51 protein-coding genes (2 of these 51 only partly in view) are annotated in these 57450 nt (G+C 65.8%); 20 read left to right on the top strand and 31 right to left on the bottom strand.

The window, feature by feature from the left end; genetic code table 11:
* The 12 genes from CH268_RS10305 to CH268_RS10250 all read right to left on the bottom strand — a co-directional run.
* A protein-coding gene (locus tag CH268_RS10305) for an ArsO family NAD(P)H-dependent flavin-containing monooxygenase (protein ID WP_094663715.1) crosses the window boundary here: on the bottom strand, positions 1–849 show its 5' portion. The gene continues 207 nt to the left of window position 1, outside the view; 849 of the gene's 1056 nt are visible here — the first part of the coding sequence; the start codon lies at positions 847–849; its stop codon lies beyond the left edge, outside the window.
* A 5-nt stretch (positions 850–854) separates the two neighbouring features.
* Positions 855–1271: an arsenate-mycothiol transferase ArsC gene (locus CH268_RS10300; protein WP_094663712.1), complete on the bottom strand. Its 417-nt coding sequence runs from the start codon at positions 1269–1271 to the stop codon at positions 855–857.
* A complete protein-coding gene (locus CH268_RS10295; protein WP_048317867.1) occupies positions 1268–1690 on the bottom strand; it encodes an arsenate reductase ArsC in 423 nt (140 codons plus the stop codon). The genes CH268_RS10300 and CH268_RS10295 overlap by 4 nt, the downstream gene beginning before the upstream one ends.
* Before the next feature lie 36 nt (positions 1691–1726).
* Positions 1727–2401: an arsenate reductase ArsC gene (locus CH268_RS10290; protein ID WP_094663710.1), complete on the bottom strand. Its 675-nt coding sequence runs from the start codon at positions 2399–2401 to the stop codon at positions 1727–1729.
* Positions 2401–3489 carry an ACR3 family arsenite efflux transporter gene (gene arsB / locus CH268_RS10285; protein WP_094663708.1) on the bottom strand — a complete coding sequence of 363 codons (1089 nt, stop codon included), beginning with the start codon at positions 3487–3489 and terminating at the stop codon, positions 2401–2403. The genes CH268_RS10290 and arsB overlap by 1 nt, the downstream gene beginning before the upstream one ends.
* On the bottom strand, positions 3486–3851 hold the full coding sequence (locus tag CH268_RS10280; RefSeq protein ID WP_094663706.1) for an ArsR/SmtB family transcription factor: 366 nt from the start codon (positions 3849–3851) through the stop codon (positions 3486–3488). Before CH268_RS10280 ends, arsB begins: the two co-directional genes overlap by 4 nt.
* Before the next feature lie 31 nt (positions 3852–3882).
* Positions 3883–5136 (bottom strand): APC family permease, encoded by a 1254-nt coding sequence (locus CH268_RS10275; RefSeq protein WP_094663704.1) that lies wholly within the window; start codon positions 5134–5136, stop codon positions 3883–3885.
* Between the two features lie 79 nt (positions 5137–5215).
* On the bottom strand, positions 5216–6532 hold the full coding sequence (gene nhaA, locus CH268_RS10270) for a Na+/H+ antiporter NhaA (RefSeq protein ID WP_374758032.1): 1317 nt from the start codon (positions 6530–6532) through the stop codon (positions 5216–5218).
* 134 nt (positions 6533–6666) lie between these two features.
* Positions 6667–7041, bottom strand: a complete 375-nt coding sequence (locus tag CH268_RS10265) for a DUF3054 domain-containing protein (protein ID WP_094663699.1) — start codon at positions 7039–7041, stop codon at positions 6667–6669.
* A gap of 194 nt (positions 7042–7235) precedes the next feature.
* Entirely contained in the window at positions 7236–7787 is a 552-nt protein-coding gene (locus CH268_RS10260; RefSeq protein ID WP_027495356.1) for a YceI family protein, read from the bottom strand.
* A 112-nt stretch (positions 7788–7899) separates the two neighbouring features.
* On the bottom strand, positions 7900–9033 hold the full coding sequence (locus CH268_RS10255) for a lysylphosphatidylglycerol synthase transmembrane domain-containing protein (protein ID WP_094663697.1): 1134 nt from the start codon (positions 9031–9033) through the stop codon (positions 7900–7902).
* Positions 9034–9042: 9 nt separating this feature from the next.
* On the bottom strand, positions 9043–10518 hold the full coding sequence (locus tag CH268_RS10250) for an adenylate/guanylate cyclase domain-containing protein (protein WP_032367437.1): 1476 nt from the start codon (positions 10516–10518) through the stop codon (positions 9043–9045).
* A gap of 73 nt (positions 10519–10591) precedes the next feature.
* Here CH268_RS10250 and CH268_RS10245 point away from each other — a divergent pair, with 73 nt between their 5' ends.
* From CH268_RS10245 to CH268_RS10230, 4 genes are read left to right on the top strand one after another with little or no spacing between them, the layout of a single operon-like run.
* Positions 10592–11839, top strand: a complete 1248-nt coding sequence (locus CH268_RS10245) for an AI-2E family transporter (RefSeq protein WP_371128955.1) — start codon at positions 10592–10594, stop codon at positions 11837–11839.
* Positions 11826–12995, top strand: coding sequence for a MacS family sensor histidine kinase (gene macS / locus CH268_RS10240; protein WP_032367106.1), 1170 nt, complete (start codon positions 11826–11828; stop codon positions 12993–12995). The genes CH268_RS10245 and macS overlap by 14 nt, the downstream gene beginning before the upstream one ends.
* 35 nt (positions 12996–13030) lie before the next feature.
* A complete protein-coding gene (locus tag CH268_RS10235) occupies positions 13031–13657 on the top strand; it encodes a response regulator (RefSeq protein ID WP_027495360.1) in 627 nt (208 codons plus the stop codon).
* A 37-nt stretch (positions 13658–13694) separates the two neighbouring features.
* Positions 13695–13913 (top strand): hypothetical protein, encoded by a 219-nt coding sequence (locus tag CH268_RS10230; RefSeq protein ID WP_032367104.1) that lies wholly within the window; start codon positions 13695–13697, stop codon positions 13911–13913.
* A 3-nt stretch (positions 13914–13916) separates the two neighbouring features.
* On the opposite strand, the gene CH268_RS10225 is transcribed toward CH268_RS10230, so the two are convergent.
* Entirely contained in the window at positions 13917–14306 is a 390-nt protein-coding gene (locus CH268_RS10225) for a hypothetical protein (protein ID WP_027495362.1), read from the bottom strand.
* Between the two features lie 110 nt (positions 14307–14416).
* Between CH268_RS10225 and CH268_RS10220 the strand changes: the two genes are divergently transcribed.
* The 3 genes from CH268_RS10220 (at position 14417) to CH268_RS10210 (ending at position 18190) form a co-directional block, all read left to right on the top strand.
* Positions 14417–15529, top strand: a complete 1113-nt coding sequence (locus tag CH268_RS10220) for a glycosyltransferase (RefSeq protein WP_027495363.1) — start codon at positions 14417–14419, stop codon at positions 15527–15529.
* Positions 15530–15550: 21 nt separating this feature from the next.
* Entirely contained in the window at positions 15551–16201 is a 651-nt protein-coding gene (locus CH268_RS10215) for a DUF1707 SHOCT-like domain-containing protein (protein WP_032369502.1), read from the top strand.
* Positions 16202–16276: 75 nt separating this feature from the next.
* Positions 16277–18190 carry a DUF2339 domain-containing protein gene (locus tag CH268_RS10210; protein ID WP_176457911.1) on the top strand — a complete coding sequence of 638 codons (1914 nt, stop codon included), beginning with the start codon at positions 16277–16279 and terminating at the stop codon, positions 18188–18190.
* Between the two features lie 136 nt (positions 18191–18326).
* On the opposite strand, the gene CH268_RS10205 is transcribed toward CH268_RS10210, so the two are convergent.
* Genes CH268_RS10205 through trmB form a run of 3 tightly spaced genes read right to left on the bottom strand, consistent with a single transcriptional unit; the run spans position 18327 to position 23170 of the window.
* On the bottom strand, positions 18327–21692 hold the full coding sequence (locus CH268_RS10205; RefSeq protein ID WP_094663695.1) for an MMPL family transporter: 3366 nt from the start codon (positions 21690–21692) through the stop codon (positions 18327–18329).
* Positions 21693–22379: an NYN domain-containing protein gene (locus tag CH268_RS10200; protein WP_228139387.1), complete on the bottom strand. Its 687-nt coding sequence runs from the start codon at positions 22377–22379 to the stop codon at positions 21693–21695. It lies immediately after the preceding gene.
* Between the two features lie 14 nt (positions 22380–22393).
* Positions 22394–23170 carry a tRNA (guanosine(46)-N7)-methyltransferase TrmB gene (trmB, locus tag CH268_RS10195; protein ID WP_370878763.1) on the bottom strand — a complete coding sequence of 259 codons (777 nt, stop codon included), beginning with the start codon at positions 23168–23170 and terminating at the stop codon, positions 22394–22396.
* 229 nt (positions 23171–23399) lie between these two features.
* Here trmB and CH268_RS10190 point away from each other — a divergent pair, with 229 nt between their 5' ends.
* The 4 genes from CH268_RS10190 to CH268_RS10175 all read left to right on the top strand — a co-directional run bounded on the left by CH268_RS10190 (position 23400) and on the right by CH268_RS10175 (position 28528).
* Positions 23400–24482, top strand: a complete 1083-nt coding sequence (locus CH268_RS10190; protein ID WP_176457910.1) for a hypothetical protein — start codon at positions 23400–23402, stop codon at positions 24480–24482.
* Entirely contained in the window at positions 24479–26029 is a 1551-nt protein-coding gene (locus CH268_RS10185) for a hypothetical protein (RefSeq protein WP_094663693.1), read from the top strand. The genes CH268_RS10190 and CH268_RS10185 overlap by 4 nt, the downstream gene beginning before the upstream one ends.
* A 58-nt stretch (positions 26030–26087) precedes the next feature.
* Positions 26088–26390, top strand: coding sequence for a DUF6802 family protein (locus CH268_RS10180; protein WP_094651129.1), 303 nt, complete (start codon positions 26088–26090; stop codon positions 26388–26390).
* A 308-nt stretch (positions 26391–26698) separates the two neighbouring features.
* The gene (locus tag CH268_RS10175) at positions 26699–28528 is read left to right on the top strand and encodes a phosphoenolpyruvate carboxykinase (GTP) (protein ID WP_032392102.1); all 1830 of its coding nucleotides are present in this window, start codon (positions 26699–26701) and stop codon (positions 28526–28528) included.
* Positions 28529–28594: 66 nt separating this feature from the next.
* On the opposite strand, the gene CH268_RS10170 is transcribed toward CH268_RS10175, so the two are convergent.
* Together CH268_RS10170 and CH268_RS10165 are read right to left on the bottom strand one after the other, a co-directional pair.
* Positions 28595–29473: an ROK family protein gene (locus tag CH268_RS10170; RefSeq protein ID WP_094663691.1), complete on the bottom strand. Its 879-nt coding sequence runs from the start codon at positions 29471–29473 to the stop codon at positions 28595–28597.
* Positions 29474–29482: 9 nt separating this feature from the next.
* Positions 29483–30277 (bottom strand): class I SAM-dependent methyltransferase, encoded by a 795-nt coding sequence (locus CH268_RS10165; RefSeq protein ID WP_094663689.1) that lies wholly within the window; start codon positions 30275–30277, stop codon positions 29483–29485.
* A gap of 95 nt (positions 30278–30372) precedes the next feature.
* Between CH268_RS10165 and CH268_RS10160 the strand changes: the two genes are divergently transcribed.
* Positions 30373–31605 carry a glycosyltransferase family 4 protein gene (locus CH268_RS10160; protein WP_032400525.1) on the top strand — a complete coding sequence of 411 codons (1233 nt, stop codon included), beginning with the start codon at positions 30373–30375 and terminating at the stop codon, positions 31603–31605.
* On the opposite strand, the gene CH268_RS10155 is transcribed toward CH268_RS10160, so the two are convergent.
* Positions 31540–33267, bottom strand: coding sequence for a hypothetical protein (locus CH268_RS10155; RefSeq protein WP_094663687.1), 1728 nt, complete (start codon positions 33265–33267; stop codon positions 31540–31542). The genes CH268_RS10160 and CH268_RS10155 overlap by 66 nt on opposite strands.
* A 25-nt stretch (positions 33268–33292) precedes the next feature.
* On the opposite strand from CH268_RS10155, the gene CH268_RS10150 reads away from it, so the two are divergent.
* On the top strand, positions 33293–34519 hold the full coding sequence (locus CH268_RS10150) for a polysaccharide biosynthesis protein (RefSeq protein WP_176457909.1): 1227 nt from the start codon (positions 33293–33295) through the stop codon (positions 34517–34519).
* Here CH268_RS10150 and CH268_RS10145 read toward each other — a convergent pair.
* Complete coding sequence (locus CH268_RS10145; RefSeq protein WP_094663685.1) at positions 34488–35564, bottom strand: substrate-binding domain-containing protein; 1077 nt, start codon at positions 35562–35564, stop codon at positions 34488–34490. The genes CH268_RS10150 and CH268_RS10145 overlap by 32 nt on opposite strands.
* 103 nt (positions 35565–35667) lie before the next feature.
* Between CH268_RS10145 and CH268_RS10140 the strand changes: the two genes are divergently transcribed.
* The 3 genes from CH268_RS10140 (at position 35668) to CH268_RS10130 (ending at position 39432) form a co-directional block, all read left to right on the top strand.
* Positions 35668–36105, top strand: coding sequence for a MarR family winged helix-turn-helix transcriptional regulator (locus CH268_RS10140; RefSeq protein ID WP_032367431.1), 438 nt, complete (start codon positions 35668–35670; stop codon positions 36103–36105).
* Positions 36106–36274: 169 nt separating this feature from the next.
* On the top strand, positions 36275–37717 hold the full coding sequence (locus CH268_RS10135; RefSeq protein ID WP_094663683.1) for a purine-cytosine permease family protein: 1443 nt from the start codon (positions 36275–36277) through the stop codon (positions 37715–37717).
* Entirely contained in the window at positions 37714–39432 is a 1719-nt protein-coding gene (locus tag CH268_RS10130; RefSeq protein ID WP_094663681.1) for a nitrilase-related carbon-nitrogen hydrolase, read from the top strand. The genes CH268_RS10135 and CH268_RS10130 overlap by 4 nt, the downstream gene beginning before the upstream one ends.
* A gap of 102 nt (positions 39433–39534) precedes the next feature.
* Here CH268_RS10130 and CH268_RS10125 read toward each other — a convergent pair whose 3' ends face one another.
* Positions 39535–40659: a DUF3068 domain-containing protein gene (locus CH268_RS10125; RefSeq protein WP_063216406.1), complete on the bottom strand. Its 1125-nt coding sequence runs from the start codon at positions 40657–40659 to the stop codon at positions 39535–39537.
* 167 nt (positions 40660–40826) lie between these two features.
* Between CH268_RS10125 and CH268_RS10120 the strand changes: the two genes are divergently transcribed.
* A complete protein-coding gene (locus tag CH268_RS10120) occupies positions 40827–41972 on the top strand; it encodes an acyltransferase family protein (protein ID WP_094663679.1) in 1146 nt (381 codons plus the stop codon).
* Here the strand turns inward: CH268_RS10120 and CH268_RS10115 are convergent.
* The 3 genes from CH268_RS10115 to CH268_RS10105 form a co-directional block, all read right to left on the bottom strand.
* The gene (locus CH268_RS10115; protein WP_094663677.1) at positions 41950–46197 is read right to left on the bottom strand and encodes an alpha-(1->3)-arabinofuranosyltransferase; all 4248 of its coding nucleotides are present in this window, start codon (positions 46195–46197) and stop codon (positions 41950–41952) included. The two genes, CH268_RS10120 and CH268_RS10115, sit on opposite strands and share 23 nt — an antisense overlap.
* A gap of 22 nt (positions 46198–46219) precedes the next feature.
* Positions 46220–46390 (bottom strand): DUF2613 domain-containing protein, encoded by a 171-nt coding sequence (locus CH268_RS10110; RefSeq protein WP_072692026.1) that lies wholly within the window; start codon positions 46388–46390, stop codon positions 46220–46222.
* A gap of 103 nt (positions 46391–46493) precedes the next feature.
* Positions 46494–46961, bottom strand: a complete 468-nt coding sequence (locus tag CH268_RS10105) for a universal stress protein (protein WP_027495380.1) — start codon at positions 46959–46961, stop codon at positions 46494–46496.
* Between the two features lie 154 nt (positions 46962–47115).
* On the opposite strand from CH268_RS10105, the gene CH268_RS10100 reads away from it, so the two are divergent.
* Together CH268_RS10100 and CH268_RS10095 are read left to right on the top strand one after the other, a co-directional pair.
* Positions 47116–48291 carry a glycoside hydrolase family 3 N-terminal domain-containing protein gene (locus CH268_RS10100; RefSeq protein ID WP_027495381.1) on the top strand — a complete coding sequence of 392 codons (1176 nt, stop codon included), beginning with the start codon at positions 47116–47118 and terminating at the stop codon, positions 48289–48291.
* A 62-nt stretch (positions 48292–48353) separates the two neighbouring features.
* On the top strand, positions 48354–48956 hold the full coding sequence (locus tag CH268_RS10095; protein WP_027495382.1) for a TetR/AcrR family transcriptional regulator: 603 nt from the start codon (positions 48354–48356) through the stop codon (positions 48954–48956).
* Between the two features lie 83 nt (positions 48957–49039).
* Here CH268_RS10095 and CH268_RS10090 read toward each other — a convergent pair whose 3' ends face one another.
* Positions 49040–49897, bottom strand: a complete 858-nt coding sequence (locus CH268_RS10090; protein WP_094663675.1) for a MaoC/PaaZ C-terminal domain-containing protein — start codon at positions 49895–49897, stop codon at positions 49040–49042.
* Entirely contained in the window at positions 49894–51240 is a 1347-nt protein-coding gene (locus tag CH268_RS10085; RefSeq protein WP_063216413.1) for a 3-oxoacyl-ACP reductase, read from the bottom strand. The genes CH268_RS10090 and CH268_RS10085 overlap by 4 nt, the downstream gene beginning before the upstream one ends.
* A 139-nt stretch (positions 51241–51379) precedes the next feature.
* Here CH268_RS10085 and CH268_RS10080 point away from each other — a divergent pair, with 139 nt between their 5' ends.
* Positions 51380–52678 carry an acetyl-CoA C-acetyltransferase gene (locus CH268_RS10080; RefSeq protein WP_032374814.1) on the top strand — a complete coding sequence of 433 codons (1299 nt, stop codon included), beginning with the start codon at positions 51380–51382 and terminating at the stop codon, positions 52676–52678.
* A gap of 149 nt (positions 52679–52827) precedes the next feature.
* Here CH268_RS10080 and CH268_RS10075 read toward each other — a convergent pair whose 3' ends face one another.
* The 5 genes in view from CH268_RS10075 to CH268_RS10055 are tightly spaced (at most 26 nt apart) and all read right to left on the bottom strand, a layout consistent with a single transcriptional unit that may run on beyond the window.
* Positions 52828–54147 carry an ABC transporter substrate-binding protein gene (locus CH268_RS10075; RefSeq protein WP_032369487.1) on the bottom strand — a complete coding sequence of 440 codons (1320 nt, stop codon included), beginning with the start codon at positions 54145–54147 and terminating at the stop codon, positions 52828–52830.
* The gene (locus CH268_RS10070; protein ID WP_045841045.1) at positions 54144–55187 is read right to left on the bottom strand and encodes a branched-chain amino acid ABC transporter permease; all 1044 of its coding nucleotides are present in this window, start codon (positions 55185–55187) and stop codon (positions 54144–54146) included. Before CH268_RS10070 ends, CH268_RS10075 begins: the two co-directional genes overlap by 4 nt.
* Position 55188: 1 nt before the next feature.
* Positions 55189–56067, bottom strand: a complete 879-nt coding sequence (locus tag CH268_RS10065; protein WP_032374817.1) for a branched-chain amino acid ABC transporter permease — start codon at positions 56065–56067, stop codon at positions 55189–55191.
* 26 nt (positions 56068–56093) lie between these two features.
* Positions 56094–56816 carry an ABC transporter ATP-binding protein gene (locus CH268_RS10060; RefSeq protein WP_027495389.1) on the bottom strand — a complete coding sequence of 241 codons (723 nt, stop codon included), beginning with the start codon at positions 56814–56816 and terminating at the stop codon, positions 56094–56096.
* Positions 56806–57450, bottom strand: partial view of an ABC transporter ATP-binding protein gene (locus CH268_RS10055; protein ID WP_052054970.1) — the 3' portion only. 141 nt of this gene lie beyond the right edge of the window; the window shows 645 of its 786 coding nt (coding positions 142–786); its start codon lies beyond the right edge, outside the window — the gene reads right to left on this strand; it ends in the stop codon at positions 56806–56808. The genes CH268_RS10060 and CH268_RS10055 overlap by 11 nt, the downstream gene beginning before the upstream one ends.

The following is a 57450-nucleotide window of genomic DNA, read 5'->3' as shown; positions in this document are numbered from 1 at the left end:
TGCGGGTCGGAATCCGGTGCACCAGAGGATTACATCCAGCTTCTCCGTCGTATGTCCGTCGGTGACGCCGTCGGTGGTGATCGCGGTGAACATCGGCCGGGCGTGCAGCACTCCGCGATCCCTGGCCTCCCGCACCGGCGGGACCATGACGATGTCGCCCAGACCTGCGACCCCGCCGGTATCGGGACCGCCTGCCGCCAGAGTGCGGGACCGATCGCTGGCGACATCGAACAGCACCCGACCGTCGACGTCGTCGGGCAGAAACCTCGGCTCGCGGTTGGTGAACCACAGGGTCTGCGCGACCGTGGATATCTCGGCAAGTATCTGAGCAGCCGAGTTTCCGCCGCCGACGATTCCTACTCGCTTGCCCACGAACTGACCCGGCGTTCGGTAGTCAGCGGCATGCAGCTGGGTTCCACCGAACTCGCGCATACCCGGGTAGCTCGGCCAGAACGGCCGAGACCACGTTCCCGTCGCATTGATGATTGCTGCGGCACCGTACGACTCGCCGTCGGTGTGGACTCGATAGCCCTCGGTCGTACGATGCACGGACTTCACGTCGACGGGCCTGTGCACCGGCAAGTCGTACTTCTTCTCGTACGCCCGCAGGTAGTCCACCACATGCGATGCCGGCGGAAAACCACTGTGCCACGCCGGCATCGGCCAACCGGGTAGTCGCGAGTACTCGGCCGGCGAGAACAGATGCAGTGACGGCCAGTAGTCCTGCCAGGACCCACCGGCGTGCGTCTGGTTGTCGAGGATGACGAAGTCCAGACCGGCTCGTCGCAGGTAGTAGCCGGCGGCCAGTCCTGCTTGACCGCCGCCGATCACTACCACCTCGGTGTTCATTCGGATCAGGTTTCCGCGCTGCGCAATCGGGATACCAGTTCTCCGACGCGGCCCGCGATGTCGTCACGCACCAGACGCATCCGCTCGATGCCGTCGATACCGCGTTCGGACGGTTCGTCGGTGTCCCAGTTCTCGAATCTGGGGCCGTCGACCACGTCTACCTTCGCCTCACCGCCGAGGGTGACGACGTAGTCCATCCGGGCGAGCAGAGCGGGGTCGATCGGTTTCGGTACTTCACCCGACAGATCGACGCCGACTTCGAGGAGCGCCTCGGCCGAGAGTGCATTGACCGTTCCGCCCGGCTTCGTTCCGGCAGAGTGGACTTCGACCGAATCGCCGACGGCCTTGCGCATCAGGCCGGCCGCCATCTGTGACTTGCCGCCGTTCTTGACGCAGACGAACAGCACGCTGGGTGTCGTCATGACGCCGAACTCTGCTTCGCTGGAACCAGTTCGGCGATCAGGTCTTCGATTCGACGCTTGATCTCGTCGCGAATCGGGCGGACTGCCTCGACGCCTTTTCCTGCCGGATCGGCCAGTGCCCAGTCGCGGTAGCTCACGCCGGGGAAGACCGGGCACGCGTCGCCACAGCCCATGGTGATGACGACGTCGGACGTCTCGACGGCCTCGGTGGTCAGGATCTTCGGCGACTGCGACGAGATGTCGATGCCGACCTCGGCCATGGCCTCCACCGCTGCCGAGTTGATGGTGTCCGCGGGAGCGCTACCGGCAGAACGTACCTCGACGGTATCGCCGGCGAGATGGGTCAGAAATCCGGCGGCCATCTGAGATCGACCGGCGTTGTGGACGCAGACGAAGAGAACACTGGGTGTGTCGGACATGGAGTCGTTTACCTTTCGAGCGCGGAGGCCGATGCCTCAGGCCGGTACGGTTGTGGTGGTCAGCTCGCTGAGCAGTTGACGGACACGAGCATCGAGATCGTCTCGGATCAGACGCACTTCATCGACGGTCTTGTCGTCGGGGTCTGTCAGTTGCCAATCCAGGTAGCGCTTGCCCGGGTAGACGGCACAGGCGTCGCCACACCCCATGGACACCACAACATCTGCAGCGGCTACCACGTCGTCGGTCAATGGCTTCGGGAATTCGCTGCCGAGGTCGATGCCGAGTTCCTCCATGGCCTGCACCACGATCGGATTGATCTCGTGGGTGGGGGCCGAGCCAGCAGATCGGACGTGGACAAGTCCCCGTGCGTGGTGCTCGAGCAAGGCTGCGGCCATCTGCGACCGTCCGGCGTTGTGGACGCAGATGAACAGCACCTCGGGCACGAACTTCGGTGCGTCGCCTTGTGATTGGGCGAGTGCGGTGAGGCGGTCCGCGGCGAACTTGCCGGCCAATGTGGTCAGGTGAGTGTGAATTTTCGAGGTTCGACGCAATGCGGTGTAGGACTCGAAGACGTAGCGCTCGACGGTCTGGGTGGAGAAGATACCCTCGTATTGCGCAGCCAGTCGTGCGGCAGTGCGCGAGAGGATCGCCTGTGGCATCAGTAGCTCGGGCTGGGCGCGGTGGCTCCTGGCAAAAGTGTCTTCGGACATCAGGACTCCTTTGTCGCTGTGGTCACGGACGTACTGGGGGAGAAGCGCTTACGCAGAACAAGTGAGACATAGACGAGGCCGACCAGGACCGGCACCTCGATGAGCGGACCGACGACCCCGGCGAGCGCCTGCCCGGACGTTGCGCCGTAGGTGGCGATGGCGACGGCGATGGCGAGCTCGAAGTTGTTGCCCGCAGCGGTGAATGCGAGGGTGGTAGTGCGTTCGTAGCCCAGGCCCATGGCGGCACCGAGTGCGTAACCGCCGCCCCACATCACCGCGAAGTAGACCAGCAGGGGCAGCGCGATGCGCACCACGTCCCAGGGCTGTGAGGTGATCCGATCACCCTGCAGCGCAAAGAGAACGACGATGGTGAACAACAACCCGTAGAGAGCCCACGGGGCGATCCTCGGGATGAATTTCTCCTCGTACCATGTGCGGCCCTTGGCGCGTTCACCGAAGAAGCGCGATGCAAATCCGGCTATCAGCGGGATTCCGAGGAAGATCAGCACCGATTTCGCGATCTGCCACGGCGACGCTTCGATCGTGGTCTGCTCCAGGCCGAGCCAGCCGGGCAGTACCGAGAGGTAGAACCATCCGAGGACGGCGAACATGAAGACCTGGAACACGGAGTTGATCGCCACGAGCACGGCCGCGGCCTCACGGTCTCCGCAGGCGAGGTCGTTCCAGATGATGACCATCGCGATGCATCGAGCGAGGCCGACGATGATCAGTCCGGTGCGGTACTCGGGCAGGTCCGGCAGGAAAAGCCATGCGAGAGCGAACATCAGCGCCGGTCCGAGGACCCAGTTGAGGACGAGCGATCCGATCAGCAGTCGCCTGTCGCCGGTGACGGTGTCGAGGCGGTCGTAGCGGACCTTGGCCAGTACCGGATACATCATGACGAGTAGGCCGACGGCGATCGGCAGCGACACCCCGTCGACGGAGATGGACGACAACGCGTCGTTCAGCTCGGGGATCATGCGTCCCAGGATCAGGCCGACGACCATGGCGACACCGATCCACACCGGGAGGAACCGATCGAGCGTGGAGAGTTTGCCGACGACGGCGGTATCCGTGGTGGTGCTCATACCGTGACCACCGTGGGGTCCGCTGCGGTGAGTACCGACGACAGTTGTTGCAAGGCAGCTGGAACGACCCAGTAGTAGACCCAGGTTCCGCGTCGCTCACAGTCGAGCAGCCCGGCTTCGCGGAGCACCTTGAGGTGGTGGGAGATCGTCGGTTGCGACAGGTCGAAAGCGGGGGAGATGTCACACACGCACGCTTCGCCGCCGGCGTGGCTGGCGACGAGGCTGAGCATCCGCAGGCGCACAGGATCGCCCAGAGCCTTGAACATGCGGGCCAGATCCCCGGCCCAGTCCACGGTCAGCGGTTCGTGGACGAGCGGCGAACAGCATGCGCCGGCCGAGGAAGTCCGGTCTTGATTCGACATTGGTCTATATTGACCCCTGTCGAATCAGCCGTCAAGTGAACAGTCGCTGAACCCGGACCAGACGGTAGAGGACGCCGAGCAGTGTCACAACGGTGCCGATCGCGATCGACGACAAGGGCAGCGTGGCAATGAGAACCAGGCACCCGAGCGCTCCGAGCGCCTGCAGGGGGCGCGGATAGCGTCGGTGTTCGGTGCCCTGGGTGTACGCGCTGACGTTGGCGACGAGGTAGTACAGCAGCACTCCGAAGGACGAGAAGCCGATGGCGTCACGAAGATCCACGACGAGAATTGCGGCACTGACGATCGCCGCCAGAGTGATCTCGGCCCGGTGCGGCACCGAGTAGCGAGGGTGGACCGCAGTCAGATACGACGGCAGATCATGGTGGCGGGCCATCGCCAACGACGTGCGTCCGATACCGGCGATCAAGGCCAGTAACGCTCCGAGCGCAGCCAGTCCGGCACCGATGCGCATGACGGGTGATGCCCACGAATACCCGGACGTCACAACGAGATCGACCAGCGGAGCCGACGACGAGGCCAGTAGGTCCGGGCCCAATACTGTCAACAACGTCACGGCAACCGCTGCATAGATCAGCAACGCGATGCCGAGTGCAGAGACGATGGCCCGTGGAATGGTGCGCTCGGGCCGCACCACTTCCTCGCCGAGGGTGGCGATGCGCGCGTAGCCGGCGAAGGCGAAGAAGAGCAATCCCGCGGACTGCAGAATTCCGTACCAGCCGTCCCCGGTGAGGGATCCCGACGTGCCCATGCCGTTGCCCGGCGAGCCGGCGCAGCCCAGAACCACCCCGACGACGAGGATGGCGAGTACCGCGGTGACGAGGATCTTCGTCAGCAGCGCCGTGCGGGTGATGCCGAAGTAGTTCACCACCGCCAACGCGACAATGGCAAGGATCGCAACGGCTTTCGTATAGCCGGAAGGGGCGACGTAGGCCGCGAACACCATCGCCATGGCCGCCGAGCTTGCGGTCTTGCCGATGACGAAGGTCCAGCCGGCGAGGAAGCCGGGCCACTCACCGAGTTGTTCGCGACCGTAGATGTACGTCCCGCCCGACGTCGGATACTGGGCGGCGAGTTGCGCGGAGGACGTCGCGTTGCAGAACGCGACGACTGCCGCGATGGCGAGGCCGATCAGCAAGCCGGCACCCGCTGCGGCCGACGCGGGAGCGAACGACGCGAACACTCCCGCCCCGACCATCGAGCCGACACCGATGACGACTGCATCGACAAGGCCCAGTCGACGGGCCAGCGGCTGTGGGTCGGTCATGCCTGGACCCGGATGTCGATCACGGCGACAACTGTAGAGGCCCCTCAACAGTGGCAACAGACCAGATGTCGGCCGCGGTCTACTTCTTCTGCTGGTACACGTCCGGAATTCCGTCGTGGTCGTCGTCCCGCGTCTCTTCGATGTAGAAGTCGCGGTACGCCTTGTTGCGGGTACGCAGAATGATCGACGCGATGGACGCAGCGATGATCGAACCGGCGAGCACACCGACCTTCACGTGATCGTCGCGCTGGGTGCCTTCACCGAATGCCAGATCGCCGATCAGCAGCGACACCGTGAAACCGATACCGGCGAGCATCGCGACGCCGAAGACGTCGAGCCATTTCAAGCCGGCATCGAGGGTGGCCCGGGTGAAGCGCGAGACCAGGTAGGTGGTGCCGAAGATGCCGATGGCCTTGCCGATGACGAGGCCGGCGATGATGCCGATGGCAATCGGGTCGGTCAGGGCGCTGGCCAGGCCGGAGAAGCCGCCGACAGTCACACCGGCTGCGCAGAAGGCGAACAGCGGCACAGCGATACCCGCGGAGATCGGCCGGATCTTGTGCTCGAAATGCTCGGCGAGACCGGGGCCCGCATCGGGGCCGCCGTTCGCCTTGCTCCGGATCACCGGGACGGCGAAGCCGAGCAGAACGCCTGCGACGGTGGCGTGGACACCCGACTCGTGCATGAGCACCCACGTCACCACGGCCAGCGGGATGAGCACCCACCACGAGCGGACGCGCATCTGCACGGCGACCGCGAACAGCGCGAGCGGGATCAGCGTCAGGCCGAGGGCGATGAAGTTGATGTCGTCGGTGTAGAAGATCGCGATGACGCTGACGGCCAAAAGGTCGTCGACCACGGCCAGAGTCAGCAGGAAGGTTCGCAGCGCTGTCGGCAGATGCGTGCTGATCACAGCGAGAACGGCCACGGCGAACGCGATATCGGTCGCGGTGGGAATGGCCCAGCCGAGCAGAGCGCCATCCCCGGTGCCGAGGTTGAACAGCACGAAAATGACTGCGGGAACGACCATTCCGCCGACGGCCGCGGCCACCGGCAATGCGGCGCGTGCCGGATCGCGCAGATCACCGGCAACGAACTCGCGTTTGAGTTCGAGTCCGACGACGAAGAAGAAGATGGCCAACAGCCCGTCGGCGGCCCACGTCGACAGAGTCAGATCGAGATGCAGAGCCGACGGCCCGACGCGAGTGCTCATCAATGTGTCGTAGGCGGCGGACCACGGTGAGTTGGCCCACACGAGCGCGACCACGGTGGCAACGAGAAGCAATGCGCCGCCGACGGTCTCTTTGCGCAAGACCTGTGCGATGCGGTCGGCCTCGGACCAGGAACCGCGAGAGAACAGCGGCAATCTCTCTTTGGGGATCGGTGAATCAGACACGGGAACAACGCCTTTCGGTAGCAACGTCGTGCTGAGCGCGTCCGCCGAGTCGACGGACATGTGCGCAGCACAGAACTATTGCCGACCAGACTTCCCGGCGCACCGTGGATGATCCTATCGCGAAAAGGTCCCTGTCACCGAACCGAGGGAATGAATCTGGCGATCGCGCGCCAACCGAGCAGCAGAATCGCGGTCGAAATCGTCGCAACGATGATGAACGCGGTAGCGGTTCCCTGACCTGTCGCCGTGCGCAGGATCATGCCTCCGACGACCGTGGTGACCCACACCAGAATGCCCGTCGGAACAACCAGGAACGCGTCGAACTTGTTGCGGTACAGAGCGAACGTAGCGATCCAGCCGAAGACCGCACCGACGACGAACGGCCAGGCGGTGTGGAAAAGTCCGGACAGCGCGGTGGCTTCGTCGTGACTGCGACGGCCGATCGCGGCGAACAGCACGATCATGACGAGATCGAGGACGGCAGCGACGGCCGGGGAACGAAACTTCACGGGCCCACTGTAGGACACCGACGCGAACGGCCCGCGCCTACGAGTGCAGGTGCGGGCCGTTCGATGCCACTGGATCCCGCCCCCAGGTCCGGATCAATGTGGGTTTCAGTCGGTTGGACTGCAACAAAGGCGCATTGATCCGGAAGGAGAGGGGTGAATCCGGAAGGCGTGAATCCGGGAGGCGGGGGTGAAACTTACGCCTGGAGGCCGGCCTCGATGTCGAGGTTCAGTGCGATCTTGTCGCCGACGACTGCGCCGCCGCCTTCGAGGGGCATGTCGATGCTGATGCCGAAGTCCTTGCGGTTGATGGTGGTGCTGGCTTCGAAGCCTGCGACCGGTCCGTTGCCCATGCCGGCGTTGACGCCGTTGAACTCGAGCTTGAGGTCGATGGACTTGGTGACGCCGTGGAGGGTGAAGTCTCCGGTGACGACGAAGTCTCCGCCGTCGGCCTTGACCGAGGTGGACTTGAACGTCGCGGTCGGGAACTTCTCGACCTCGAAGAAGTCGGCGGTCTTGAGGTGGCCGTCGCGCTGCTCGTTGTCGGTGGTGATCGAGGTGACGTCGATCTCGGCGTCGACGGACGGGGTGCCGTCGGCGGCGACGGTGACGGTGCCGCTGAAGTTCTGGAAACGGCCGCGGACCTTGCTGACCACCAGGTGGCGGACGGTGAATCCGACGGTGGAGTGGGTGGGATCGATGGCCCAGGTGCCTGCGGTGAGCTCGGGAAGCGCGATGGCGGTGGTCATGAGGACTCCTTGTTGGGTTGAAGTTTCAAACTCATAGTACACAAGCGGACCGGGGTCCGTATATATTCCGGGTGAACGGACAGTGACGGATGCCATACCGAACGGCACGGGGCTACGCGGTCTCCGGATCGCCTTTGGAGTCGCGATCGTGCTCGGCGGCTCGGCCGAGATCGGAGGTCTCCTGCCGCTCGAGGGCGATGTCGAATTCGAGATCGGCGTGCTGGTGCTTACGGAACAGGACGAGGAACACGATCCACCCGACGATGGCGACCAAGATGAAGCTGACCCCGCGATAGACCAGGGCCGACGCCACTGCTTGAGATGCGGTGATGGACGCGGCGCTGGTCAGGAACGCGATGAGGGTGGCGTCGACGACCACCAGTCCGCCGGGTGCGAGCGGGACGGATCCGACGGCCTTGCCCGCCGCGAATGCGATGAACAGCCCGGACAGTCGTGGATCTGCGCCGACGGCGAAGCACGCGAACGCCAGGCACGCGACGTCCGCGAGCCGGTGCACGGCCGACCAGGACAGTGTGAGCGCGCCGTCCCGCTTGCCGAGCTGTACGGATTGGATCTGGCCGATGACCGTGTCGATGGCCTCGGCTCCGGCGTCGAGATCGTGGTTGCGGAACGCGTTGTACTTGCGCAGACCCCAGCGGGCGAACTGTTTGATGGACTCCGGGTGGTTCGAGATGTATCGGACAGCGGCCACGATCGCGATGACGCCGATGATCGGGAGCACCACGGTGAAGGTGTTGAACGAACTACCGACAACCAGTCCGCCGGCAACGCCGAGCACCGCCAACCCGGCCGCGGCGATGACGCCGGAGATGGCGAGCTGCCACGAGGCGACAACCGGACTCGCACCCCAGCGTCGGGTCTCGCGGTAGGTGAAGGCCGTCGAGAACACCTGGCCCGCGGGCAGAGTGAGCGACATTGCGGTGCTGCCGTAGATGACTGCGACGGACTTGCGTTGCCGCACCTGCACGCCGCCCGCGTCGAGCAGCTGCTTCTGGACTCGGCCGAACGCGCTGAGCGACACGGCTTGGGCAAATACGCACGCAGCCAGCCAGCCCCAATGGATTTCTCGTACTGCTGTCCAGGATTCGTGCAGCCGTGGCCACAGGTAAATCGCCTCGCCCACCAGCAGAGCGACCAGGGCAATTGCGGCGATCCACTTGACCCATCTCAGCCGGTTTCGCGGGCGCCGCGCTGCGGGTCCGCTGGTCGAGCTGGGGTCGGGCATCCTGTCAGACTAACCGTCACTCGAGGAGGAGTCGGGATACTCCACCGGCCAGGCCAGGTGGGTTGCCCGTCGTCGGCCACGCAGTTGCACCTGGTCGCCCAACTCCCACTGTTCCTGCTCCTCGTCGTCGGCGAAGTACAGGGCCGAGGTGGATGCCAGAACGCGTCCGGGCCGCAGTTTCGCCAGTTCGGTGAGCCGCGACGCCTCGTTGACCGGGTCTCCGATGACCGTGTACTCGAAGCGCTCGGACGCGCCGATGTTGCCGGCGACGGCCAGTCCCGCCGACACCCCGATGCCGATGTCGAGTCCGGTGATCTCGTCCAGAGCGAAACGCAGTTCACGCGCCGCGGCCAAGGCCGCGGTGGGAGCGTCGGGACGGTCGAGCGGTGCCCCGAAGATCGCCAGCGCCGCGTCGCCCATGAACTTGTTGACGAAGCCGTGGTGGCGTCCGACGACGTCGACGACCACCCGGAAGAACTCGTTGAGCAACACCACGACCTCACTCGGCGGGCGTTCCGACGCGGTGGCGGTGGATCCGACCATGTCGACGAACAGCACGGCGACGAATCGTGTCTCGCCGCCCAGCTCGGTACCGAACTGCAGTGCTCGACGCGCCACGTCCTCGCCGACGTGCTGGCCGAACAGCTGACGCAGGACGCGTCGCTCGGCGGATTCCTCCATCATGCGGTTGAAGCCGACCTGGAGGCGACCGATCTCGCTGCCGTCGAACACGTCGACCTCGACGTCGGTCTCGCCGCGTTGCACGCGTTCGATGGCGTTGTGCAGTTGGCTGATCGGGTCGGAGATCTGGCTCGCCGTGAGCATCGACAGGACGAAGGCCTGCACGATGGCCAGCACGCTGAGCAGGATGATGGCCACGGCCAGCGCGTTCGGCGAGAACACCAGGTCGGTCGTCAACTGGGTCGCACACAGCAAGATGATGCCGATGACGGGCATCAACGTGCCCAGTCCCCACGTCATGGCCATGCGGGTACCGACGCCGGGTGTCATCGTGCGGTCGAAACGGCCTTCGCTCAGTGCCAGTGCTGCGACCGGGCGCAGGATGCGTTCGCCGAGCATGTAAGTGAAACCGAAGGTGACGGTGGCGGCCATGCCGACGGTGACGATGACGGCGATGGACAGCGACGGCATCTCCGCGATGGTCAGCAGCACGAAGATGATGCCGCCGATGATCCACAGAATCAGGTGCACGATGGCCTGACGCAGCGGCGCGTGCAGCGTCGTCATCTGTTCCTTGCGGGTGGGCGGGCCGCCGCGGAGCTGCCACCTGATGACCGAGCGCAGCAGTGTGTACGCGTAGATCAGGCTGACCACCAGGGCAACACCCAGATACGCACCGAAGATGTACACGTTGCGGACGCGGTCGGCGACGATCGATTGCGACTCCGGAATGGGCAGACCGTAGCGAACGAAGGCGAATACGAGCACGGCACCGAACACATTGGCGATGAGCATCGAGAGCATATAGAGCGGCCAGCGACTCTTCAGGGTGAGCGAGACCGCTCGGAAAGATGCCAGCACAGGTTAAATTTAGCGGGTGAGCACCGACGAGTTGCGGGCGCAAGGTACGGGGGCGTCCCCGCGCCTCACTTCGGCCGCAGATTCGGTGCATCCGCTGGTACGGGTTGGGGCGGAATGGACGTGGCGACTGCTGGTCCTGTTTGCCGGATTCATCACTTTTGCCTATGTGATCGCCAAACTGAGCACGGTGGTCATCCCGCTGGGTCTGGCGCTGCTGGCGGCCGCTCTGCTGGTGCCGATCGTCGATTGGATGCAGCGTCGGGGAGTGCCGCGTGTCGCTGCGGTGATCATCGTGATCATCGCAAGCATCGGCGTCGTCGCCGGAATCATGACGTTCATCGTCGAGCAGTTCATCGAGGGGCTTCCACAGGTGGGCGATCAGTTCACCCAATCGATCAACAGCGTCGAGGAGTGGCTCAGCAACGGGCCGCTGCACATCAGCGAAGACCAGATTCGGCAGGCGACCGACAATTTGGTCAAGGTCATCCAGGACAACCAGGAGGCCGTCACCAGTGGGGCGTTGACCACGGCGACGGTGATCGGCGAAATTCTGACCGGGGCGCTGCTGACGCTGTTCACGCTGATCTTCTTCCTGTACGGCGGTGATCAGATCTGGCAGTTCGTCACCCGGCTGGCACCGACGAAGGCGCGCAAGAAGATTCGCACAGCCGGCATCCAAGGTTTCGGGTCGCTCGTGGGATACGTTCGCGCGACGGTGGCCGTCGCCGCTGCCGACGCGGTGGGCATCGGAGCCGGGCTCGCCATTCTCGGTGTACCGCTGGCACTTCCGTTGGCCTCGCTGGTGTTCATCGGCGCCTTCATTCCGATCATCGGTGCCGTGCTGACCGGATTCGTCGCAGTGTTCATCGCCCTGGTGACGAAGGGGCTCATCACCGCCGTCATCACCCTGGGCATCGTGATAGCGGTCATGCAGCTCGAAGGCCATGTGTTGCAGCCACTTCTGCTCGGCCGCGCCGTTCGGCTGCACCCACTGGCCGTCGTGCTGTCCATCACCGTCGGCATTCTGCTCGCGGGCATCGTCGGCGGCTTGCTGGCGGTCCCGATCGTCGCGGTGCTCAACACCGCCGTCCGGTCGCTGCTCGCCGACGACCCCGACGAGGTGTACGAGGAACTCGATGTCAGCGACACGCTGTACTCGGCCGAACCCAGCGACCCGGACACTCCTCCCGGTTCGTCCGAGCCCGATCGACTTGCCAAGGGGGAGCTGAACACTGCAGACCCGAAGACCGATGCGGACGACTGACCGAGTGCGGCCGACTCTGAACTCGGCCGATCCCGACAGCCCGCTGTGGCGTGCCTCGCAGGCCTTCCGTCTGGTGACTCTCGTGTACGCCGTCAGCTACCAGGCCGCGACCGTCGACAACTACACCAACCCGCGGCTGAGTTGGGCGTTGGTCGCCCTGATGGCCGTATGGTCCGGGGCTTCGGCACTCCTGCTCTCGCGGGCCACCCTGCCGCGCTGGCAGGTGGTGCTCGCAGATCAGATCATCGTGATCGCCCTGATGGCGTCGACGCGGTTGGTGGCCGACTACGACTGGTACAGCACCCGCCAGACCCTGCCCACCACCCTGTGGGCCACCAACGCCGTCATCTCCGCTGCAATTCTGTTGGGGCCCAAGGGCGGTATCGCCTCGGGTGTGGTGATGTCGTTGGTCAGTGCCCTGGTACGGGACCGGTTCGACACCGACCTCTGGTCGGACGCCACCGCCCCGGTACTGCTGTCGGCCGGGCTCGCGTTGGGATTGGCGTCGAACACCGCCCGGCGCGCGCACGAGGAATTGCGCAGTGCGGCACGGTTGGCCGCGATCACCGAGGAGCGTGAGCGGCTGGCCCGACAGGTGCACGACGGGGTTCTGCAGGTGCTGGCCCTCGTCCGCCGTCGAGGTCTCGAAATAGGTGGGCCGGCAGCCGAACTCGCGGAGCTCGCCGGTGAGCAGGAAGTCGCTCTGCGCGTGCTGATCTCCGAACAGTCGGCTCCGCGCGACGATCACACCGGATCGATCGTCGACGTGCGCGCCCTGCTGCGTACTCAGGCCGGTACGTCGATCTCGGTGTCGACTCCCGCCGACCCGGTGCTCGTCGAATCCGACGTCGCCGAGGAACTCGCTGCCGTTGTGACCACTGCCCTGTCCAATGTCGAGCTTCACGCAGGTGCCGATGCGAAGGCCTACGTACTGCTCGAAGACGTCGACGGAGAGCTGATCCTGAGCATTCGTGACGACGGCCGCGGAATACCCGCCGGACGGCTCGCCGCCGCCGAGGCCGAGGGCCGGATGGGCGTCTCGAAGTCCATCCTCGGCCGGGTCGAATCTCTCGGCGGTACTGCGATACTCGACACCGGAGAGGGCGAGGGCACCGAATGGGAAATTCGGGTTCCGCGAACGAGAGGAGCGAGATGACCGGCGACGAGAATCCGAACGCCGAGATCGCGGTGATGGTCGTCGACGATCACCCCATGTGGCGTGACGGCGTCGCCCGGGATCTCGAGGCCGCCGGATTTCGGGTGGTCGCCACCGCGGACGGAGTAGCCGCGGCCGGACGCCGCGCCCGAGCGACCACTCCCGACGTCGTCCTCATGGACATGCATCTGCCCGACGGGAACGGTGCCGATGCCACCGTCGCAGTGCTGGACGCGTCCCCGAAATCCACGATTCTGGTGCTCTCGGCATCGGCGGAACGCAGCGACGTGCTCGACGCGATCAAAGCTGGTGCGACGGGTTACCTGGTCAAGAGCGCATCGGCGGAGGAGCTGTTCGACGCCGTCCGCGCCACCGCAGCCGGACAAGCGGTGTTCACCCCGGGTCTGGCCGGTTTGGTTCTCGGCGAATTCCGGCGGATGTCGTCGTCACCGGAGCCGGAGTCCGATACCCGCCCCACGTTGACCGAGCGCGAGACCGAGGTGCTCAGACTGGTCGCAAAAGGGCTCAGCGCCAAGCAGATTGCGACCCGTTTGACGCTCAGCCACCGGACGGTCGAGAACCACGTGCAGGCGACACTGCGAAAACTGCAGCTGGCCAACCGCGTCGAATTGACCCGGTACGCCATCGAAAAGGGTCTGTAGGGGTTTGCGACCCGGCCCGACGGGCACTCTTGACCCCATGACCGACAACGAAGCAGTGGACACGACAGTCGATCCGGCCGAGCACACGAAGGGCGTCGACGCCGACCAGGATCAGACCGGTGACGAGCGCGCCGAGGCCATCGACGAATTCGACGGCCATCTGGACGGGTCGGGCGAGGAGTCCGAGCTTCCGACGCCCGAGCCGACCGAAGTGGCCGACAAGAGCGACGAGAAGACCGTCACCCGGTCCGAGTAGCCCCTACTGGGCACACAGCCTGCCGAGCGCGAATTTGGCGATCGGCAGGTAGGGAAGAACCAGCGGCAGCGGGCCGTCGATGGTGATCCACGCCCTGGTTCCACTGGGTCGTGAGACGACTCCGTGTGTCAGATCCACGCCGATGGCTCGGTTCTGGAACCATGCCGACCACGCCCACGTCCACGAGTGTTCGTCCACCGAGTGCACCTCGAAGTCGATCGGCACCCCCAACGGCCCCAGCACTCGGCCGGAGGTATCGGAGTCGAGGCGTTCACCGCGGTATTCGACGCCCATGATCTGCGGAGCCCAGGTCTTCCAGACCGTCGGGTCCATGTAACGCTCCCAGACCTCGGGTGCCGGGGCGTCGCCGGTGGATTGCAGTGTCACTCGCATAGCTCTCACCTACCCGCTGGTAGCGGTCTCCACACGGATATTCGCCGAACGTTCGGTCACCATCCACCGCCGTGGCATCGGGTGGACGTCCGGCGGGAGAGACTGAGCAGGTGCGCATCGTTCAACTGGCGAACTTCTACGGACCGCGGTCCGGCGGTCTGCGGACGGCCGTCGATCAGCTGGGATCGGGCTACGTGGCCGCTGGTCACGACGTGACGCTGATCGTGCCGGGTGCCCGGTGGAGTGAGACGACGCTGCAGTCGGGAGTGACGCGCGTCGAGGTGCCGGCGCCGAAAGTTCCGTTCACCGGCGGCTACCGTGTGGCCGATCCGCGACGAGTGGCCTCGATCGCGTCGGGTCTACGTCCGGACGTGATCGAAGTGTCGGATCGGCTGACCCTGCGCGGAATGGGCAGGTGGGCGTCGCGTCGCGACATCCGCAGCGTGATGATCTCTCACGAGCGCCTCGACCGGCTGCTGGCTCAGACGATGCCGATGCGATACGCCCGGCCCCTCGCCGACGCGGCCAACCGACGCACTGCCGAGTCGTACGACGCCGTCGTCTGCACCACCGAGTTCGCACAGCAGGAATTCGATCGAATCGGAACACCCAACGTCCATCGAGTCCCGCTCGGCGTCGATCTCGAGCTGTTCCATCCCCGACGACGCCGAGCCGGCGCGCGCTCGGCATGGCTGGGTAGCGCCGACCGGCTGCTGGTCCACTGCGGCCGACTGTCGGTGGAAAAGCATGTCGAGACCAGCATCGATTCGCTTGCCGCGCTCTGCGATTCGGGTATGCGGGCTCGGTTGGTCATCGCCGGCGACGGCCCCCGACGAGCGGGCCTCGAACGCCGCGCCCGCGGGCTGCCTGTCGACTTCCTCGGCTTCGTCGACGGCAGGTCGGCCGTCGCCGAGCTGCTCGCCTCGGCAGACATCGCCCTCGCACCGGGACCACACGAGACATTCGGCCTCGCGGCACTGGAATCGCTCGCCGCGGGCACGCCCGTCGTCGTCTCCGAAACCTCGGCACTGGCCCAGATCGTCACCCCGCAATGCGGTGGATCCTCGATCAACACCGCCGACGGCTTCGCAGCGGAAATCCAACGGCTGCTTCGACTTCCGGCCGACGGACGCCGGATCGCGGCGAGGGTACGCGCCGAAGAGTTCGGCTGGCCCGCATCGGTACACGGAATGTTGTCGGTTCTCCGCGGGCACGCCGCCTGAGAACTTCGCTACCCTGGGCCCATGGAGGCAAGGGATCTGCGAGTGTCCGATGCCGAACGCGAGCACGTCGGGCAGCTGCTGCAACGGGCAGTCGGCCAAGGCATGTTGTCGCTCGGTGAGTTCACCGAAAGAATGGACACCGCTCTGGCGTCGAAGACCCGGGGCGAACTGAACTCGGTACTCGCCGATCTACCGGGCATGCAGATCGCCGGCGAGCACCTCCCGTCGCCGAAACCCTTCGCCGATCCCACCCCACAACCGACGCCGCGCCGCGTCGTGCAGGAGCACTGGGGACACGGCGGCGGTACCCCGGACACGGTACGCGGCAGCATGTCCACCATCACCCGCAAAGGCCCGTGGAACGTACCGCGCCGGTTGAACGTGGTGACGCGGCTGTCGTCGGTGACACTCGACTTCACGCAGGCCGTCATGGTCAGCCAGGTCGTCGACATCCACGTCGACGACTACTGCAGCTCGGTCACGTTGATCCTCCCGACCGAAGCCACCGCCGACGTCAACGGCGCCGAGGCCGTCGCAGGTACCGTCACCAACAAGGTGCGCACCGGCCCGCCGTACGGACCGCTGCACGTGGTGCTCACCGGGAAGGTCCGCTTCGGTTCCCTCACCGTCAAGCACCCCTTCGGCAGCTCGTTCCGTAAAATTTTCGGATAGTCGGGCTGGACTACTCGAGGGATCCGAGTAGCACTACTCAGGCTATCGAGCCGCCCGGCCCGCAGGATCTATCCCATGACTTCTTCTCAGAACTCCGGGCTGGACCCGCAACTCGTCGCGCGCCTGTCCAGCCGCTTCGATTCCTTGGGCGACCACATGCGTCAGGTGGCCGTCGACCTGCATACATTGCAGTCGCAGCTCGGTACCGCACCCACTTCCGTGCCCGTTTCGGCTCCCGCCAGGCCACAGCCGGTGCCGCGGTCGTCTGCGCCGACCGTCCCTCCGCAGACGTTCTCGCCGCCCCAGATGCCTGCACCGCAGCAGCCCTATGCCGCGCACGGCCCGGTGTCGGCACCTCCGGTCACGCCGCCTCCTGCGGTCGGCCAGTCCATGGCAGCCCCGCCGTTGCGAGGGCCGGTGGTCGCGCCGCGGCCCCCCGCTCCGCCCCGTGAGCCGTGGTGGCAACGAGACGGCGTCATCAGTCGCCTGCTCGCCGTCGCGGGCGCAGGTGTCACGCTCGTCGGCGTCGTGATGCTGCTGGTTCTGGCCGCACAGGCCGGCTGGTTCGGGCCGCCTCTGCGCGTCGCCGCAGGCGGGGTGTTCTCCCTCGCACTGATCGGTGCCGGTGTGCGAGTGTTCGGTCGCTCCGGAGGACGCGTCGGCGGAATTGCTCTGGCCGCCACAGGTATTGCGGGTCTGTACCTCGACGTTCTGGCAACGTCCGTCCTGTACGGCTGGCTCGATCCGGTGATCGGCCTGATCGCTGCATTCGGAATCGCCGCTGCGGGAACAGCTCTCGCAGTGCAGTGGAAGTCGCAGCCGATGGCGGTATTGATTCTCGCCGGAGTCGCGGCGTGCGGGCCCATCCTGACCGACGGTCCGACCCTGGCCCTGATCGCGTTCTTCATCGCCACCTACGTTGCGAGCTTCCCGGCCCAGATCGGCCGTGATTGGCCGCTGCTGCAGATCGTCCGAACCCTTCCCCTCGTCGGCACGGTCCTGATAGCGCTGGTCGGCACCGACCTGTCCGCACCGACCGACTATCGACTGCTTCTCGTCGTCGTCCTGGTGGCCGCGTCCGGTATGGGTATGTCTCTGGAACTGCTGCGCCGCAACGTTTCCGACGTGGTGGCCACCGTCATGACCGCTCTGTCTGCGCTACCGCTTCTGATCTCGGCGAGCGTGTTCGATCGGTGGACCACCGTGACCGTGCAGTTGGTTCTGGCGGCCGCGGCACTGGCCATCGTGCTGCTGGTGCACTGGCTGCCGGCGCATGCCCGCACCACCGTCTCGATCATCGGTGCCGTGGCCATGCTGCAGGCCGCAGTCGGATCGACGACGGTCGACGTGCGTCCGGTCGTGCTGTTCGCGGTTGCCCTGGCGCTGTTCGCCGCGGCCCACCGCACCCGCTCGTCGTTGGCGTACCTGATCGGAAGCGCGTTCGGTGTGATCGGTGCGTTGACCTTCGTCTCGATCTCCCCGCCGGAGGCTCTCCTGGACTCCGATCACGCTGCCGGGAATGCGGGCATCATCATCGGCGGAATACTGCTCGCTGCAACAGCATTCGCGTTCGCCTATGTCCTGACCGAACTGAAACTCCTCGACGACGGAATGCAGACCCTCGCCATCGTCTCCGGAGTGCTCGCCCTGTACGGCCTCACCTCGGCCACCGTGAGCCTGGGAACCTCGATCGGCGGCAACACCACCGGATTCACCGCCGGGCACACCGCCGCCACGATCGAGTGGATGATCGCAGCATTCGCCCTGCTGGCCTTCGGGTTACGGAGTATTGCCCACGCTCACCTGGCACTGCTGGCCGGACTGTCTCTGACCGCCGCCTCCATCGCCAAACTGTTCCTGTTCGACCTCGTCGCCCTGGACGGCCTGTTTCGCGTCATCGCCTTCATCGCAGTCGGCTTGTTGCTGCTGATCGCGGGGACCCGATACGCCAAGGTGTTCGCGGACCGAGAGGGCGCGGTCACCTCCTGACCCCCACTGCCTACTGACCCCACTGCCCACTGACCCCCGCTGAGTGAATGGACCACTGCACACACGTCTCGACGGTGTGCAGTGGTCCATTCACGCGTTGCCGGGGAGGGGTGCCTCCCAGCTGTGACGACTCGCGTCAGCGTGAGCGGTTGCGCTCCCGAGCCAACAGTTCGCTGACACTGAGCACCTGGCCGTTGTCGCCGCCGCGATGGCGGCCACTGTCGCCGCCCTCGGTGGACGGAGCGGCACGACGACCGGACGGCTTCTCCTCGCGGTCCGATTCCGAACTGGCCCCGACACCGTTGCCGTTGCTTTCGGTGTCATGTCGTTCCGAGGTGCGGTGGTCGGAACCACTGCTGTTGGAGCCACTGCTGTTGGAACCACTGCTGTCCGAACCGTTGCGGTCGATGCCGTTTCCGTTCGAGCCACGGCGTTCGGACCCGTTGTCGGCGTTGCCGTTTCGCCCGGAACCGTTGCGTCCGGCAGCTGTGCCGCCGTGGGTGCCGGTACTCGAGCCGTTGGTGCCGTGCTTGTCGGCCCCGTTCGTGGCAGCCCCGTTGGTAGCAGCCCCGTTGGTGGTCGAGCCGTTGGACGACGACCCGTTGGCACCGGTGCCGTGACCGTTCGAGCCGTGACCATTCGAGGTGTGGCTGTCAGAACCGTGGGAGCCGTTGGTGAGCGACTCGCTTCGCGGAGTGCTCGGCCGTGGTGCCTGCGATGCGCTCGGGGCTCGCAGATCGGCCAGCCAACTTTCGATGGATCGCGAATCCGGTTCCTCGGCCCGTCCCGCTCGCGTGCTGCGGGTGCGGCTCGGGGGTGCGCTCGGTGGTTGAGGCGACTGTTCGGGTACGGGTGCGGCACTCGGGGGAGCGGGTCGAGCGACGTCCGCTGCCTGAGTCGGTTCGGGTTCGACGTGCGGACGCGGCGGAACCTGCTGAGCCCGAGTCGGCCCGGATACGGGTGGGCGCGGTTCGGCAGGACGCGGCGGAGTGGGACGCGCCGCGGGTGCCTGCGGCGAGTAAGCCTGCGACGGGCGAGCCTGGGGCGAGTAGGCCTGCGACGAGTACGGCTGCGCCGAATCGGGCTGGGGCTCGGCCTGCTTCGGGGGAGTGGTCGGTGCCGCGCGGGTCGGCTCGGGTGGCGTCGCCGGCCGGCCGGTCACGCTTCGACGCGACTCTTCCTTCGCGGCGTGCGTGGCACGGATCGGTCCGCCTCCGTGCGGTGCCACCACCGGGATGGGTTCGGTGAGCGGCTCACCGCGGCGCGGTGTCGGACGCATCGGGGGTGCGACGGTCGACGAGGGCGCGCCGCCCGCGAGGGCGAGTTCGGGCACGTCTCCGGTGGGCAGCAGCTCGTCTTCGAGGATGGTCTCGCCGAGGCCGAGCTTGCGCTGAATGCGCTTCATCCACTGCGGAGCCCACCAGCAGTCGTCGCCGAGCAGCTTCATCGTGGCGGGCACGAGGAACATGCGAATCAGCGTCGCGTCGATGATGAGAGCGGCGATCATGCCGTAGGCGATGTACTTCATCATCACCAGATCGGAGAACGCGAACGCGCCGGTGACGACGATGAGGATCAGCGCCGCCGCGGTGATGATGCGTCCGGTATGCGAGGTTCCGATGCGGATGGCTTCGCTTGTGCTGGCACCCTTTTCGCGTGCCTCGACCATTCTGGAGAGTAGGAACACCTCGTAGTCCGTGGACAGGCCGAACACAATCGAGATGATCAGCACCAGCACCGGAGCCATGATCGGCCCCGGGGTGAAGTTCATCAGCCCCGCCCCGTGACCCTCGATGAAGATCCACGTCAGGATGCCCATGGTGGCACCGAGGCCGAGGACGGTCATCAGCACCGCCTTGATCGGCAGCACCAGCGATCCGAACGTCAGGAACATCAGCATCGTCACGATGAACACCACCAGCACGGCCATCAGTGGCAGCTTGTCGATGAGTGCGCTGATCGAGTCCTGCTCGATTGCCGGGGTACCTCCGATCATGACCGTCGCGCCGTCGGGCACGTCGATGCTGCGGAGGAATTCGATGGCCGGTTTCGAGTCGTTGCGATCGGTCAACCCGGCCTTGAAGACGATGACGCCGTCCTTGCTGGCGCCGACGGGGGTGAACTTCTCGATCAATCCGGGAGCGTTGTTCGCCTGCGTGGTGATCGCGCCGAGCGTCGGGCCCTGCGCGCCCTCGATGACCATCTTGATGGGTTCGGTGCGCTGGCCGGGGAACAGGCTGTCGAACTCTCCCTGCGCGACGCGGGTGACGTTGTCCGGCGGTAGGTACGTCTCGTTGATGCCACCGAATTTGATGTTGCCGACGGGCAGCGTCAGAAGGACCAATCCGAGCACGATGGGCACGGTGACCTTGACGGGGTTGCGCATCACCCAGCGGGTGAGCTTGCCCCACATGCCGTTCTCGATCTCTTCGCTCGACTTGGTCTTGCGCATGAACTTCAGACCGAGGGCGTCGACGCGTGGGCCGAGGATGGCCAGCATCGCGGGCAGGATCGTAATGGCCGTCAGCGCTGCGAGCGCGACGGTGGCGATGGATCCGTATGCGACGGATTTCAGGAAGCCCTGCGGAAACAGCAGCAGGCCACCGAGGGAGGCGACGATCATCGTCGCGGAGAACACGACGGTGCGACCCGCCGTCATGACGGTGCGGCGCACGGCCTGTGGCGTCGTATGTCCGTCACCGAGTTCCTCGCGGAATCTCGAGACGATGAACAGTCCGTAGTCGATGGCCAACCCGAGTCCGACGAGCGAGACCACGGGCGCGACGAACGAGTTGACCTCGGTGAAGTTGGTGAACACCTTGACGATGCCGTTGGCTCCGACCACCGTCAGACCGCCGATGATCAGCGGGAGTGCCGCGGCGACGACGCCGCCGAAAATGAAGAACAGCAGGACTGCGACGGCGGGAATCGCCAACAGTTCCATGCGGTGAATGTCGCCTGCCATCGTCGACTGCAGTGCGCCGGCCACGGCCTGAAGCCCGGTCACCTGGACGTCGACGCCGTCGATGTAGAAGGCGTCCTTGACGGCCTGGAAATTGTTGGTCAGTTCGGTGTCGTCGGCACCCTTCATCGCGATGCTGGCGATGGCATGTTGCTTGTCGTTGGTACCGAGAGCCGCGAGGTTGGGTGCGCCGGGCACCTTGAAGTAGGTGCCGTTGACCTTCTCGATCTGGTCGGGATGGTCGACGGGGAGCGATTCGAGGCTCGAGACGACCTTCGACTGGAATTCCGGATCGTCGATCGACGAACCTTCGGGCGCGGTGTAGAGGACGATGACGTCACCCTGCTTGTCGCGTCCGAACGTCGTGTCCGCCAGACGGGCAGCCTGGGCCGATTCCGAGGTCGGATCGTCCCAACCGCTCTGACTGAGATGGCTGTTGAGATCGAGACCGTAGGCAGCGAAGCCCAACAGCCCGGCCACCATGACACCGATAACGGTGTACCGCAGGCGGTAGACGATGTCTCCCCATCTGGCGAACACTTAAGAAACTCCTTGGCGCCCGACGAGCAGGGCGGACAGCGGTCGGAAGGGCTGCAGCCACGCGCCCTCGTCGGGGAGCGAATCGAGACTCACCCGAGGCAGTGGCTCACGGAAGACACCGGGAATGTCCTCGAGGTCGAGGAATTCCAGGATGTCCGACGTGACAGCCCAGCTTGCGTGCTCCCGGAATCCCAGTACCTGAACGGGTACTCCGGTTGCTGCGATGGCCTCCAACGGCCCCTTGAACGCCTGACCGTCGGCGGACGCGACCATGACACCGGCGAGGCCGCCGTCACGGTTGCGGAAGTCGATGTGGTCGAGCATGTCGGCGTCGACATCACTGTCTTCGTCGACCTTGGGCTTGGCGAACACCGCGAAGCCCACGTTACGCAATGCTTCGACCCAGGGGCGGACGACGTCGGCGCTGCCGGGTGCAATGTTGGTGAACACCGTTGCCTCGGGCTCGAGCGTCGCGGTGCCCGAGGTGGACAGTTCGGCGGTGCGGCTGAGCAGCCATCGGCCCAGCGCATCGAATCGTGGGCGGTAGGCAGCGGTGGGCCGGCCACCCAGGATCGCGCCGAGACCCATGTCCAGGTTGGGTGCATCCCACACGAGCAGGACTCGCTTGCTGTGGCGGGACTCACCGATCGCCCCGAGCTCGGCGGGATCGATCACGGTGTCGGGCATGTCCGTACTGACGCTCATGCTGTCTTCTTTCCCCAGATCAATTCCGTCACCGAGCTGCCCACCTGCTGGGCCTTGCCCTCGAACTTGGTCACCGGCCGCTCGTGCGTCATGGGCGACTCCCAATCGAGAACGGTCAGGCCGGGCTCGGCGTTCCCGGCCTCGGCAATCCACTCAGCGTATTCGGCGTGATCGGTGGCCACGTGCAGAACGCCGCCCGGCTTCAGGCGATCCGCGATCATCGCGAACGTGGGGCCCTGCAGGAGACGACGCTTGTGGTGGCGCACCTTGGGCCACGGGTCGGGGAAGAAGACGCGAACGCCGGTCAAGGACTCCGAGGTCAGCATGTTCTCGAGGACGTCCATCGCGTCGCCGCGGAACAACCTGACGTTCTCGATGTTCTCGCGCTCGATCTGCTGCAGAGTCTGCGCGAGCCCGGGTCGGTAGACCTCGACGGCCATGAGGTTGACGTGCGGCTCGGCCATCGCCATCGCCGTGGTGGCCGTGCCCGTGCCCGACCCGATCTCGAGAATCGCCGGACCGCTGCGCCCGAACCAGGCGTCGATGTCGATCTGCTCGTCGGCGACATCGCGGCCGATGCGTGGCCACAGGTTGTCCCAGGTGCTCTGCTGAGCGTCGGTCAGCGCTCCGCGGCGGGAGCGGAAACTGGTCACTCTGGGGTACAGCCGCGAGCCCCGTTCCTGGGTCTGCACCGAGTTGTCTCCGGTGTCGGCAGAGGTGTCCTGTGGCTCGTTCACCGGTCCATTGTCGCGCATCGGCGGAGTGTGTGACAGGTGGGTCTCGAGTTGAAGTTGAGACTTGCTGTTCCATCGCTGATCAGCGCTAGGGCCGCGTCCTATAAATACAACGGTGTAATTCTCGACGGCCCGTCCGGAACGGCCGTCGTGTGCCAGAATCGGTGCCGCAGCAGGGGGCTGCGGGCCACGTGGCCGATCGTGCTCGACGAGCCGATCGCACATCTCGATGTGGCCGTTCGGTGGGTCGTTTCCGGGGGGATCGATGATGGACGGTGCCGAGGCAGGTCTGGGTCGATTGCGTGTGCGCTCGGAAGAGGTGGACGCGGCCGGGGCCGGCACAGGCCGGAAGGCTGTCGAGAATGCTGTCGAGCGGCGTCTGCGGCCGCTGGAGGTGCACGTCTCCGGCCGCGTCGGAGTCGGGAAGTCGGTGATTCTCTCGGTGCTCGATGCCGCGCGACTGCATACCGACGGGTTCGAGGTCCGGTTGCACGAGAGCGGATGGGCCGATATCCCGCGTGCAGCGGAGGTGCAGCAGAGCCGCACCGCATCCGATATCGACGTTCTCGTCCACGTCCTGGCCGGTGCCGTGTCCCCGGACGACATCACCTTCCTCTCCGCTCGACCCGGCGGACCGCCGGAACACACCGTGATCCTGCTGAACAAGGCCGACACTCTCGACGAACCTGCGGCGACGGCCGCAGCGGCATCCGAGCAACTGGGGCGAAAAGTGCTGCCGGTGATGGGATCTGTTGCAGCGGGCCTGGGTGGCGCGGCCCGAGGCTCCGCTGTGGACATGGCCGATGTGCGGGCCGTCGCGGCCGGTGCGCTGCGTACTGGGGATCTGATGACGGTCGATCGGTTTCGGAGTGCTGATATTCCGCTCTCGACGCCGCGCCGAGAGGCACTGCTGGACCGTGTGGAACTACGCGGTCTCGCCCTGCTGGTCGAGGCGCTCCGGCGGCGCAGCGGGGTGTCCGACGCAGATGTATTGCGTGAGCTGTGGGAGGCCACCGGGGTCGACGCCGTGACGACGGTGGTGTCCGACGCGGTCTCGGCTGCTGCGACGGCCCGCGACGACGACCTGCACGAACAACTGCTGCAGATATCCGCCCGTCACCGAGACGTTCGAGGTGCCGTCGAATCGTATCTGGCTTCGGACGAGGCGGTGGCTGCCGATATGCGCTGTGCTGCAGCGCGATTGGGGGTACCGATCGAGACGGGCTCGGAGCGGGCCCTGCTGGAGCAGGCATTGGTCTGGAAGCGGTGTGCCGCCACCTCGGAGGACGACGCCGTCCGGCGCTCCGCCCTGGCCCTGTGCCGTGGCTATGTGCGGATGCTCCGACCGTGACCGATCCGAACCGGTTCCCGCTGCCGGACGATCTGAAAGGTGTTCTGCGTCGACGGAACTCGGAATCCTTCGTACGCATCGACCGTGCACGCAGCAGCCGACCTGCAGGCATTCACGTCACCGGCACCGCAGCATCCGGCAAGACCGAGATATGCCATCTGCTCACCCGGCGCGACGGCGCGGAGATCGGGTTCGCCGACTCGGTCGAGGAGGCCGCGGTGGTCGTGATCGTCGTCGACGCGTCGGCTCCGGTCGGCCGTGCCGACGTCGAGCGCTGGCGTCCTGCCTTCGAGTCGACACCGGTTGTGTTGGTGGTCAACAAGATCGATGTGCATCGCCGGTGGCGCGAGGTGGTCGACGCCGATATCGAGATCGTCGCCGAGCGTGTTCCGCGTGCGGTGGAACACTCCGTTCATCCGGTCTCGGCACGGTTGGCACGAGCCGGTAGGGAGATTGGCGATGCTGCCGTGTTCGCGGAGTCGGGTTTCGGGGCGGTCGCCGACAGAATCGACGCGTTGCTGATGCAGGCCGCGGCGGTAGGGGCACAGCGCAAATACGTTGCTGCAGTGCAGGAATCTGCCGCAGAGGCGAAGGCCGCCATCGTGGCCGAAGCTCGCGCAGTGACCGGAGGTGGTGACACCGCCCCTCTGCGTGCCCGGCGAGCGCGGCTGCTCGGTGAACGAGAACGTCTCGGTGGTGAACGACGAGCATTGCTGCACAACCGTATTCAACGGGTTCGGGTCGACTGTATTCACGCTGCGGCCGAGGACGTTCGGATGCTCGGCGCGCGGGTACGGCAGACGATAGAGGGATCGCGGCGGGCCGAACTCGGCCATCTGCCCGGGCACCTCGCCGAATCCGTACAGGCAGTTCGAGCACGCGCCGACGCTGCATTGTCCACCGGTCTCCGCGCCGTGGAAGTCGAACTCGGGCTCGCCGACACGGTGCCCGAATCCGGTACCGCAGGCGGCGAGATCGACATCGGCGAACCGACCAGGCGACGCGGGATCGAAGACGTCCTGATGGTCGCACTGGGGGCCTCGGCAGGGGTGGGACTGGGTCGGCTCGTGGTCTCGCCCCTGGCTCTGATTCCTACCTTGGCCGTCGCCAACACGATCGTCTCACTGGCCATCGGTGCCGCGATCGCGTGGTGGTTGACCCGCTCACGCGCACTCGTCGCCGACCGTGCGCACCTTCGCGGCTGGACCCAGGAAAGTCTGGCTCGCGTGAAATCGGAAGTGGAACAGCGGCTGCTCTCTCGCATTCTCGACGCCGAGTCCGCACTCGCGTCGGCGTTGACCTCGGCGGACCGGGAGGCGGCGGCACGTATCGATCTGTCGCTGGCCGAGATCGACACCGAACTTCGCACGCTCGCCGATCACAGATCGGCGCTGCTCTCTGCCTGCGATCGGGATCTGGCTGCACTCGAGCGCGGGCTGGAGCGATTTCTCGGGTCCGGGCGCGACTCGGTCGTGCCGTCGAAGCCCGTCGAATTCTCTCCCGGCGATCCGGAACCGATCGGCGCGCAGATGCGTCGAAGCGGGTAGGTGCACGTCCGAACAGGTTCGCAGGCGGCGAACAGGGACCCGACAGTGAGGAGCGTCGATGATCGCGGTGGATGGCTTCGCAGCGGGCGGTTTCGAGACGAACGAGCCGGCCGAGGACGCGTCGGACGACGGTGGCGGATACGTCTCGACGGACTGGTTCGATCTCGACGGCGACGGTCGTCACGAGACTTCCGTTCGGACGACGGAGGCCGGAACGACGGTGGGAACGGATGTCGATGGAGACGGTGTGACAGACAAGTTCACCGCCTTCGACCGTGACGGGCACTACGAATCCTGGGAGATTTTTCGGGAAGCGAACGGTTTCGGGCAGGGCAGATCGTCCGAATCCGGCCGACTGTAGGCCATTCGGTCTGATTTGCATCGGCGCTGGTGGATGGCTTCTTGCGTCGGTCTTTCCCTATCTGAATCGGTCTTGTGACCAATCGGACAACACCCTGTTTCTGGAATCACGTCGCTCGGCGTTAACCTGATGAACAGGACATCCGGCGCTCGGTCCTCAGCTTGCTGTATCCAGTAACATGGTGTACTGCAGCTCGAACGGCCGAGCAGCGCCCCGCCGAGAGGGGAAAACCGAGATCTACTCGTGCGTGCTTGCCCACAGCGATCGTGCGAATTCTTCCCGGTTCCGGCTAACCCCAGGAGAGTTAGATGACCTCAGCGACCATTCCCGGTTTGAGCGGCACCGACAGCGTGCCGACTCGACACAAAGAACTGCTTGCCTGGGTTGCTCAGGTAGCCGAACTGACCGAACCGGACTCCGTGGTGTTCGCTGACGGATCCGACGCCGAATGGGAGCGCCTGACCGACAAGCTGGTCGAGGCAGGAACCTTCACCCGTCTCAACGACGAGAAGAAGCCCAACTCGTTCCTCGGCAACTCCGATCCGTCGGACGTGGCCCGCGTCGAGTCGCGCACGTACATCTGTTCCAAGGAAGAGATCGACGCCGGTCCCACCAACAACTGGATGGACCCGTCGGAGATGCGGTCGTTGATGACCGAGCTGTACCGCGGTTGCATGCGCGGACGGACCATGTACGTCGTTCCGTTCTGCATGGGACCCTTGGACGCTGCCGATCCCAAGTTGGGCGTCGAGCTCACCGATTCGGAGTACGTCGTCATCTCCATGCGTGTGATGACCCGCATGGGTCAGGCCGCTCTGGACAAGATCGGCGACGACGGGTTCTACGTGAAGGCGCTGCACTCGCTCGGTGCTCCGCTGGCCGAGGGCCAGGCCGACGTGCCGTGGCCGTGCAACGACACCAAATACATCACGCACTTCCCCGAGGACCGCGAGATCTGGAGCTACGGATCCGGTTACGGCGGCAACGCTCTGCTGGGCAAGAAGTGCTACTCGCTGCGTATCGCGTCGGCCATGGCCCACGACGAGGGCTGGCTCGCCGAGCACATGCTGATCCTCAAGCTGATCTCCCCCGAGGACAAGGCGTACTACATCGCGGCGGCATTCCCGTCCGCGTGCGGTAAGACCAACCTCGCGATGATTCAGCCGACCATTCCGGGCTGGCGTGCCGAGACCATCGGCGACGACATCGCGTGGATGCGCTTCGGTGAGGACGGCCGTCTCTACGCCGTCAACCCCGAATTCGGTTTCTTCGGTGTCGCTCCGGGCACCAACTGGGACTCCAACCCGAACGCGATGAAGACCATCGATCAGGGCAACTCGGTGTTCACCAACGTCGGCCTGACCGACGACGGCGACGTCTGGTGGGAAGGCCTCGAAGGCAAGCCCGATCACCTGATCGACTGGAAGGGCAACGACTGGACGCCCGAGTCCGGAACCGATGCCGCACATCCGAACTCGCGGTACTGCGTGCCGATGGCTCAGTGCCCGTCGATGGCTCCCGAGTGGGACGACCCGCAGGGTGTGCCGATCTCGGCGATCCTGTTCGGTGGACGACGCAAGACCACCGTTCCGTTGGTGACCGAGGCCCGCGACTGGCAGCACGGCGTGTTCATGGGAGCCACCGTCGGCTCCGAGCAGACCGCTGCCGCCGAGGGCACCGTCGGTACCGTCCGACGCGACCCGATGGCCATGCTGCCGTTCCTCGGCTACAACGTGGGCGACTACTTCCAGCACTGGATCGACCTCGGCAAGAACGCCGACGAGTCCAAGCTGCCGAAGGTGTTCTACGTCAACTGGTTCCGTCGCGGCGACGACAAGCGCTTCCTGTGGCCCGGATTCGGTGAGAACTCGCGCGTGCTCAAGTGGATCGTCGAGCGCATCGAGCACAAGGCAGCGGGCGTCGAGACCCCGATCGGTGTCGTCCCCACGGCCGAGGCACTCGACATCGACGGCCTCGACACCACCGTCGACGACGTCGCCGAGGCACTCGCGGTGAACACCGACGAGTGGAAGGCCGAGATCCCGCTGATCCAGGAGTGGTTCGACTTCGTCGGCGAGAAGCTGCCCACCGGAATTCAGGACGAATTCGACGCCCTCAAGCAGCGCCTGGGCGCGTAGTATTTACGAGACAGAACGGGGCTCACCGAGGGGTGGGCCCCGTTCTGGCTTTCGAAGTATGCGAGATCAGGCGGTGAGAGCGGCCGCGCCGTGCAGGGTGCCGAGGCCGCCCAACGCAGCCGGCACCACCTGTAGGCCGTCGAGGAATTTCAGGCGCGCGTGCAAGGCGATCGACTCCCGGATCGGATCCCACAGCGGCGGGCCGGCCTGAGCGAAGCCGCCGCCGATCACCACCATCCGGACGTCCACCAGTGCGACCGCCGATGCGATGGCTTGACCGAGAGCCACTCCGGCGCGTTGCAATGCGGTGACGGCGAGCGGTTCGCCCGCGGCGGCATCCGTAGCCAGTTCGACACCGGTGTTCCCCGGCCAGCCCTGCTCCCGAGCCCACCGCACCGCCGAGGGGCCGCTGGAGACGGTCTCGACGCACCCGATTCCGCCGCACGCGCAGGGCGTCGCCGAACCGGGGACGACGATGTGGCCGATGTGCCCGGCATTGCCACTGGCCCCGGCGACGATTTTCCCGCCCAGCACCAGACCTCCGCCGATCCCGGTGGACACCACGAGGCTCAGCACGTCCGGTATCCCGGCAGCGGCACCGAATCGATGCTCACCCAACGCCGCTGCGCTGCCGTCCATGGCCAGAAGTACCTCGGCGTCGGGCAGTGCGGCGGAGATGTGCTCGCGCAGGCCGAATCCGTTCTTCCACTCGTCGACGTTGATCGGCGCGACCGATCCGGTGACGAGGTCGACCGGACCGGAGCACGCGACCCCGACCCGCGTCACGTCGACGCTTCCGACGACCCGGTGCAGCAGTTCGGCACAGGCCTCCCACACGCCGGTGGCCGGTGTCGGAACTGTCTCCGGGTGCTGCGGACGTCCGTCGTCGCCGACGAGTGCCGCTGTCATCTTGGTGCCGCCGATGTCGAGCGCGAGTGCCGTCATCGATCCAGGTTATGCGGGAGTGGAGCCTGCGGAATGACCCATTGGGTATGCGTTCGGTTTCAGGACCAGGACGAGGTTGCTGCCGAGGAACTCGCGGAGTATCGGTACGCGCATCATCCACCATGCCCAGCGCGGGTGATAGCGCGGAAACGCGGCCAGTAGCCTTGCGTTGGGAGTGCTTCGCGCCCAACGCAATCCGTCTGCCGCGCTGATATCGAACAGGGATTCGCCGAATCGGTTCTTGGGTTCGTGTCCGGTGGTGCGGGCGTAGCGTCGGGCCGCGTATTCGCCGCCGAGATAGTGCCACGGCCGGGTCTCGTGGCCGCCGAACGGGCCGAACCAGATGGTGTACGAGAGCACCGTGAGGCCGCCGGGTTTGGTGACGCGCAACATTTCCTCGGCCATCGTCCACGGCTCGCGGACGTGCTCGGCGACGTTCGACGAGAAGCAGATGTCGACGCTGTCGTCGCGGAAGGGCAACGCCATGCCGGAGCCGCGCACCGAACCGGGGATCTGCAGTCCGGCGGCGTGCATTTCCGAGGCGTCGGGTTCGACGGGCAGATAGCGCGCGCAACTCGCGCCGAAGACGTCGGCGAAGTATCCCGGTCCGCCGCCGACGTCGAGCACCGTGGCCGCCGACATGTCGGTGCCGGTCAGGCCGCGGTAGAGGTCTCCGATCAGTTCGACCGAATCACGGGCCAGGGCACCGTAGAAGATTTCCGGAGAACTCTGCTCGTGCCCGAAGTCCTTCAGGAGTTTCACCGAGCGACGCAGTGTCGCGCGAGAGGCGAACAGTCGTGTCACGGCGGAAGTCACGAAAACGAACCCTAGCGGTTAGTGTGGCAGCGGTATTCGACGACGGTCGAGAAGCGAGCACGGTGGATGGGGTGAAGCGAGCGGTGCGCGAGGTTCTGTTGCTGTGCTGGCGCGATACCGGGCATCCGCAGGGCGGCGGCAGCGAGCGCTACCTCGAGCAAGTAGGCGCGGGCCTGGCTCGACGCGGTGTCCGCGTCACGCTGCGGACGGCGTCCTATCCCGGTGCTCCGGCCGAGGAGATCGTCGACGGCATCCGGATCAGTCGCGGTGGTGGTCGCCTGTCGGTGTATCCCCGCGCTCTGGCCGCCATCGCCGCCGGTCGGCTCGGTTTCGGGCCGCTCAAAGGGATCTCCCCGGATGCCGTGATCGACACCCAGAACGGCATTCCGTTCTTCTCCCGCGCAGTACTCGGTGTGCCGGTGACGCTGCTGGTGCATCACTGTCACCGCGAGCAGTGGCCGGTGGCGGGCCCGATGATGGCAAAGCTCGGCTGGTGGCTCGAGTCGACGATCTCACCGAAGGTGCACCGCCGCAATCAGTACCTGACGGTGTCGTTGCCTTCAGCAGACGAGCTGATCGCTCTCGGTGTCGACCGGGAGCGCATCGCCGTGGTCCGCAACGGTGCCGACGACATCCCACTGTCGGTGCCGGAAGGCGGCGAGGACACCCGCACGCCCCACCCGTCCTTGTCCGTGCTGTCGAGGCTGGTTCCACACAAGCAGATCGAGGACGCGATCGACGTCGTGGCTGCACTGCGCGGCAGCATTCCCGACATCCATCTCGACGTCATCGGCGGCGGATGGTGGGAACGGAATCTTCGCGAGTACGTCACGAGCCTGGGCGTCGATCGATACGTCACCTTCCACGGTCACGTCGACGAGGAGCGCAAGCATGCACTGCTCGGTCGGTCGTGGGTGCATGTGATGCCCTCCCGAAAGGAGGGCTGGGGGCTCGCCGTCGTCGAAGCTGCCCAGCACGGTGTTCCCACGGTGGGCTATCGCAGCTCCAAGGGACTCACCGATTCGATCATCGACGGCGTCACCGGTGTTCTCGTGGGTGGTTCGACATCCGGAGCCGAGGACCGCGATGTGTCCGCGCTGACCGGTGCCGTCGCCGAACTGCTGCAGGACGCGGAGGCCCGCACCCGCCTCGGTGAGAAGGCACGAGTCCGCGCGGGTGAGTTCTCCTGGGGCCAGTGCGCCGACGGCGTGTTCTCGGTGCTCGACGGGACGACGCGCGGCACCTGGTCGTCAGGCCTGGTGGGGGCGGCCGACGCGCACACGCCTGCCGAATCGGCTCAGGAGTCCTACCGCTAGTCCGCCGAGCAACAGCAGTGCCCACGCCAGATGTGCGAGCACAACGGCTGTCGCCGAACGACTTTCGAGCATCACCGGATCCGGCACCCGATAGAGGTTCAGTTCCTCGTCGGAGTACACGGCGTCGAGTCGGTCCAACGTCTGCTGCGCATTGCCGAGCTCGCCCGGAGTCGTGTTCTCCACCAGTACCCAGCCGACACCCAGGGCCGCGAGAGTGTCCGCGGAGTCGCCTGCGAGCAGAGCGTTCTGCACGTCCGTCGCCCGTTTTCCTTCCCCGCGGACCGTGCCGCCTGCGACGAGGAGTTCACCGGTCTGCAGTACGTCGAGCGGCAGCATGCGGGGTGCGGGATCGAGAACGGGTGCTGAGCCGCTGTAGGGAAAGCGTCGGAACATTCCGGCGGGAAGGACGGCCACGTCGCCGTCCTGGTCGGCGAGTTCCGCCGACACCGCTTGCCACGACTGCGGGTACGTCACCGGCTTCAGTGCGCTGCCGACGCCCCAGCCGACGTCGGGGAGCGCAACGAGCAACGCCAGCACGGCCACGCCCCCCGGCAGCCATGCATTGCCGGATCGGGTGCGCCGGGACGCCAACCAGCTGACACCGGCCGCAGCGGCGAGAGCGTATATCGGCATGGCCAGCGCGACCCACTTCTGCGAATCGCGGAGCAGACCGGCCCCGGGGACGGTGTCGCCCAGTACACGAGCCGCCGCCAACCCCGGTCCGGTTGCTGCCAGCGCAGGAAGCACGATGGCAGCGAGCGCAACGACACTCAGGCCCACGATCACCGGATTGCGTCGACGCCGATACAGCGGCCGTATCCCGAGAGCGACGACGGTCAGCAACAGGACCGTCCCCACGACAGCGAAAAGTCTTGTCCGAGAACCGGGTACGGCATCGGAGTTCCAGATGCCGCCGAGACCGGCCAGGCTACCCACCGTGCCCAGACCCGGTTCGGCGCGTGCTGCGAACGCAGCCCAACCCGCCGGATCCGCCGGTTCGACGCCACCGCCCGACACCATCGTCGCCGCCAGCCACGGCGCCGACGCGACGGCTGCGATCGCGAGGGTGGCGACCACGCGCAGGCCGCGTCGGGCACCCCCGGGGAGGGCGACGACGAGTAGCGCGGCGGTTGCCGCCAGCAACGCACCGGTAGGGGTGAGCCCGGCCGCGGCCAGGCAGACGGCGAGGGCCCACCAGGAGCGACCGGACCTGACTGCGAGTGCGGCGACCACCGTCCACGGGAGGGCGGCGTAGCCGACGAGCAGACTCCAATGTCCCTGCAGCAGGCGTTCGGCGACGTAGGGGTTCCACACGGCCACCGTCGACGCGACGAGCAGGGCAGGCAGTGGCGCGGTGGGCAGCATCTTCTGCGCTATCACCGCCGCGCCCCAGCCGGCCGTCCACAACGCCAGCAGCAGAACGGCCTTGACCACAAGGCCACCGTCGAACACCGTGGTCAGGGCCGCGATCGCGGCATCCTGCGGCACTGCCCGCGCGGCCGCGTCGGCGATTCCCCAGGCGGAGTCGGTGAAGTAGGAACGGGGGGTGCTGACGGCGTCGCGAAGCAGGAGATATCCAGGGCCGAGCAGTGGTCCGAGAACGACGAGCGAGAGCAGCAGGCTGTAGAGCGGCGGCGTCCACCTCGACCTCGACCACGCCATGATCGGCACCCTATACCGTGGACGCATGTCGTTTCGCGCCTCGTCCGAGGCAGACCACCCGGCGGGTGCGTCCGTCGCCGGGATGGGGATGGTGACGGCCGGCTCGATGTTCGCCAATGTCGTGGCGTATCTGCTACAGGTGCTCGCGAGTCGCATGCTCGGCGTCGAGGGTTACGGCGAGTTCGCGAGTCTTCTTGCGGTGCAATTGGTTCTGGCGGTCCCGGCGTTGGCGTTGCAGTCCGTCGTCGCGCGCGAGGTGGTGCGCGGCCGCAGTTCGCGCGAGCTGCGTGGCGTCGGCTACCGCTGTGCGGCGGTCGTGGGTGTGCTGGCTCTCGCTGTGTCCCCGGCTTTGTCGGCGGCCATGGACGTCTCGGCAGCGGCGACGGTGTCGGCCGTGATCGCTGCGCCGGTGCTGGTGTTGTTGGCCGCGGAGCAGGGGCTGCTGCAAGGACGCGGCCGGTTCGGCGCACTGAGCGTGGTGTTGGCGGCGGCCGGTTTCGGCAAGGTGGCGCCGGCGGTGGTCGTGTTGCTGCTCGGCGGCGGCCCGGGTTCGGTGCTGCTGGCCACGGCGGCCGGTATCGGCGTGGTGGCCGTCGGCGCGCGGTCGGCCGCCGGAGCGCCGGTGAACGCGGTGTCGGAAACCAGGGTGACCGTTCTGACGGTGCTGCAGGCCTCGCAGGTGCAGTTGGTGCTGATCGCGATGTCCGCATTGGATCTGGTGCTGGCTCGGTCGTTGCTCAGCAGTACCGAGGCCGGGCTGTACGCGGTCGGTGCGGTCGCGTCCAAAGCGGCGTTCTGGCTGCCGCAGGCGGTCGGAGTGGTGTTGTATCCGCGCATGGCGAACCCGCTGCACTCGGCTGCCGCAGTGCGATCGGCGCTGACCGTCGTCGCCGGACTCGGCACGGTACTGGTACTCGGGGGCGCGCTGGCGTCGCCGCTACTTCCTTTGGTTGTCGGTGACACGTATTCCGGTGTGCAGCAATACGTGTGGCTCTTCGTGTTGCAGGGGGCGTGCCTGGCGGTACTGCAGAGCGCGCTGCTGTGGGCAATCGCGGGGGAGCGCACCCGCCTGGCCCTCGTCGCCTGGTTCGCCCTCGCGGTCGAGGTGCTGCTGTTGCTGTTCGTGGCCTCCACCCTGGCCCAGTTCGTCACCGTCGCAGCCGTTACCGCCGCGGTCACGATGGCCGTCGTGTGCGGCGTTGTCCTGTTCGGCGACAGAATCAGTCGCGCGCGGGCCGGATCTCGCCGATGATCTCGAAGTCGACAGCACCCGCCAACGCCAGATAGATCGGTTGCGAGACGTGGCCGTCGGACAGAAACAGGTGCCCACGGGCACCGGTGAACGACACCGAATCGGATACGGATTCGATGATGCGAACATCTGCTGTGCCTGCCCTGTTCACCAGCGCGCCCAACAGTTTGATGCCCTCGTAGCACGACTGTCCCAGTGCGCCGACGATCGGCGCATCGACCCCGAATGAACGAGCGAAACGAGCCGAGAATCCCAAACTTGCTTCGGTGGCGAGGGTTTCGAAATAGCCGGACGCGACGTACAGCCCGTGGGTGTTCTCGCCGCCGGCCGCCAGCAACATGTTCTCGTCCATCAGTGGACTGAGGCGGATGCAGTGCCCGTCCAGCCCGGCCCCGGCGAATTGCTGATGGAAATGGACTGCGTCGTCGCCGATGAGGAGGACCACGGTCGCGTCGGCACCCGACCGCTGGATCGCGGTGACGGTCCTTGCGAAGTCGCTCGTGCCGACCGGTGCGAACTCCGCGTGCACCACCGATGCGCCCAGCCCACGGAGCCGAGTAGCCGTGATGGAAGCGCTCTTTCGGGGCCAGACGTAGTCGTTTCCGACGATCGCCCAGCGGCGTCGTCCGAATTCGCGAACGAGGAACTCCAGCGCCGGCACCAGTTGGTTGGCAGGGGTCTCACCGGTGATGAACAGTCCCGGGTAGCGGTCGCCGCCCTCGTACATGGAGGTGTACACGTACGGAATCCGTCCGAGCGTCACCGGAATGACGGCTCGCCGTACCGCCGAGGTGTGCATCCCCGCCACCGCATCGAGGGCACCGGCATCGAGCAGCGTCGCGACCTCGTGGGCCACCGTCACCGGATCGCGGCCGCCGTCGATGGACATCAACTCGACGCGGCGGCCCAACACGCCGGCCGAGGCGTTGAGTTCGTCCCTGGCCAGCTGGGCCGACAGCTCGCTCGACGGTCCGATGATGCCGAACGGTCCGGACATCGGAAAGATCAGGCCGACGCGAAACGTGTCGAACCGATCGCTGTTCATCGTGCCGTCCGTCCGCTCGGTGTCTCTTCGCGGTTCGCTTCACCATAGAATCGCTGAGAGAGACTGTAGCGCCGACGCAGTAACCGAGCAGGGGGACGATCACGTGGATCACCAGGATGCTGCGTCGGCAGCGCGTTTGCTCACCGTGGTCGAGCGGGCCGTGTCGGATCGATTGCGCGCCACCCTCGTGCCGTGGGAATTGGACCTCGAAGAATGGCGAGTGCTGTCGCTGTTGTCCGACGGTGAGGGACACACGATGGCCGAGACGGCGGAGTTCGCATTGCTCTCGCCGCCGACGTTGACCAAGGCGGTCAACCGGCTGGTGTCCAACAATCTGGTGCACCGCCGTACCGGCACCGTCGATCGTCGGCAGGTGCTGATTCGCTTGACTGCCCGTGGGAAAGCGAAGCACGACGCGGCCGCCCCGATGATGAACGACGCCGCGGCGATGGTCTTCCCGTCGGAGTCGGATCGTGAGCTGTTGCAGTCTCTGCTCCGGGCCCTCGAGACCAACGCGAAGACGGCCTCGATCACCCACTGACCTTTCTCGGCGTCCGGTCTCGGACGCGGTCTCCGCCGTAACCTGCCAGGTCGGCCGCTTTCGTGATCTCTTTTTAACATGTTTCACATTGCAATAGTGTCCACGGAAAGTATTGTTCCGATGCAGCGCAGCCAGCGCTCTCGCCGCGAACCGAAGTGGACACCCGTTCATGAACATGAAGAAATACTTCGAGGGGCCAGCGACCAGCCTCGACGATCAGATCGAAAGCTACGCAACCTCCCGAGTGCCCGACGACCAACGCTGGCGGCGGCCGGCGATCCTGCTGGTCCTCACCGGCAACGTGACCGCGATGTTCTGGTTCGCCCTCGGCGGCCAGATCGGGTTTCTGGTGGGATGGCCGATGTTCCTGATCCCCTTGGCGTACATGGTGATCGGTGCGACGCTCGTCGGCAGCCTCATCATGCGTATCGCCAGCCAAGAGGGTCTGTCGCTGCCACTGCTCACCCGCGGGCTCGGGTTCGGAACCAAGGGTTCTGCCGTCGCCTCGCTCGTCTACGCGGTCAACTACGTGTTCTACTTCATCTTCGAGGGTAGCATCGTCTCGCACGGGCTCAGTGAGCTCGCGGGGATCGATATCGACTCCGCCTGGGCCACAGTGGTATTCGCGCTGGTCGCACTCGTGGCGCTGTTCTTCTCCTGGCGCGGTATGCACTCGATGAACATTCTGCAGCGCTTCGGGATGCCGATCTTCCTGATCCTGTTCGCCGTCGGTATGTACATGCTCGCCAGCGGTTACGTACTCGTCGGGCCCGGCGAATGGGAAGCGACCGGTGGATTCACCGCCACCGCAATGTGGCAGGCCTTCAGCCTCGCGAACGGGCAGGTCGTGTTCCAAGCACTCATCGCCACCGACTACGGACGGTTCGTCAAGAAGAGCGTCAGCTATGTGGGAACGGCCGGACTGATGCTGGCAGAACTGCTGATGATCGTCGTCGTGATGATTCTCGGTGTGTTCCTCGGTTTCACGATGCTGCGTCATTTCACCGGAACCACTGCAACACCGGAACTCTCGGCCACCGACCCGGGACTGTACTTCGCCATCGTCATGGGTCTGCTCGGCGTGATCTTCGCGGTGGTCACCCAGGTACGCATCAACGTCATGAACCTGTACTCCGGATCCCTGGCCCTGTCCAACGCGTGGGATGTGCTCTCGCCCAGAAAGGTCGGGCGTCAATGGTGGATGGTGGCGCTACTGGTGGTGGGCGTGCTGTGCTACCCCGTCAACATTCTGCAGTACACCGACAAATTCCTGGCCGTCACCGGCATCATGACCAACACCTGGATCTTCATTCTGCTCGCGGACTACTTCGTATGCAGAAGACTGCTCGGCCTGGCACCCCGCGACAACATCGAGTTCCGCGAAGGGCGAGTGCGCAATTGGAACCCCTGCGGCATCATCGCCATGGCAGCGGGCGTCGCGGTGGGCGGACTCGGCGTGTTCGGACTCTACCCGTCGTATTACGCGTCGTTCATCGCCATGCTTCTCGGTCCTCTTCTCTACGTTCCGCTCACGATGGCAACCCGCGGACAGTTCTACGAACCACCGAAATCGAGCGATCCCCTCATCGCCGAAAGGATTGTGGCGTCATGACATTCACTGCAGCAGCCGTCCAATTCGAGCCCACGCTGTTCGCGAAGGAATCGAACGTCGCCGCTCTGAGCGATCTCGTGGAGAAGGCGGCGTCGGACGGGGCGCGCCTGATCACGACACCCGAAATGGCAACCACCGGCTACTGCTTCCACGACACCGAGGAAGCGGCAACCGTCGTCGAACAGATCCCCGGCCCCACCACCGAGACGTTCGCCGAGATCGCCTCCCGTCGTAACTGCTACATCGTCGTGGGCATGCCCGAAGTCGATGCGACGAGCGGATTGTTCTACAACAGTGCAGTTCTCATCGGTCCCGAGGGAATCGTCGGCACACACCGCAAGACGCATCCGTACATCGCCGAGCCCAAATGGGCGGCCCCGGGCGATCTCGGGCACCAGGTGTTCGAGACCCCGCTCGGTCGCATCGCACTGCTCATCTGCATGGATCTGCACTTCCTGGAGACGGCGCGAGTGGTTGCGCTTCAGGGTGCCGACGTGATCTGCCACATCAGCAACTGGCTCGCCGAACGCACTCCAGCCCCCTACTGGATCAGTCGGGCCTTCGAGAACAACTGCTACGTCATCGAGAGCAACCGCTGGGGTCTCGAACGAACCGTTCAGTTCAGCGGCGGCACCTGCATCATCGAACCCGACGGAAACGTGGCCGGTCGCCTCGACGTCGGTGACGGTATTGTTCTCGGCGACATCGACATTCGTCGCACACGTGAGGCCGGGCCCGTGCGCAGGCCGAATCTGTACCGTGAACTGCAGACCAACACGTACGCGTGGAACCCGCTCGATTTCTTCACCCTCTACGGCCACTCGCCCTTACCGGCCGGGCGGACTTCGTCGGTGAGCGTCGTGCAATGCACTCCGGGGACGTCGATCGACGGCAATCTCGACGACATCGAGCAGTGGGCCGCCGGCCTCGGGGGCGCGAGCGATCTCATCGTGTTTCCCGAACTGTCCGTCACCGGGCCGGTCTCCGCGGATCGGCCGCCGCGCGAGGTCGGGGAGTCGATCGACGGGACGTCGCTCTCACGCGTCGTCGATATCGCTGCTCGACATGGTGTTTCGATGGTCGTCGGTGTGGCCGAGCGCGACATCGGATCCGATCGGGTGTACAACTCCGCAGTGCTGGTTCAGGCGGACGGAACCTGCACGGCGTACCGCCAGATCCATCTGTCCGTCGAACACACCTCGCTGTTCGATGCGGGCGACCGCTGGACCGTCGTCGACCTTCCCGTCGGGAGAGTGGGAATGCTCGTCGGTCACGATGCACTGTTGCCGGAGGCCGGCCGAATTCTGGCGCTGCGTGGCTGTGATCTGATCGTTTGCCCGGCCGCACTCGCAGGCACCTTCGTCGGCTCCCATCCGGGAACCGACATCCCCCATGCAGCAGAGATTCCCACCGGAGCCGATCCCACGCACTGGCATCACATGCGCGTCCGGGCAGGCGAGAACAACGTGTACTTCGCCTTCGCCAACACGATCGACACCGACCGCGGAATTGCCGGACACAGCGGAGTATTTGGGCCGGACACCTTCGCCTTCCCCCGAACCGAAGCCCTCGTGGACGGCGACGCACCGGGCCACGCGACCTGCGTCGTGGACACCACGAGCCTGGGTGGGGCGTACCCCACCAACGTCGTGCGCCGCAAAGACCTCGTGCTGATGCGCCAACCACACCAGTACGGAATCCTCTCGACAGCCTGAGTGGCCGAAAACGCCAGTGGCGTGGTCATGTCCCCGCTGGGGCACACAACCACGCCACTGGCTATCTGGTCATTCCGCAGGCTCCACTCCTGCGCAGCGCACTTACTCCTTGGAGAGGTTCGTCCTCGGAATCTCTTCCGTGCGATCGGTCGTCCAGTCGCGGTTCGGTGCGGTGCCGCCACTGGGGGTCGGGCGAGGACCGGCGTCGGTGCGGGCCGGCTGACGGTGCCCACCGTTGCCGCCGCCGCGCAGCAGCAGAACGACTCCGGCGATCAGCGAGATGACACCGAGGATGCCGGCGACGATCGGAACGGTGCGGCCGAAGAGCGACAGCTTGTCCTGTCCGTCCTTGGCCTGCTGGATCTGGTACTCGACGGTGTTCTCGTCGAACGTGATCGGGGCCTTCAGCACGTCGACCTCGGGGCGGCCTGCCTCACGGCCGTAGTACTGGTGGATCTGCTCTTCGCCCTTGACGACGACGCCGGTCTCGGGCTCGACCCACAGGGTGCGGGTGTTCTCGTACCAGCGGGTCATCGTCACCGGTGCGGTTCCACCTTCGACGCCCCAGGTGTCGGCGGGCAGCGTGACCTTGTTGGTCGGCAGGTTCACCACGGTCGACAGGTCGACCGGTCCAACGGTCTGCTGGTACTGGTACACCGGCGTGCCGTTGATTTCGGTTTCCTCGACGAAGTCGATGTCCTTCGAGGCGCGCGCGTTGACGTCGAAGTACGGGTAGCTCTTCTGCTCGGCGTTGAACGGGAACTTGTACTGCAGACCGGTGTGGGCCACTTCCTCGGCCGGCTTGTCGCCTGCCACCTGAATGGTGCCGATCGGGCTCTCGACTGGCATCGAGGTCTTGCGGTCGATGCTCACGCGGTCGACCGTGGCGGTCAGCAGTCCGGTGTCGGCCTGCTTGTCGGTGCGGCGCAACGTCTGTCCGGCCTGAAGCGTCATGATGTCGGCATCGGAGGGATCCTCGACGGTGACGAATCTCTGTGAGGTCAGTGGAACGTTCTGATCGACCACGGCGCGACCGGCTGCCAGCGACCGCGCGTCGAGGACGCTTCCGGTGCCGGTGGAGACGGTGGTGACCTCCAGGTCGAGTGGAGTCTTCTCGAGCGCCGAGACGGTGTAGGTGGGGATGAGGATGGCGGCAACCACCAGAAATGCGCCCAAGCCGATGAGGAAAAGGGCCAATATCCGGCTCGGCCCTGAGCGCTCCGCCATGCTGAATCTCCTTAGTCGACCGCTTCACTGGAAGACACCGCAGGCGGGATCGTACGAATTCCCCGATGCGCTGCCCGATTTCTTACGACACGTCGCAGGTGACAGTAACAGTCGACAGTGGCACCGGTCTCGTCCATGCCGGTTCGACACGGCACACTTGAGCCACCATGAGCACTCGAGTCCACTCGGCGTCCGTCGTACCGTTGCGTGCCTTCGTGCCCGCTCTGGAGGGGATGCGGGCAGTTGCCGCGCTCGGCATCGTCGTCACCCACGTCGCATTCCAGACCGGGGCCGCCAATTCCCCGCTGATGGGCCGAGTCTGGGGCCGATTCGATCTCACGGTGGCGATCTTCTTCGCGCTGTCGGGATTTCTGCTGTGGCGCCCGCATGCCGCGCAGGCCCGCGGACTCACGCAGGCGCAGCCCACTCGCCGCTACTTCTGGTCACGCGCAGTGCGCATCCTGCCCGCCTACTGGGTGGTCACGGTGCTCGTCCTGCTGTTTCTTCCGCACGCAGGCGGGGACTATCGGGTGTGGCTGGCCAACCTGTCGCTGACCCAGGTGTTCGTACCGTTGACACTGACCGAGGGCATGACGCAGATGTGGTCGTTGTCGGTCGAAGTGGCGTTCTATCTGTTGCTGCCGCTGTTCGCCTGGCTGATGATTCGGCTTCGAGGATCGTCGGCGAGGTACCGAGTGTGGGTTCTGCTCGCTGCGTCCGCGGTGACGCTCTCCTGGGCGTTCATTCCGATCGCGACACCGGAAGCCATCCATCACGACAACTGGTTGCCCGGCTACTTCCCGTGGTTCGCCGCCGGCATGGTGCTTGCCGAAGTATCGGTCGGTCCGCAGATGTGGGTGCATCGTTGGGCGCGTCGCACATGGGTGATGCCCGCGATCGCGGTGACGGCATTCGTTCTGTCGGCGACGCCGCTGGCGGGCCCACAGGGATTGGTGCGGCCCGAGCCGTGGCAGTTCGAGCTCAAGATCGTCTTCGGTGCCGTGCTGGCGTTCGCGATGCTCTCGCCGTTGGTGCTGGCCGATTCCGGCCGCAGGCATCGGGTGTTCGAGCATCCGGTGATGCTGACCCTCGGCCGCTGGTCGTACGGGATCTTCATCTGGCATCTGGCCGTGCTCGCCGTCGTGTTCCCGGTGTTCGGCATCGTCCCCTTCTCGGGCGACATGTGGTTCGTGCTGACGGTGACCCTGGCGCTGTCGATTCCGGTCGCTGCCGCGAGCTATGCGCTGGTGGAAGTGCCGGCCCGGCGCAGGTTCGCGCCGAAGAAGGCGGTCACGGCTTCCGCATCGCGCTGACGGCCAACGCGACGATGCCGATCAACGAGGCCAGCTGCACCGCGTAGGACCCGCCCACATATCCGTCGGCCGACCGCCACGGCCCGAGCGAGAGCAGCGCTGCTCCCAGCAGGGCGAATCCTCCTGCTGCGCACACCGATACGCGAGACGTGAGCTCCGACCCGTAACGGCGGTTCAGCAGCGCCGAGCCGACACCGAGAACCAGCACCGAGATCGCTCCGACGACGCCTGCCAGCACGATCGCCGCGCCGAGCAGCGCCGCGAACGCCACCGGAGTGCTACGCCAGGGCCTGGGCGCGGGGCCTGGATCGACGACGCCGCGAGGCCGTCGCAGCGCCGCGATCAGCAGCGGAATCAACAGCAGTAGTCCGCCGAAGATCCCGAGTCGATACCAGCGGTCGGTGGTGAAATCCAACGACACCGTGCCCGACGCCCCGGCCGGGACGATCCAGGCCTGCTGCCAGCCGTCGACGACCACCGGGGTCAGTTCGGTCCCTCCGGGTGTCGTTGCCCGCCAGCCACTGTTGTTGCTTTCGGGGATGACGAGCAGGCGATCCGAGGTGCTCGAGGTGAGGGTCACTTCGCGGTGATCGGGGCTCCATGCTGTGGTGCGCGCCGCCTGCGGTGCAGACGTGTCCGGCCACAACGCCGGAATGGGCATGGTGCGCAGTCGAAGCCCGTCGACGAAGAACGACGCTCCGGGTTCGACGACGATGTCCTGGCGTCCCTCGGGGAGCGACACGGGATTGACGAAGTTGTCGTTCACCGGGATGTCCGCGTCGCAGACCGATGCGGGTAGAGCTGCGCCGGAACGGAATTGGTCTGCGGTCGCCGTCACCGAGGTGCGCACCGTCTGCCCCGCGATGGACACCAGGGGTCCGTCGAAGCAGTCGACCGTGATCTGCCGGTCACCGTCGTACGGCGGCCCGATCGGCTCACCGGCGGACAACGGTGTGACCTCGGCAAATCCGGGCGGTTGAGATTGGATGAAGCCCAACGAGTTTCGGTCGAGTACGCCGTCCCAGTCGACGATGGACAGCACGATCCTGTCGGTCACGTACGGTGCCAACGCGAGTGTCGTCGAACCGTCGGTATCCACATCGCGCACCATCGGACCGTTGCCCAGGTTCACTGCCACCCGCGTGGGGTGGGCAGGCAATGCGCCGAGGCTGGGGCTCAGCTCGAGGCCGTCCACCAGTGTCGGAGCGGGCAATTGGATGGTGAGAGTGGGGTCGGTGCCGGCTCGATCGGTGATCGACTTCTCCGGTGCGGTCCACGACGTACGCGGGTCGCCGTCGGTGGCGGCGAAGGCCGAACCGTCGAGGTCCGCGACGTCGGACGCCCCGCTCGCCAGCGGTCGGCCGGGCTGGGCCAGCAGGGCCTCGAGCTCGGGGGACTGCCGCGTGCGCACCGTCAGCTCGGGGATCACCGCGGTGCCCATCGGGACGTCGATCGTGCGCGAGAAGCGGCCCAGTTCCTCCGGCGACTTGGACAGTCCACTGCTGCAGCGGATTCGATCGTCGGTGTCCAGGCAACCGGAGCGGCCGGGAAATTCCTGGCCCAGCTCCCACGCGTCGACGCTCGCGCCCGCAGGAGTGGGCGGCAACACCGCGCGATGCACGATGGAGACCGGCTTGGGGTTGTCTCGATCGGAGTAGTCGTCCACCGACACCTCGCTGATGCCGAACTGACTGCCCCGGGTGCCGTCCACCGTCGACTTCGCGGTGATGCGCAGCCACGGAGTTTCCCCACCGGGCAGCGACACCGTCATCGGGTCTCCCGGCTTGTCCACCCGGGCCGCCGTCGAGCCGTTCGGAGTGGTGACCTCGACCCACTTGACCGGGTCTCCGATCGTTCCCGGGCTGGTCCGCATGTGCAGCAGCCCGCCGCGCACCGGAGTATCGAAATCGAGTTGAAGCCATTGCCCCACAGCGCGTTCGATGCCGTTGCTGATCCAACCGGTGGCCAGGTCGCCGTCCACTGCGGCCGCTACCCCGCTGCCGGGCACACTGCCCCCGATCTGAGTCGCGTCCGACGCCGAACTCGACGCGGTCAACGTCGCGCCTTCCCACTCGGCGTCCACGGTCTGCGCCCCGTACACCGGATAATCGGGCACCTCGTTGAGCGAACGACGGGGCTCGTCGGCGGCCCGCAACGCGGAGTTGTGATTGTCCACCTGACCGAAGTCGGTCTCGCGATTCATCGGTGTGTCGGTCACCGTCACCGAATCGATGGGCAGGCCGGCAGCAGCTGCATCCGACGCCAACAGCGTCGGTCCGGCCGGAACGGGCAGGCGAACACCGTTGTTGCGCAACTCGTTCGATCGCAGAATCGACTCGGGGCCGCCCTGCACCACCGGCACTCGATCCACATCGACCGTGTACGGACCGGAGGCAGGTACGTCCGCTGCGGCATCGACCGCGTAGATCTCTACGGCCGGATACGGAGGCCGTAGATCGCCGTCCAGAACCACCCCGTCCACCTGACCGGGGGCCACGTCCTCGCCGAACTCTGCCACCTTCTCGAGCCCCGGCGAACCGTCGAGCACGCGGTGGACGGACGCCGGTCGGGTGGACCGCGAATCCTCCGGATCCAGGTCGTTGCGCACGACGACGTAGCTGATGCCCTGTCCCACAAGGGTGTCGGCCAAGCCGGTCGACGGCCTGCCGTCGGCGAAGAGTCGTTGCACCGAGTCGAGGGCGCGAATGGCACCGGGCGGCGTGAGCGGCACCGCATCTCGGACGGCCCAGGGCGTGGTCGCGAGAGCCTGCAACGGCTCGTCGCGCGTCAGGCCCCAAGTCTGCAGAGCGAACGGTGCGCCGGGCACGATCAGTGCACGCTGTGCGTCGGAACCATCGGGACTCGAGCCGGAGGCATGGGCGGTGAGCCAATCCGCGGCGTCGTGCCAGTTCTGCGGCACGGCCTCGTACGCACCGCGCGGCGCGAGCTTGCCCGTCCATGCCAGCGCCGTCGAGAGCGTCAGCGCCACCAGGACCAGCGCGGTCACCGCCATCATCGGGTGCTTCTCGGGATGCGCGACGGCCGCTCGCCACGTCGGCCGTGGAACCGAACCCGGCAGTGGAACCCGGGCCAGCAGATGAGCGAGGCCGAGTACCAACGGGATTCGGATGACCGGCTCTAGTTTGTGAATGTTGCGCAGAGGCGCGCCCGCGGAATCGAGGAACACTCGCACGGTTGCCGCGAACGGACCGTCGAGATCGCCGACGAACCCCGCGCCCAGGCCGACGAGGCCGACGAACAACATGACCGTCAATCGGCCGCGGGCCGGCATCGAGCGCATCGCCAGACCCGCAATGCCTGCGGCCGCGATCAAGCCGGTCGCGATCACGGCAGCAGGCTGAGTCACCAGCACGGCGCCCGCCACCCGCTCGGGAGAGACGAACGGGGTCCAGCTGCCGGTACCGCGCAGCACCTCGGTCAGCGACGTCCACTGGGTCGTCGTGCCGGACGACTCGATGTAGTCGAGAAACGGCGGAGAGACCTTGCCCAGCAACAGCAGTGGGACGATCCACCACAGTGTCGCCAGCACCAGAAAGCCGGTCCACCAGGCCGCGAACACCAGCCAGCGGCGGTTCGGCCGATGGCACAGCAGCCAGATGACGGCCACCAGAACGGCGGCGGCTGTCGCGACGGCATTGACCGCGCCCATCAACGCCACGGCCAGCGCCGATTGTGCCGCCGCACGCCGAACCGTGTTTGTTGCGGACCGACTGTTCAGGCAACGAACGATGGGAACGAGCACCCACGGCGCGAGCATCATCGGCATCGTCTCCGAGGAGATCGACGCCAGAGTGGTGATCACCCTGGGGGACAGCACGAATGCTGTCGCTGCGATCAGACGGGAAGTGCGACTGCCGACACCGAGTGCCTCGGCGAGCCGGACGATTCCCCAGAAGCCGGCGACGAGTAGCAGCGCCCACCAGATGCGCTGCGTGATCCACGGTGGGATCGACAGCAGATCACCGCCGGCGAAGAACGCTCCGTGCGGGAAGAAGTAGCCGTAGGCCTGATTCTGAACCTGGCCCAGCGGTGCGGCGCTGTTCCACTGATGCGAGGCGCGTTCGAGAAATCCGAGAGGGTTCTGCGCCAGGTCGTACTTGGTATCGGCGACGGTGAAGCCCGGGACCTGCAGAAACGTGAGCAGGAATGCGAGAGCGGAGACTCCGAAGAGCCAAATCCGACCGAGCGGCTCGGCCGAGATCAACGATCCACGTGAGCGACCAGCGTCAGCGGCTGCCGTACTCAACCTGGTTCAGCAAGGACGAGTCGGCGTTTCCGGTGCGATCGATGTCCGGCCGAGAGTTGTCTGCTGCACCGGCGGTGACTCCGAATACGACCCCGGCACCCAGTACGGCTCCGACGACGGCGGCAATGACACCCGGGACAGCGAACTTCATCTCGGTTCTCCAGTCAGTCGGCTCAGTGAAGCAGTGGGCGAGGTTGTCCCCCACGCGGGCATCACGGTATCACCTGCACCCTGTGAACCGGCCGGTGGACGCGTTACTTTCCGGGAGGAACGATCAGCACGGGTCGATGGCTGTGCCGCAGCACGTGCTCGGCCACCGAGCTCTGCAGTAGGGCCCGCAGCCCCGTGGTGCCTCTGGTGCCGGTGACGATGATGTCGACGTTCATCTCGTCGGCCTTCTCCACGATCGCGCTCCAGATGGCGGTGGTGCATTCGGTGCACTGACCTTCCACCTTCAGGCCTGCGGCCTCGGCCAGGGCGACGCCCTCGCTGTTGGTCACCTTCGCATCGGTGAGAGCGACGTCCTCGGCCTCGTCGTCCGGCACCCACTCGGGCTGCATGACACCCGACAGACCCGACATCCGCGCTGCTTGACGCACCATCGGTTCCCAGGCCGTGACGACGATCGCACGGGAGGTGGTGAGAAACCGTCCCGCATAGTCGATGGCTCGTTTGGCGTTGTCGGAACCGTCGTAGGCAATGAGTATGAGGTCAGCAGTCATGGTGGTGATTCTCCTCATGTCGCTTTCGTCCAGATTACCCCGCCCCTGCCATGGATCAATGTGGGTTTCGGTCGCTCGGAGTGCAACGAAGTCGCATTGATCCCAACCGGAGGGCGGTCAGCAACACGCAACTTCTCGGCTACCGTCGTATTCCATGCGACTTCGGTTTTCGGTTCGGTCCGCTGCAGCACTGACGGTCGGGGTGGGGTTGCTCGTCTCGTGTTCCAGTGAATCGTCGCAGGTGGCCTCGACGCAATCGGCCCCGTCCTCGACGACGACCGCACCGCAGACGACGGTCCCGCAGTCGACGCCTCCGCCGGCCGACGCGTGTGTCACCTTCGTCGACGGTCTGACCGAGCGGCAACGTCTCGCTCAATTGCTCACCGTGGGCGTCACCGGAACGCAGGACGCGATTCGGATCATGTCCACCGAGCAGGTGGGCGGGATCTTCGTCGGCAGCTGGACCGACGAGTCGATGCTCGGCAACCGTGAGGTTCCGCAGGTGCTCGACGCGTCCGCGGTGGCACCGATGGTGACGATCGACGAAGAAGGCGGACGCGTGTCGCGGGTTGCCGATCTGTTGGGTGCGGCACCGTCGGCGCGGGAACTGGCGCAGACGATGTCGGTGGACGAGGCGTATCAGGAGGCCTTGACGCGAGGCCGGGGACTGAAGGATCTCGGCGTCACCGTCGACTTCGCGCCGGTTGTCGACGTCAGTGCTCAGCCCGATGATTCCGTCATCGGCGACCGCTCGTTCTCCGACGATCCGCAGGTCGTCATCGAGTACGCGGGGGCGTACGCGAAGGGGTTGAAGGATGCGGGTGTCGAGCCGGTCATCAAGCACTTTCCCGGGCACGGCTCGGGTTCGGGTGACTCGCACACCGGGGCCGTCACCACGCCGCCGCTCGACGAGCTGAAAGCCAAGGATCTGCTGCCGTTCGCCGCGCTCGACACCACCGGAGTGGGCGTCATGGTCGGCCACCTCGACGTGCCAGGACTGACCGACCCCGGTGTTCCCGCCAGCATCAGCCCTGCGGCCATGGCGTTGCTGCGCGACGGCGTCGGATACGGAGCGAAGCCCTTCGACGGTCCGATCTTCACCGACGACCTCAGCGGCATGGCGGCGATCACGGCCCGGCTCGGGATCGTCGACGCGGTCGAGTCGGCGTTGGTGGCCGGAGCCGACGTGGCGTTGTGGCTGACCACCGATCAGGTGCCGGCGGTGTTGGACAATCTGGAGGACGCAGTGGCGACGGGACGCCTTCCCGCAGCCCAGGTGGACGAGGCAGCGGCGACGGTTGCGCGGTTCAAAGGGGCGTGCGGAGCCTGATCGGTCGTCGCTCGACCTTACTGTGGAGTAACGTCTAGTGCTTCGTACGTATTGGAGGATCCATGGCTGGCGGCACCAAGAGACTGCCCCGCGCCGTCCGCGAGCAGCAGATGCTCGACGCGGCAGTGGATGTGTTCTCCGACAACGGGTTTCACGAGACATCGATGGATTCGATCGCCAAGAAGGCGGCCATCTCCAAGCCGATGCTCTATCTGTACTACGGCTCGAAGGACGAGCTGTTCGCGGCGTGCATCCATCGTGAGGGCCTCAAGTTCGTCGAGGCCCTGACGCCCGCGGCAGACCCGACCCTGACGCCGCGCGAACAACTGCGCCGCGCGCTGGTCGGTTTCCTCGGCTTCGTCGGCGAGAACCGAAAGTCGTGGATGGTGCTCTACCGCCAGGCGATCGGTCAGCAGGCTTTTGCCTCGCAGGTGCAGAGCAGCCGAGACCGGTTGATCGAGCTGACGGCCGGCTTGCTGGCGATGAGTACCCGAGACCCGGAACAGTCACAGAACTTCGGGCTGATGGCCGTGGCGCTGGTCGGGGCCGGTGAGGCTGTGGCCGACCGCGTGGCAGGCGGAGAAATCGAGGTCGACGCGGCAGCGGACCTCCTGGAAAATCTGGCGTGGCGCGGACTCGCCGGCAAGAAAACTGCCACTACCTAGCTGGCCGCCACCTACACAGCCGAACTCGAAGTTATGGACGGAAATCCGGGGAAATCCGTCCATAACTTCGAGTTCGAGCTAACTCAGCGCAGGGTTCCCGTCAGATGCGGGTAGCCCTTCTTCGGGTTCTTCAGTGACAGGTCCCAGCCGGTGCCGACGGCATCGGCGTAAGCGTTGATCGTCGCGGGCAGGAGGATCGGCTTGCCGAATCGGATGCTGTACTTCACGGCCTCCGGGATACGACCTTCGACCGTCTGCAGTACCGCTGCAGCACTCCACATTCCGTGAGCGATGGTCTTCGGGAAGCCGAAAGCCTTTGCACCGAGCGAGGATACGTGGATCGGGTTGCGGTCTCCGGAGATGGCCGCGTACCGGCTGATGATCCGCTGATCGACGCGCAGGGTGCGGGTCGGGGGCGGCGGCACCTCGTCTGCAGGCGGTGTTTCACGGGGTCCACCCGAGAGCGAGGTCTTCTGCAGGCTCAGGAAGCTCGAGGTCTGCTTCCAGACCAGTTCGCGTCCCACCTTGACCTCGCTGATCAGGTCGACCAGCAAGCCCTTGCGGTGCTCGCGCAGATTCTCCACGTGCACTCGGATGTCCAGCGGCTCCGATGCCGAGATGCCGCGGAACTGCTCGATGACGTTCTCGGCGTGCACCGAACCGATGGCGGCGAACGGAAAGCCCTTGGACACCATCAGTTTCATGACTGTCGGGAACACGAGCGTGAACGGGTAGGTGATCGGGAGCTGATCGCCGAATCGCAGCCCCGTCGCGCGGCAGTAGCCGGCCAGGTTGTCCTGGTCCACTCGCAGGCCCTTGAGCTCGAACACGGTGCTGGGCACCGTCTTCGACTTGGACCCGAGGAAGGGCAACGCGCCCAGTGCGGCCGAGGTGTAGATCTGCGATGTCTTCGGCTGCTCGGTGAGCGTGACGGTGCTCATGCGCCGAGGAGGCTCTGGCCGCACACGCGCACGACCTGCCCGGTGACGGCGTTGGATGCGGGAGAAGCGAAGTAGGAGACCAACTCCGCGACGTCGACGGTCTCGCCGCCCTGCAGCAGCGAGCTCATGCGCCGTCCGGCCTCGCGGGTGGCGAACGGGATGGCCGCCGTCATCGCGGTCTCGATGAAGCCGGGAGCAACCGCGTTGATGGTGATGTTCTTCTTCGCGAGCACCGGTGCGGATGCATGCACCAGGCCGATGACGCCGGCCTTGGAGGTGCCGTAGTTGGTCTGGCCACGGTTGCCCGCGATACCGGCGATGGACGAGACGTCGACGACACGTCCGCCGTCCTTGAGCGCGCCCGATGCCACCAGCTCGTCGGTAATACGCTGCGGTGCAGCGAGATTGACGCCGATGACGGAGTTCCAGCGGGCGTCGTCCATGTTCGCGAGGGTCTTGTCGCGGGTGATGCCGGCGTTGTGCACGATGATGTCGGCACCGCCGTGGCGCTCGAGCAGGTGCTTCGAGAGGACCTGGCCGGCGTCGGGCGAGGTGACGTCGAGGGCCAGCGAGGTACCGCCGACCTTGTTGGCCGTCTGCGAGAGTGCTTCTCCCGCTGCGGGAATGTCCGCGGCGATGACGGTGGCTCCGTCACGGGCGAGAACCTCGGCGATGGTGGCACCGATGCCGCGGGCAGCGCCGGTGACGACGGCGACCTTGCCGGCGAGCGGCTTGTCCCACGAGGCCGGTGCCTGCGAGTCGGCGTCGCCGACGACGATGACCTGGCCGTCGACGAAGGCGGACTTGGCCGACAGCAGGAAGCGCAGGGTGGATTCGAGGCCGGAGAGTCCGGTCGACGCGTTGGGGGAGATGTAGACGAGCTGAGCCGTCGCGCCGCGCTTGACCTCTTTGCCCACGCTGCGGGTGAAGCCTTCGAGGGCGCGCTGCGCGATGTGCTCGTCGACGCTCGACGTTTCTTCGGGGGTGGTGCCGATGACGACGACGCGAGCCGAGGGTGCCAGGTTGCGGATGACCGGCTGGAAGAACTTGAAGAGCTGCTCGAGCTCGGCGACGTTACCGATGCCGGTGGCGTCGAACACCAATCCGCCGTGCTTGTCGTCGTGCGGCTGCGACTGCGGGTAGTCCGAGAGCAGCTCACGCAGCGGCTCGACGAGGCGGCCGCTGCCGCCGATCAGGACCGGTCCGGCCAGTGGCGGCTCGCCTGCCTTGTAGCGGCGCAGCTTCTCGGGCTGCGGCAGGCCGGCCTGCTTGGCGATGAAGGCTCCCGGCGCGGACGCGAGGAACGTTGAGTAGAGATCTGGGGCTCCCTTGGAGGCTGCCACTGTCGTACCTTTCATTCAGCGCTGCTCGCTCTGAGGGCGAGGCGCACGACCGGGTGTCGACAACCAACTTACTCGCCAGTAAGATGAAACTCCACCAGGGCCATTCCCCACATGCTGGGGACGATGTTTGGAGACGTCAGTGACAAGCAAGCAGCTACGACCGGTCGCAATCGTCGGTGGCAACCGCATTCCGTTCGCGCGTTCGGACAAGAAGTACGCGCTGGCGTCCAACCAGGACATGCTCACCGCCACCATCGACGGTCTCGTCGCCCGTTTCGGTCTGCAGGGCGAGCGTCTCGGCCTCGTCGCAGCCGGAGCCGTGCTCAAGCACTCCCGGGACTTCAACCTCACTCGCGAGGTCGTGCTCGGCAGCGCGCTGAGCCCGTACACCCCGGCATTCGATATCCAGCAGGCTTGCGGTACCGGTCTGCAGTCGATCATCGCCGTCGGCGACGCCATCGCCTCGGGCCGGATCGACGCCGGTATCGGCGGCGGCGTGGACACGACGTCCGACGCTCCGATCGGCGTCAACGACGAACTGCGCGAGTTCCTGCTCTCGCTCAACCGGGCGAAGAGCACCACCGCTCGCCTCAAGCTGCTCGGCAACGTTCGTCCCGGCATGCTCGGCATCGAGATCCCCCGCAACGGTGAGCCGCGTACCGGCCTGTCGATGGGTGATCACGCCGCCATCACCGCGAAGGAATTCGGCATCCGCCGCGAGGACCAGGACGAACTGGCCGCAGCGAGCCACCACAACATGGCGGCCGCATACGACCGTGGATTCTTCGACGACCTGGTGACGCCGTTCCTCGGCCTGACCCGCGACGACAACCTGCGTCCGGGATCGACCGTCGAGAAGCTGGCCACCCTCAAGCCGGTCTTCGGAACCAAGCTGGGCGACGCCACCATGACGGCCGGCAACTCGACTCCGCTGACCGACGGCGCGTCGGCTGCGCTGCTGTCGAGCGACGAATGGGCTGCCGAGCGCAACCTGCCGGTGCTGGCGCACCTCGTGGATTCCGAGACCGCCGCGGTCGATTACATCCACGGCAACGGATCGTTCAAGGACGGCCTGCTGATGGCCCCGACGTACGCGATTCCGCGTCTGCTCGCTCGTAATGGCTTGACGCTGCAGGACTTCGACTACTACGAGATCCACGAGGCATTCGCCTCGGTGGTGCTCGCGACGCTGCAGGCGTTCGAGAGCGACGCGTACTGCAAGGAGCGTCTGGGACTCGACGGTGCGCTCGGTTCCATCGACCGCAGCAAGCTCAACGTCAACGGATCCTCGCTCGCCGCGGGCCATCCGTTCGCTGCAACCGGTGGACGCATCGTCGCATCGCTGGCGAAGATGCTGGCCGAGAAGGGTTCGGGCCGCGGCCTGATCTCGATCTGCGCGGCCGGTGGCCAGGGCGTCACCGCCATCATCGAGCGCTGATCACCGCAGCTTCGGCTGCTCCCCGATACGGGGACACGATCTGGGGGTCACAGGGTCGGCGGATCCGGCAAACGAGGGGTTTTCGGATCTGCTGATCACAACGTCGAAAAGGCACGCAGAGCTCGCTCTGCGTGCCTTTTCGTGTCCGATCAGCCGGGTATGCCGCTTTCCGGCGGAGTCGATTCGTCCCCGGTGTATTCCTCCACTGCCGAGTCTCCGATGTCGGTCTGCAACACGGGAGTCAGGTATTCGGGTACACCTCCACGGATCTGGAAGACACTGGCTCCGGAGATTCCGAGGTGGCTTTCTTCGGAGTATCGGAACGGGGCCAGCTGCGGGCCCTGGAAGTCCATTCCGCCGTCCTGGATCGCGGAGACGATGCCCTCACGGGTGGGGTTCTCGCCTGCCGCCTGAAGAGCCTGCACGAACGCGTACGCCTGGCTGAGTCCGTAGATGCGGTAGTTGGTCAGTGGGTCACCTGTTCCGTTCTGAGCCCAGACCTTCTGCCACAGTTGCGTCCACGGATTCTCGGGGGAGTCGACGCCGGGGATGTATTCCAGCGAAATCATGCCTTCGAGGGACTGGGCACCGTTGGTGACCGCGCCCTGGGAGAAGCGTCCGAGCAGAGAACCGACCAGGTCGACGTCGGAGCCGATCGAACTGTAGAACCACTCGGGATCGTAGTTGAGCCGCATCGCGGTCAGTTGGCTCAGTGCGGTGTACGACGGGACGTTGAAGCCGAGCACGAGGTCGGCTCCGGCACCCTGCAGAGCCGCGATCTGTGGTGCGACATCGGTGTTGCCGGACGTGTAGCGCACGACCTCGACGATCTGGTCGTCCAGGTATTGGCGTACCGCGGCTTCGCTGTCCCTGCCGAGATCGTCGTCCTGGAGGAACAGCCCGACCTTGGCGTCGGGCCGGTTCTTCGTCACCCAGTCGCCGATGATCTTGCCCTCGACCTGGTAGTCGGGCTGCCAGCCGAAGGTATTCGGGTACTTCTCGGGGTCGTTGCCCCACATGATCGCGCCGGAGGAGACGAAGAGATCCGGCACACCCTCCTCGTTCAGGAAGTCGATGACTGCGCTGTGCGTCGCCGTGCCGAGTCCACCGACGACGGCGAACACTTCGTCCTGGAGGACGAGTTCGTTGACGACCTGGGTGGTGGTCGTCGGATCGTAGGAGTCGTCACGAACGACGTACTCGATCTGCCTGCCGTTGACCCCGCCCGCGGCATTGACGTAGTCGAAGTAAGCCTTTGCGCCCGTGGGTATTTCGCTGTACCCGGGTGCGGCGACCCCGGTCAGGGGGAAGTGGGCTCCGATCTTCACCGAGGTGTCGGTGATGCCGATCGTCGAGCCTTCCGAGGATTCTGTTGCCTCGTCTCTACCGCCTGCACCGCACGCTGCGGCCAACGAGACGACGGCGACGAGTGCGGTCGTTCTGACCGCCACCGATCCGAACTTCTTCATTTCATCTCTTTTCTGGTTGAACGCAACCTTCGAAACGTGCCCACCAGACCCAGTGGGGCGAACAGGATGACCAGGACGGTGAAGATGCCGGTCACCAGTGGTGCGAGTTCGGCGGATTGCAGACTGCTCAGCCCCAGATCGAGCCCGAGGTTGGTGACCACCGGTGGGATGTAGGTGAGCAGCAGCGCCCCGATCAGTGCCCCGGACAGGGTGCCGAGCCCGCCGATGACGACGGCGGAGAGCAATGTCAGGGAGAGCGTCAGCGTGAACCCGCTCGGGGCCGCGATCCGCGCCGACATCGCGAGGACGGCACCTCCCGCGCCCGCACATGCGGCGCTGACGACGAACGCCAGGATGCGTGCGCGCCCGAGATCGATCCCGGACAGCTCGGCGGCTACTTCGTCGTCCCGAACGGCCCGCCAGCGACGGCCGATCCGGCTCGACGAGACGTTCGCCAACAGAAAGAACACGACGACGAGCAGCACCCAGCTGACGTAAGCGACGAATTTGGTTCCGCTGAGCTCGTTTCCGGTGACGAAGAACATCATGTCGTCGATCAGGTCCGGCACTTTCGGAGCCGGGACGACGAGACCCTGTTCACCGCCGAGGTAGTCCGAGAAGTACAGGGCCAGTCCCGGTACGGCGACGGCCAAGGCCAGCGTCGCACCGGCCAGGTACGGGCCGTGCAGTCGGGCGGCGGCCACTCCCACGACCACGCCCACCAGCGCAGAGATCACGGTGGCGGCCAGCAGTACGAGGGGCACCGACCATCCGGAATCGTTGGCCCGCAGCATCAACGCCGCGGTGTACGCACCGACGGCCATGAAAGCTCCGTGCCCGAGCGAGAGCTGTCCGCTCAGCCCGGTCAGCACGGTCAATCCGCCGGCTGCGATCGCCAGGTACGCGACCGAGGTCAGCTGACTCTGACGGAAAGTGCTCAGTGATTCGAGCGCCAGCACGATGACGACGAGTCCGATGACAGCGCAGAGGAAGTGGCGTCGTACCGGGGTGGCCGTGAGACGAGTGAGAGTTGCGTTCACGTCATACCCTCCTGGCTGCTGCGCTGGCGAACAACCCGCTCGGGCGGACGAGGAGAACGACGATCAGAATGATCAACGCCGCGCTCGACACGAGGTCCTGGCCGAGGTAGCCGCTGACGAAACTGAGCCCGACGCCCATCAGCAGGCCTCCGACCACTGCGCCTGCCGGGCTGTCGAGACCGCCGAGAACGGCTGCGACGAAACCGAAGACAACGATCGAGTCCATGTACCCGGGGTGCACCAGCGATCCGCCGGCAATGAGCAGCCCGGCCAGCGATCCGACAACTGCGGCCAAAGCCCAACCGAGCGTGAGCATTCGACTCACCCGGACTCCGAGCAGCTTGGCCACCTCCTGCTCGAATGCGCTGGCGCGCATCTTCAGTCCCAGATCGGTGAACCGGAACAGCAGAATCAGCAAGCCCAGGACCACGAGAACGGCGACGATCTTGAACACGTCGTATCCGGTCAGGGCCACGTTGATCTCCCCGACCTTCTGGCCGGTGAGACCGAACGGTGCTGGGAACGAACGAAATTGGTTCCCGAAGATGATGGCCGCAACCGCGTGGATGATGATGAACAACCCGAGCGTCAGAATCACCGGGTTGATGTGCGAGGAGCTGTCGACGAACCGAATGACGAGTCGTTCGATCAACGCTCCCAACAACAGTCCGCTGAGCAGCGCGACTCCGAAGCCCAACCAGTACGAGTAACCGGCGTCGATGACGACCAGTGCGACGTACGTGGTGATCATGGCCATCGGTGCCTGGGCGAAGTTGACGATGCGGGTCGATCGCCAGATGAGGACGAGAGCGAGGGCGAACGCGGCATAGACCATGCCTGTCGTCACGCCGTTGATGAGGATGGTGAGCAGTTGTTGCACTGTGGCTGGCGTCCTTTCGGCTTGCTCTAGAACCCGAGATAGGCGTGTCGGAGGGCGTCGTCCCCGGCCAAGGTGTCGGCCGGGCCTTCCACCGCGACCTTGCCCAGATCGAGGACGACGGCATGTTCGGCGATGGACAGTGCACTTCGTGCGTTCTGTTCGACGAGCACGACCGTCATCGATTCGGAATCGACGAGTGCGCGCAGCGTTTCGAAGATCTGAGCGGCGACTTTCGGTGCCAACCCGAGCGACGGTTCGTCGAGGAGGAGAACCGACGGCGTTGCCATCAGTGCTCGACCGATCACCAGCATCTGCCGTTCTCCGCCCGACAGCGTGTGCGCCGACGAGGTTCGGCGTCCGGTCAGCGGCGGGAACATGTCGTAGATCCGATCGAGGGTCACTGCGTCGTGACTTCTGTTGCGTCCCAACGCGCCGAGGCGAAGATTCTCGTCGACGGTCAATTCGGCGATCACGCCCCGGCCTTCGGGCACGTGTGCAAGCCCTTTACGGGACATGCGATCCGGAGGTATGCCGACGATGTCGACTCCGGCGAGCTCGATACGTCCCGACGTCGGTTTCAGGAGGCCGGAGACAGTGCGCAGCAGCGTGGTCTTTCCGGCACCGTTCGCTCCGAGTACGGCGGTGATCGTACCCGCGGTGACGGTCATCGACACCGAATCGAGGGCGGTGACCGGCCCGTAGTGCACGGTGAGGTCGGTGATTTTCAGGTGTGTCGCGTCAGTTGTCATGTGCCACCTCGTTTCCGAGATATGCGGCCAGTACGGCCGGATCCTCCCGAATCTGATCCGGTGTGCCTTGGGCGATGACCTTGCCGAAGTCGAGGACGTAGATCCGGTCGCACACGGTCATGACGAGGTCCATGTGGTGTTCGACGAGCATGACCGATGTTGCCGGTCGGTCCGGCTGGGAATCCTTGTTTGCTGATGTGAGAGAGCGGATTTCGTCACCGAGTTCGCTCATTTCGTCGTTGGACAGGCCCGAGGCGGGTTCGTCGAGCAGGATCAACGACGGTTCGCTCACCAGTGCGCGCGCGAGGGCCACGCGCTTGCGCACCGCGTAGGGCAGGCTCGGTGGCAGCCGGTGCGCGTAGCCGTCGATGCGCAGTCGTTCCAGGGTGTTCATCGCGGTCGAGCGGACCGCCGCGTCGTCGGCCGCGCTCGAGGGAAGGCCCAGGAGGCCGCTGAGGATTCCGGTGCGTGCCGTTCGGTCGGCCCCGACCATGACGTTGTCCAGCACGGTCATTCGATCGAACAGTCCCAGTCCCTGCAGCGTTCGGCTCATGCCGAGCCGGGGCAGGTCGTGTGGGCGCAGGCGGCTCAAGGTTTCGCCGTGTCGGCCGAGGGTTCCCGATTGGGGTCGAAC

Origin of the sequence: Rhodococcus sp. 06-1460-1B, from assembly GCF_002258475.1 — a bacterium.
GTDB lineage: Bacteria > Actinomycetota > Actinomycetes > Mycobacteriales > Mycobacteriaceae > Rhodococcoides > Rhodococcoides fascians.
Note: the sequence above shows the minus strand (reverse complement) of the source record. Positions and strands in the feature narration are given on the sequence as shown.

Excerpts from the sequence above, each read along its gene's own strand:
- CH268_RS10300 (WP_094663712.1), bottom strand. The coding sequence starts at position 1,271 with ATGACGACACCCAGCGTGCTGTTCGTCTGCGTCAAGAACGGCGGCAAG.
- CH268_RS10295 (WP_048317867.1), bottom strand. The coding sequence starts at position 1,690 with ATGTCCGACACACCCAGTGTTCTCTTCGTCTGCGTCCACAACGCCGGT.
- CH268_RS10290 (WP_094663710.1), bottom strand. The coding sequence starts at position 2,401 with ATGTCCGAAGACACTTTTGCCAGGAGCCACCGCGCCCAGCCCGAGCTA.
- arsB (WP_094663708.1), bottom strand. The coding sequence starts at position 3,489 with ATGAGCACCACCACGGATACCGCCGTCGTCGGCAAACTCTCCACGCTC.
- CH268_RS10280 (WP_094663706.1), bottom strand. The coding sequence starts at position 3,851 with ATGTCGAATCAAGACCGGACTTCCTCGGCCGGCGCATGCTGTTCGCCG.
- CH268_RS10275 (WP_094663704.1), bottom strand. The coding sequence starts at position 5,136 with ATGACCGACCCACAGCCGCTGGCCCGTCGACTGGGCCTTGTCGATGCA.
- CH268_RS10260 (WP_027495356.1), bottom strand. The coding sequence starts at position 7,787 with ATGACCACCGCCATCGCGCTTCCCGAGCTCACCGCAGGCACCTGGGCC.
- CH268_RS10255 (WP_094663697.1), bottom strand. The coding sequence starts at position 9,033 with ATGCCCGACCCCAGCTCGACCAGCGGACCCGCAGCGCGGCGCCCGCGA.
- CH268_RS10250 (WP_032367437.1), bottom strand. The coding sequence starts at position 10,518 with ATGCTCTCGATGCTCATCGCCAATGTGTTCGGTGCCGTGCTCGTATTC.
- macS (WP_032367106.1), top strand. The coding sequence starts at position 11,826 with ATGCGGACGACTGACCGAGTGCGGCCGACTCTGAACTCGGCCGATCCC.
- CH268_RS10235 (WP_027495360.1), top strand. The coding sequence starts at position 13,031 with ATGGTCGTCGACGATCACCCCATGTGGCGTGACGGCGTCGCCCGGGAT.
- CH268_RS10230 (WP_032367104.1), top strand. The coding sequence starts at position 13,695 with ATGACCGACAACGAAGCAGTGGACACGACAGTCGATCCGGCCGAGCAC.
- CH268_RS10225 (WP_027495362.1), bottom strand. The coding sequence starts at position 14,306 with ATGCGAGTGACACTGCAATCCACCGGCGACGCCCCGGCACCCGAGGTC.
- CH268_RS10215 (WP_032369502.1), top strand. The coding sequence starts at position 15,551 with ATGGAGGCAAGGGATCTGCGAGTGTCCGATGCCGAACGCGAGCACGTC.
- CH268_RS10210 (WP_176457911.1), top strand. The coding sequence starts at position 16,277 with ATGACTTCTTCTCAGAACTCCGGGCTGGACCCGCAACTCGTCGCGCGC.
- CH268_RS10200 (WP_228139387.1), bottom strand. The coding sequence starts at position 22,379 with ATGCCCGACACCGTGATCGATCCCGCCGAGCTCGGGGCGATCGGTGAG.
- CH268_RS10190 (WP_176457910.1), top strand. The coding sequence starts at position 23,400 with ATGGACGGTGCCGAGGCAGGTCTGGGTCGATTGCGTGTGCGCTCGGAA.
- CH268_RS10180 (WP_094651129.1), top strand. The coding sequence starts at position 26,088 with ATGATCGCGGTGGATGGCTTCGCAGCGGGCGGTTTCGAGACGAACGAG.
- CH268_RS10175 (WP_032392102.1), top strand. The coding sequence starts at position 26,699 with ATGACCTCAGCGACCATTCCCGGTTTGAGCGGCACCGACAGCGTGCCG.
- CH268_RS10170 (WP_094663691.1), bottom strand. The coding sequence starts at position 29,473 with ATGACGGCACTCGCGCTCGACATCGGCGGCACCAAGATGACAGCGGCA.
- CH268_RS10155 (WP_094663687.1), bottom strand. The coding sequence starts at position 33,267 with ATGGCGTGGTCGAGGTCGAGGTGGACGCCGCCGCTCTACAGCCTGCTG.
- CH268_RS10150 (WP_176457909.1), top strand. The coding sequence starts at position 33,293 with ATGTCGTTTCGCGCCTCGTCCGAGGCAGACCACCCGGCGGGTGCGTCC.
- CH268_RS10145 (WP_094663685.1), bottom strand. The coding sequence starts at position 35,564 with ATGAACAGCGATCGGTTCGACACGTTTCGCGTCGGCCTGATCTTTCCG.
- CH268_RS10135 (WP_094663683.1), top strand. The coding sequence starts at position 36,275 with ATGAACATGAAGAAATACTTCGAGGGGCCAGCGACCAGCCTCGACGAT.
- CH268_RS10130 (WP_094663681.1), top strand. The coding sequence starts at position 37,714 with ATGACATTCACTGCAGCAGCCGTCCAATTCGAGCCCACGCTGTTCGCG.
- CH268_RS10125 (WP_063216406.1), bottom strand. The coding sequence starts at position 40,659 with ATGGCGGAGCGCTCAGGGCCGAGCCGGATATTGGCCCTTTTCCTCATC.
- CH268_RS10120 (WP_094663679.1), top strand. The coding sequence starts at position 40,827 with ATGAGCACTCGAGTCCACTCGGCGTCCGTCGTACCGTTGCGTGCCTTC.
- CH268_RS10110 (WP_072692026.1), bottom strand. The coding sequence starts at position 46,390 with ATGAAGTTCGCTGTCCCGGGTGTCATTGCCGCCGTCGTCGGAGCCGTA.
- CH268_RS10105 (WP_027495380.1), bottom strand. The coding sequence starts at position 46,961 with ATGACTGCTGACCTCATACTCATTGCCTACGACGGTTCCGACAACGCC.
- CH268_RS10100 (WP_027495381.1), top strand. The coding sequence starts at position 47,116 with ATGCGACTTCGGTTTTCGGTTCGGTCCGCTGCAGCACTGACGGTCGGG.
- CH268_RS10095 (WP_027495382.1), top strand. The coding sequence starts at position 48,354 with ATGGCTGGCGGCACCAAGAGACTGCCCCGCGCCGTCCGCGAGCAGCAG.
- CH268_RS10090 (WP_094663675.1), bottom strand. The coding sequence starts at position 49,897 with ATGAGCACCGTCACGCTCACCGAGCAGCCGAAGACATCGCAGATCTAC.
- CH268_RS10075 (WP_032369487.1), bottom strand. The coding sequence starts at position 54,147 with ATGAAGAAGTTCGGATCGGTGGCGGTCAGAACGACCGCACTCGTCGCC.
- CH268_RS10060 (WP_027495389.1), bottom strand. The coding sequence starts at position 56,816 with ATGACAACTGACGCGACACACCTGAAAATCACCGACCTCACCGTGCAC.